Origin of the sequence: Accumulibacter sp., from assembly GCF_023806635.1 — a bacterium.
Classification (GTDB): Bacteria; Pseudomonadota; Gammaproteobacteria; order Burkholderiales; family Rhodocyclaceae; genus Accumulibacter.
This window is the reverse complement of sequence record NZ_JAMTDQ010000003.1, coordinates 1-41,537: the sequence shown is the minus strand read 5'-3', so window position 1 is coordinate 41,537 and position 41,537 is coordinate 1. Positions and strand designations below refer to the sequence as shown.

General features: G+C 65.4%; 37 protein-coding genes. 25 read left to right on the top strand and 12 right to left on the bottom strand.

Features of this window, described 5'->3' with window-relative positions:
- Positions 1-89: 89 nt before the first annotated feature.
- The 9 genes from NFW30_RS00425 to hisC all read right to left on the bottom strand — a co-directional run bounded on the left by NFW30_RS00425 (position 90) and on the right by hisC (position 8,899).
- Entirely contained in the window at positions 90-455 is a 366-nt protein-coding gene (locus NFW30_RS00425; protein WP_295356387.1) for a MerR family transcriptional regulator, read from the bottom strand.
- Positions 439-747, bottom strand: coding sequence for an integration host factor subunit alpha (locus NFW30_RS00420; protein WP_295356389.1), 309 nt, complete (start codon positions 745-747; stop codon positions 439-441). Before NFW30_RS00420 ends, NFW30_RS00425 begins: the two co-directional genes overlap by 17 nt.
- Before the next feature lie 6 nt (positions 748-753).
- Positions 754-3,129, bottom strand: coding sequence for a phenylalanine--tRNA ligase subunit beta (gene pheT, locus NFW30_RS00415; protein ID WP_295356391.1), 2,376 nt, complete (start codon positions 3,127-3,129; stop codon positions 754-756).
- A 28-nt stretch (positions 3,130-3,157) separates the two neighbouring features.
- Positions 3,158-4,204: a phenylalanine--tRNA ligase subunit alpha gene (gene pheS, locus NFW30_RS00410; RefSeq protein ID WP_295356393.1), complete on the bottom strand. Its 1,047-nt coding sequence runs from the start codon at positions 4,202-4,204 to the stop codon at positions 3,158-3,160.
- Positions 4,205-4,255: 51 nt separating this feature from the next.
- The gene (rplT, locus tag NFW30_RS00405; protein WP_295356395.1) at positions 4,256-4,615 is read right to left on the bottom strand and encodes a 50S ribosomal protein L20; all 360 of its coding nucleotides are present in this window, start codon (positions 4,613-4,615) and stop codon (positions 4,256-4,258) included.
- Between the two features lie 11 nt (positions 4,616-4,626).
- Complete coding sequence (gene rpmI / locus NFW30_RS00400; RefSeq protein WP_034898199.1) at positions 4,627-4,824, bottom strand: 50S ribosomal protein L35; 198 nt, start codon at positions 4,822-4,824, stop codon at positions 4,627-4,629.
- A 116-nt stretch (positions 4,825-4,940) separates the two neighbouring features.
- Positions 4,941-5,492, bottom strand: coding sequence for a translation initiation factor IF-3 (gene infC / locus NFW30_RS00395; RefSeq protein WP_295356401.1), 552 nt, complete (start codon positions 5,490-5,492; stop codon positions 4,941-4,943).
- Positions 5,489-7,405 carry a threonine--tRNA ligase gene (gene thrS, locus NFW30_RS00390; RefSeq protein WP_295356403.1) on the bottom strand — a complete coding sequence of 639 codons (1,917 nt, stop codon included), beginning with the start codon at positions 7,403-7,405 and terminating at the stop codon, positions 5,489-5,491. Before thrS ends, infC begins: the two co-directional genes overlap by 4 nt.
- A 411-nt stretch (positions 7,406-7,816) precedes the next feature.
- Positions 7,817-8,899, bottom strand: coding sequence for a histidinol-phosphate transaminase (gene hisC, locus NFW30_RS00385; RefSeq protein WP_295356405.1), 1,083 nt, complete (start codon positions 8,897-8,899; stop codon positions 7,817-7,819).
- 152 nt (positions 8,900-9,051) lie between these two features.
- Here hisC and hisB point away from each other — a divergent pair, with 152 nt between their 5' ends.
- The 10 genes from hisB to tatC all read left to right on the top strand — a co-directional run bounded on the left by hisB (position 9,052) and on the right by tatC (position 14,665).
- Entirely contained in the window at positions 9,052-9,639 is a 588-nt protein-coding gene (gene hisB / locus NFW30_RS00380) for an imidazoleglycerol-phosphate dehydratase HisB (protein ID WP_295356407.1), read from the top strand.
- Positions 9,639-10,298 (top strand): imidazole glycerol phosphate synthase subunit HisH, encoded by a 660-nt coding sequence (gene hisH, locus NFW30_RS00375; RefSeq protein WP_295356408.1) that lies wholly within the window; start codon positions 9,639-9,641, stop codon positions 10,296-10,298. Before hisB ends, hisH begins: the two co-directional genes overlap by 1 nt.
- Positions 10,299-10,346: 48 nt before the next feature.
- On the top strand, positions 10,347-11,090 hold the full coding sequence (hisA, locus tag NFW30_RS00370; RefSeq protein WP_295356410.1) for a 1-(5-phosphoribosyl)-5-[(5-phosphoribosylamino)methylideneamino]imidazole-4-carboxamide isomerase: 744 nt from the start codon (positions 10,347-10,349) through the stop codon (positions 11,088-11,090).
- Positions 11,091-11,133: 43 nt separating this feature from the next.
- Positions 11,134-11,895 carry an imidazole glycerol phosphate synthase subunit HisF gene (gene hisF / locus NFW30_RS00365; RefSeq protein WP_295356412.1) on the top strand — a complete coding sequence of 254 codons (762 nt, stop codon included), beginning with the start codon at positions 11,134-11,136 and terminating at the stop codon, positions 11,893-11,895.
- Positions 11,892-12,296 carry a phosphoribosyl-AMP cyclohydrolase gene (hisI, locus tag NFW30_RS00360; RefSeq protein WP_295356415.1) on the top strand — a complete coding sequence of 135 codons (405 nt, stop codon included), beginning with the start codon at positions 11,892-11,894 and terminating at the stop codon, positions 12,294-12,296. The genes hisF and hisI overlap by 4 nt, the downstream gene beginning before the upstream one ends.
- Positions 12,293-12,613: a phosphoribosyl-ATP diphosphatase gene (locus NFW30_RS00355; RefSeq protein WP_034893375.1), complete on the top strand. Its 321-nt coding sequence runs from the start codon at positions 12,293-12,295 to the stop codon at positions 12,611-12,613. Before hisI ends, NFW30_RS00355 begins: the two co-directional genes overlap by 4 nt.
- Positions 12,614-12,616: 3 nt before the next feature.
- Complete coding sequence (locus NFW30_RS00350) at positions 12,617-12,967, top strand: histidine triad nucleotide-binding protein (protein ID WP_295356418.1); 351 nt, start codon at positions 12,617-12,619, stop codon at positions 12,965-12,967.
- Positions 12,968-13,053: 86 nt separating this feature from the next.
- Positions 13,054-13,299, top strand: a complete 246-nt coding sequence (gene tatA / locus NFW30_RS00345) for a Sec-independent protein translocase subunit TatA (RefSeq protein WP_295356420.1) — start codon at positions 13,054-13,056, stop codon at positions 13,297-13,299.
- A gap of 87 nt (positions 13,300-13,386) precedes the next feature.
- Positions 13,387-13,794: a Sec-independent protein translocase protein TatB gene (gene tatB, locus NFW30_RS00340; RefSeq protein WP_295356428.1), complete on the top strand. Its 408-nt coding sequence runs from the start codon at positions 13,387-13,389 to the stop codon at positions 13,792-13,794.
- A 7-nt stretch (positions 13,795-13,801) separates the two neighbouring features.
- Positions 13,802-14,665, top strand: coding sequence for a twin-arginine translocase subunit TatC (gene tatC / locus NFW30_RS00335; protein ID WP_295356430.1), 864 nt, complete (start codon positions 13,802-13,804; stop codon positions 14,663-14,665).
- Between the two features lie 30 nt (positions 14,666-14,695).
- Here tatC and NFW30_RS00330 read toward each other — a convergent pair whose 3' ends face one another.
- Both NFW30_RS00330 and NFW30_RS00325 read right to left on the bottom strand, forming a co-directional pair.
- Positions 14,696-15,505 (bottom strand): class II glutamine amidotransferase, encoded by an 810-nt coding sequence (locus NFW30_RS00330; protein WP_295371601.1) that lies wholly within the window; start codon positions 15,503-15,505, stop codon positions 14,696-14,698.
- Positions 15,506-15,514: 9 nt separating this feature from the next.
- Positions 15,515-16,687, bottom strand: a complete 1,173-nt coding sequence (locus NFW30_RS00325) for a trypsin-like peptidase domain-containing protein (protein WP_295356435.1) — start codon at positions 16,685-16,687, stop codon at positions 15,515-15,517.
- Between the two features lie 23 nt (positions 16,688-16,710).
- On the opposite strand from NFW30_RS00325, the gene NFW30_RS00320 reads away from it, so the two are divergent.
- Genes NFW30_RS00320 through NFW30_RS00290 form a run of 7 tightly spaced genes read left to right on the top strand, consistent with a single transcriptional unit; the run spans position 16,711 to position 25,452 of the window.
- On the top strand, positions 16,711-17,457 hold the full coding sequence (locus tag NFW30_RS00320) for a Nif3-like dinuclear metal center hexameric protein (protein ID WP_295356438.1): 747 nt from the start codon (positions 16,711-16,713) through the stop codon (positions 17,455-17,457).
- Positions 17,458-17,475: 18 nt separating this feature from the next.
- On the top strand, positions 17,476-18,159 hold the full coding sequence (locus NFW30_RS00315) for a fumarylacetoacetate hydrolase family protein (RefSeq protein WP_295356441.1): 684 nt from the start codon (positions 17,476-17,478) through the stop codon (positions 18,157-18,159).
- Positions 18,160-18,213: 54 nt separating this feature from the next.
- Positions 18,214-18,741: a DUF3124 domain-containing protein gene (locus NFW30_RS00310; RefSeq protein WP_295371599.1), complete on the top strand. Its 528-nt coding sequence runs from the start codon at positions 18,214-18,216 to the stop codon at positions 18,739-18,741.
- Between the two features lie 57 nt (positions 18,742-18,798).
- Complete coding sequence (locus NFW30_RS00305; RefSeq protein WP_295356448.1) at positions 18,799-19,347, top strand: Gx transporter family protein; 549 nt, start codon at positions 18,799-18,801, stop codon at positions 19,345-19,347.
- The gene (locus NFW30_RS00300) at positions 19,340-19,957 is read left to right on the top strand and encodes a flavin prenyltransferase UbiX (RefSeq protein ID WP_295356451.1); all 618 of its coding nucleotides are present in this window, start codon (positions 19,340-19,342) and stop codon (positions 19,955-19,957) included. Before NFW30_RS00305 ends, NFW30_RS00300 begins: the two co-directional genes overlap by 8 nt.
- A gap of 25 nt (positions 19,958-19,982) precedes the next feature.
- Positions 19,983-21,197, top strand: a complete 1,215-nt coding sequence (locus NFW30_RS00295) for an MFS transporter (RefSeq protein ID WP_295356457.1) — start codon at positions 19,983-19,985, stop codon at positions 21,195-21,197.
- A 55-nt stretch (positions 21,198-21,252) separates the two neighbouring features.
- Positions 21,253-25,452 (top strand): PAS domain S-box protein, encoded by a 4,200-nt coding sequence (locus tag NFW30_RS00290; RefSeq protein WP_295371596.1) that lies wholly within the window; start codon positions 21,253-21,255, stop codon positions 25,450-25,452.
- 109 nt (positions 25,453-25,561) lie between these two features.
- Here the strand turns inward: NFW30_RS00290 and mutY are convergent, their stop codons facing one another.
- Positions 25,562-26,788, bottom strand: coding sequence for an A/G-specific adenine glycosylase (gene mutY, locus NFW30_RS00285; protein ID WP_295371593.1), 1,227 nt, complete (start codon positions 26,786-26,788; stop codon positions 25,562-25,564).
- Between the two features lie 184 nt (positions 26,789-26,972).
- Between mutY and NFW30_RS00280 the strand changes: the two genes are divergently transcribed.
- The 8 genes from NFW30_RS00280 to NFW30_RS00245 all read left to right on the top strand — a co-directional run bounded on the left by NFW30_RS00280 (position 26,973) and on the right by NFW30_RS00245 (position 40,379).
- On the top strand, positions 26,973-27,557 hold the full coding sequence (locus tag NFW30_RS00280) for a flavin reductase family protein (RefSeq protein ID WP_295356459.1): 585 nt from the start codon (positions 26,973-26,975) through the stop codon (positions 27,555-27,557).
- A 137-nt stretch (positions 27,558-27,694) separates the two neighbouring features.
- A complete protein-coding gene (locus tag NFW30_RS00275; protein WP_295356461.1) occupies positions 27,695-28,003 on the top strand; it encodes an H-NS histone family protein in 309 nt (102 codons plus the stop codon).
- A 258-nt stretch (positions 28,004-28,261) separates the two neighbouring features.
- The gene (gene galE, locus NFW30_RS00270; protein WP_295356463.1) at positions 28,262-29,266 is read left to right on the top strand and encodes a UDP-glucose 4-epimerase GalE; all 1,005 of its coding nucleotides are present in this window, start codon (positions 28,262-28,264) and stop codon (positions 29,264-29,266) included.
- Between the two features lie 9 nt (positions 29,267-29,275).
- The gene (locus NFW30_RS00265; protein WP_295356465.1) at positions 29,276-30,094 is read left to right on the top strand and encodes a symmetrical bis(5'-nucleosyl)-tetraphosphatase; all 819 of its coding nucleotides are present in this window, start codon (positions 29,276-29,278) and stop codon (positions 30,092-30,094) included.
- A 124-nt stretch (positions 30,095-30,218) separates the two neighbouring features.
- The gene (locus NFW30_RS00260; protein ID WP_295356467.1) at positions 30,219-35,375 is read left to right on the top strand and encodes an alpha-2-macroglobulin; all 5,157 of its coding nucleotides are present in this window, start codon (positions 30,219-30,221) and stop codon (positions 35,373-35,375) included.
- Positions 35,372-37,672, top strand: coding sequence for a penicillin-binding protein 1C (gene pbpC / locus NFW30_RS00255; RefSeq protein WP_295356469.1), 2,301 nt, complete (start codon positions 35,372-35,374; stop codon positions 37,670-37,672). The genes NFW30_RS00260 and pbpC overlap by 4 nt, the downstream gene beginning before the upstream one ends.
- Positions 37,673-37,854: 182 nt before the next feature.
- A complete protein-coding gene (locus tag NFW30_RS00250; RefSeq protein WP_295356471.1) occupies positions 37,855-39,000 on the top strand; it encodes an SGNH/GDSL hydrolase family protein in 1,146 nt (381 codons plus the stop codon).
- A gap of 158 nt (positions 39,001-39,158) precedes the next feature.
- Positions 39,159-40,379 (top strand): aminotransferase class I/II-fold pyridoxal phosphate-dependent enzyme, encoded by a 1,221-nt coding sequence (locus NFW30_RS00245; RefSeq protein ID WP_295356479.1) that lies wholly within the window; start codon positions 39,159-39,161, stop codon positions 40,377-40,379.
- Positions 40,380-41,537 lie beyond the last annotated feature (1,158 nt).

The window sequence follows — 41,537 nt, the reverse complement described above, 5'->3', positions numbered from 1 at the left end:
CGGGACCCCTTGCACCCCATGCAAGTGCGCTACCAGGCTGCGCCACGCCCCGACAAGCCTACGATTATAACCGAAAACGAGCCGGAGGCTCAGGGTCGCAAGATTTCGGCGATGCTCAGTAGTTCGACGCGCACCTCCTCGAGCGACAACGCCGAGGCCTTGGCCGCCGCCTCGACCTCGGCATCCTCCAGGCGATTTCGGGCGCCGCTGATGGTGAAGCCCTGGCTGTAGAGCAACTCGCGTATGCGTCGAACGAGCAGGACTTCGTGGTGTTGATAGTAACGGCGGTTGCCACGCCGCTTCACCGGTCGTAGCTGCGCGAACTCCTGCTCCCAGTAGCGCAGGACATGCGGCTTGACACCGCAGAGTTCGCTCACCTCACCGATCGTGAAGTAGCGTTTGGCGGGAATGGCCGGCAACGACTCCGGAGCCGGATCTCTATGACTCGCTTCCATCGTAGGTGTGCTCCACCTCGGCCTTCAGTTTCTGACTGGCGTGAAAGGTCACCACCCGCCGCGCGGTGATGGGGATTTCTTCGCCAGTTTTTGGATTTCGACCTGGGCGCTGCGGCTTGTCGCGCAGCTGGAAATTGCCAAACCCAGACAACTTGACACCGTCGCCCCGTTCGAGTGCGTTCCGGATCTCCTCGAAAAACGCCTCGACCATGTCCTTGGCCTCGCGCTTGTTGAGACCGACCTTGTCGAACAACAAGTCGGCCAGTTCCGCCTTGGTCAGCGTCATTCCCATCCCTTCTCAGACGCGAAGCTGCGCTGCGAAGACCTGCTGCAGGTAGGCCACCAACTGCTGCATGGCGGCGTCCACTTCAGCCTCAAGCAAGGTCTTGCGAGTATCTTGCATCACTATGCGGAAGGCAAGGCTTTTCTTGCCGGCCTCGACACCCCGCCCGACGTAGACATCGAACAGCCGAATGTCACTGACGATCGCCGGTCGGTGGGCGCTCAAGGCATCGAGCAGCTCCTGCAACTCGAGGCCGTGGTCGACAACGACTGCCATGTCGCGGATGACGACGGGCTGGCGCGAGCCTTCGACGTATTGCGGCAGCCGAGCCTGCAGCACTGGATCGAGGTCGATCTCGAACAGCACCGGTGCCAGCGGCAACTCGAATTTCTGCTGCCATTGCGGATGCAGTTCGCCGATGCTGCCGACCGCCTGCCCATCGAGTAGAACCCGCGCGCTTCGCCCCGGGTGCAGTGCCGGGTGTGCGGCCACTTCGAAGCGAGCAGCAAGCGGCGCGAGCAGAAGTTCCAGATCCCCCTTGACATCGAAGTAGTCAACATTGCGCGTCGCACATCCCCACTGTTCCGGCAGGACCGAGCCGTAGGCGAGTGCCGCGAGCCTCCATGGCTGGCGGAACCCAGGAACAGGACCACCCAGCGGATCGCGGTAGAAGCAGCGGCCCGTTTCGAAGACACGTACCCGGCTTTGTCGACGTCTGAGATTCGTCGCCACGTTGGCCAGCAGCCCGCCCAGCAGCGACGAGCGCATGACGCTCAACTGACTCGCGATCGGGTTGGCCAGCCGAATCAAGTGCTCGTTGCCGGCGAGGTCTCGCTCCCAGGACTCTTCGACAAAGGCGAAGTTGATCACTTCCTGATAGCCACAATCAGTCAGCAACTGCCGCACGCGCGCCACAGGTCGCGCCTGCTCCGGCTGCGGCAGCATCGACAGGGCTGCCCGCGGCAAGGCGCCAGGGATGTTCTCGTAGCCGTGCAGGCGAACGATTTCCTCGATCAGGTCTTCCTCGATCTCGATGTCGAAGCGATGACTGGGGGGTGTGACGATGAAATCGTCTGCATCCCGGACGAATGAAAGCGCGAGGCGACGAAACAGCTCCTCGATGCGCGCGGGCGAAACATCCAGCCCCAGGATCTTGCGCACGCGGTGCGGGCGCAGACGGACAGGGGGCCGCTGCGGCAGGGTGGCCAGTGCATCCGTCACCGGACCGGCGACGCCACCGCAGATGTCCACAACCAGACGCGTCGCACGCTCGAGGGCACGCCGTGTCGCAGCGAAATCGACGCCGCGCTCGAAACGATGAGCGGCATCCGAGACGAAACCGTAGCGCCGCGCGCGGCCCGCAATCGCTTTCGGGGCGAAAAACGCGGCCTCCAGGAAGACCTCTGTTGTCGCCAGCGTGATGCCGCTGTCCTCGCCACCCATGATCCCGGCCATCGCCAGCGGTCGTCTCTCATCGGCAATCAGCAGAACATCATCCCGCAGCTCCACCGCCTGTTCGTTGAGCAGCTTGATCGTCTCGCCCACCCGCGCCATGCGTACGTGTATGGCACCGGCGAGCTGCCGATTGTCGAAAGCGTGCAGTGGCTGGCCGCCCTCGAGCATCACGTAGTTGGTGATATCGACCAGTGCCGAAATCGGGCGCAGACCGCTGCGCTCGAGCCGCCGCCGCATCCACGACGGCGTCGTAGCGGCCGCGTCCACGCCGGCGATCACCCTGCCGCAGTAGCGTGGACATGCGGCTGGAGCGTCGAGTACGACTGCGCGTTCACTGGTGATGCCCACCGCCACCTCGGCGACATCGATGTAGCTCGCGGGCGCGCCAGTCAGGGCGGCAACCTCGCGTGCCACACCTTCGAGCGACAGGCAGTCCGCCCGGTTGGGAGTCAACTTCAGCGTCAGCATGCGATCATCGAGGTCGAGATGGCGGCGAAGATCCTCCCCCACGGGAGCGGCAGGGTCCAGGAGCAGCAATCCCGAAGCGTCGTCGCTGATGCCAAGTTCCCGTGCCGAGCACAGCATGCCATGGGACTCCACGCCGCGAACCTTGCTGATCTTGATCTGCTGGCCGCCCGGAAGCTCGGCGCCGACCAGAGCACAGGGCACCTTGCCGTTCGCCACGACATTCGGCGCGCCGCAGACGACCTGCAGCAGATCGCCGGCGCCAACATCCACCCGGCACAGACGCAGCCGATCGGCGTTCGGATGGAGGTCGACGCTGACGACCTGTGCGACCACCACCCGGCTGAAGGCAGGGGCGACGCTTTCTTCCTCCTCCACCTCGAGGCCGGCCATCGTCAGCAGGTGCGAGAACTCCTGTCCATGACATGCGGGATCTACGAAACTGCGTAGCCAGGACTCAGAGAATTTCATGCCCAGTCGCGGTGAGAAGCGGTCGCCATCAGACGAACTGGCGCAGGAAGCGCAGGTCGCCATCGAAGAACAGGCGCAGGTCATTGATCCCGTAACGCAGCATGGTGAGGCGATCGGGACCCATGCCGAAAGCGAATCCAAGGTAGCGCTCGGGGTCGATATTGACGTGACGCAGGACGTTCGGGTGAACCATTCCGCAACCGGCGATTTCGAGCCAGCGCCCCTTGTGCGCACCGCTCATGAACGCCATGTCGATTTCTGCCGATGGCTCGGTGAACGGGAAGAAGGAAGGCCGGAAACGCACCTGCAGGTCGTCATTCTCGAAGAAGCGACGCAGGAAGTCGGCGATGACGCCTTTCAGATCAGCAAAGCTGACGTCCTCCCCGATCCACAGTCCTTCGACCTGATGGAACATCGGGGAATGCGTCGCATCGGAATCCACACGATAGACCCGCCCCGGCGCAATGACCCGGATCTCGGGCATCGTTGCCAGGGCCGCATGGCGGGCTACATGCGCCTGCATGTAGCGCACCTGGATCGGGCTGGTATGGGTGCGCAGCAACACACCCTTGGCAACCGCTCCCGACTCGTCCTGTAGGTAGAAGGTGTCGTGCATCGAGCGCGCCGGATGGTCCTCGGGCGTGTTCAGGGCGGTGAAGTTCTGGAAATCGGCCTCGATCTCGGGGCCGTCGGCGACCTCGAAGCCGATCGAACGGAACATGGACTCTATCCGTTCGAGCGTCCTCGTCACCGGATGCAGACCGGCGCGTCGCTGCCCGCGACCCGGCAGGGTCACGTCGAGCGCCTCCTCAGCCAGCCGGGCGTTCAGAGCCATCCTCCGGATTGCTTCACGACGCGCGCTGAGGGCGCCTTCAACGCTCACCTTGGCGCGATTGATGGCCGCTCCGGTTGTCCTGCGCTCGTCCGGCGGCAGCTTCGCCAGAGCCTTGAGCAGTTCGGTTATCTGTCCATTCCGGCCAAGATAGCCGGCCTTGATCTGCTCAAGCACGTCGGCGTCGTCCGTCGCAGCAAAAGCCACGACGGCCGCCTGGACAATCTGATCGAGGTTGTGCATGCTTCACCGAAAAAAGGAGGCTCGCGCCTCCTTTCCCGAGGTTCGTCGGGCCTAGGAGGCAAGCCGGGCCTTGGCCTCGGCAGCGAGGGCAGCAAAGGCCGGCTTGTCGAACACGGCCAGATCAGCCAGGACCTTGCGATCCACCTCCACCTGTGCCTTTTTCAGGCCATTCATGAAGGTACTGTATTTCATGCCGAGTTCCCTGGCAGCCGCGTTGATGCGCGCAATCCAGAGGCTGCGGAACTGGCGCTTCCGCTGCCGACGATCACGGTAAGCATACTGGCCTGCCTTCATCACCGCCTGTTTGGCGACACGATAGACGTTCTTGCGACGACCGCGATAGCCCTTGGCAAGGGCGAGAATCTTCTTGTGGCGCGCGTGCGCCGTTACACCACGCTTGACTCGAGGCATCGTCTGTCTCCTTAGGCGTAAGGCATCATGGCACGCACCACCGCCTTGTCAGAGGCGTGCACAGCGGTCATGCCGCGCAACTGGCGCTTGGTCTTGGTGTCCTTCTTCGTCAGGATGTGGCGCTTGTAGGCAAAGGAGCGCTTGATGCGACCGCTCGGGCTTATCTTGAAGCGTTTCTTCGCTCCTGTCTTGGTTTTCATCTTGGGCATTGAATGCTCCTGTTAATGACATGTTGCCAGGTGGCTCCCGACGGAAGCTCTTCGAACCCGGCACCACTTCTCAACACTGCACGACCCTTCGTGTCGCCTGCAGTGGCTCCTGCAATCTAGCGCTTCTTGTTAGGCGTCAGGACCATCACCATCTGTCGCCCTTCCATCTTCGGCATCTGCTCGACCAGTGCAAGCTCCTGCAGATCAGCCCTGATACGCTCGATCTGCCGCATACCGATATCCTGATGCGCCATTTCCCGGCCGCGGAAGCGCAGCGTGACCTTGACCTTGTCCTCTTCCTCGAGGAAACGCGTCATGTTGCGCAGCTTGATCTGGTAGTCGTTTTCATCGGTGCCCGGACGCAGCTTCACTTCCTTCACCTGCACCTGCTTCTGCTTGAGCTTCTGCTCATGCTGACGTTTCTGCTCCTGGTACTTGAACTTGCCAAAATCGACGATCCGGCAAACCGGGGGCTGTGCCATCGGCGCGATCTCGACCAAGTCCACGCCAGCATCCTCGGCAAGCGCCAGCGCCGCCCTGACGCTCATGATTCCCAATTGTTCGCCGTCGGCACCGATCAGCCGGACTTCCGGCGCGTTGATTTCCTCGTTGACGCGTTGCGCTTTTTGCAGTGCGATGGTTCCGCTCCTTCTTCCGACAAAATTCAAGCCGTGCCACTGCGCGCGGCAACTTCCTCAAGAAGCCGCCCGGTCAGAGCCTCGAGCGTCATCTGCCCGAGATCCCGACCCCCGCGCGTGCGCACGGCTACCAGATTGGCTGCCACCTCCTTGTCGCCAACGACGACCTGATACGGCAGCTTGCTCATGCTATGTTCTCGTATTTTATAGGTAATTTTTTCGTTGCGCAAATCCGCCTCGACGCGGAGCCCGGCACCGCGCAACGCCGCCGCCACCTGCCTCGCATAGTCGGCCTGTTTCTCCGAAATATTCAGCACGACCGCCTGTATCGGCGACAGCCAGAGGGGCATCGCACCGGCATAATGCTCGACCAGGATTCCGATGAAGCGCTCGAGCGATCCGAGGATGGCCCGGTGCAGCATGACCGGAATCTGGCGCTCGTTGTTCTCGCCAACGTAGTGCGCGTCAAGGCGCTGCGGCAAGGCGAAGTCCAATTGCAGCGTGCCACACTGCCAGACCCGTCCAAGGCAGTCCTTCAGCGAAAACTCGATCTTCGGCCCGTAGAATGCGCCCTCTCCTGGCTGCAGGTCGTAGGCCAGAGCCTTCGCCGCCAGCGCCTCGGCCAGCGCGGCTTCCGCCTTGTCCCATGCTTCGTCGGATCCGATGCGCTTCGCCGGTCGTGTTGACAGCTTGACGAGAATCTCGGTGAATCCGAAATCGGCATAGATCTGCTGCAGCAGGTCGATGAATGCCGCCGTCTCCGGCAACACCTGCTGTTCCGTACAGAATATGTGCGCGTCATCCTGCACGAAGGCGCGCACGCGCATGATGCCGTGCAGGGCACCGGATGGCTCGTTGCGATGGCAGGAGCCGAACTCCGCCAGTCGCATCGGCAGGTCACGGTAGCTGCGCAACCCCTGGTTGAAGATCTGGATGTGCCCGGGGCAGTTCATCGGTTTGATTGCGTAGTCGCGGTTCTCGGAAGCCGTCGTGAACATGTTCTCCGCGTAGTTCTGCCAGTGTCCCGAGCGTTCCCAAAGCGAACGATCCATGATCATCGGCGTCTTCACTTCACAGTAGCCGCTTGCACCCAGAACCCGCCGAATGTACTGCTCGACTTCCTGCCAGATGGTCCAACCCTTCGGGTGCCAGAAGACCATCCCTGGCGCCTCGTCCTGCAGGTGGAAAAGGTCCAGTTGCCGCCCCAGCTTGCGATGGTCGCGTTTCTCGGCCTCTTCGAGCATGTGCAGGTAGGCGTCCTGATCTTCCTTCCTGATCCAGGCGGTGCCGTAGATGCGCTGCAACTGCTCGTTGCGATGATCCCCGCGCCAGTAGGCGCCGGCCAGCTTCATCAGCTTGAAGACCTTCAGCCGCCCGGTCGACGGCACGTGCGGCCCGCGGCAGAGGTCGACGAAGTCCCCTTCGCGATACAGCGAGACAACCTGATCCGCCGGTATCGCATCGATCAGTTCGGCCTTGTAGTTCTCGCCAATCGACTTGAAGAACGCGACAGCCTGATCGCGCTGCCAGACCTCCCTCTGAACCGGCAGGTCACGACGCGCCAAGTCGCTCATCCGCCGCTCGATCGTGGCCAGGTCATCGAGCGTGAAAGGACGCTCGAACGCGAAATCGTAGTAGAAGCCGTTCTCGATGACGGGGCCGATGGTCACCTGCGCCGAGGGAAAGAGCTCCTTCACCGCATAGGCCATCAGATGCGCGGTCGAATGGCGAATGACTTCGAGTCCCTCGGCATCCCTGTCGGTGACGATCCCCAACCGGACATCACTGCTGATCAGGTACGAAGTGTCTACCAGTCGGCCATCCACCTTGCCCGCCAAGGCGGCTCGCGCCAGACCGGCTCCAATCGCCTGCGCGACCTCGGCAACCGTCACCGGCTGCGCGAAATCCCGTTGCGACCCATCGGGCAGTGTGACCACCGGCATGTTGCACCTCAGAAGAAAAATATGGGAAAGCCGGGGCGCCGCTTTGGCTTGTGAGAGCACCACAGGCCCGCACCCGAAGACTCGCAACAGCCTCCACGACGCCCTGGTAGAGGGTAGCTGGCGAACAGCCGGCAGTCGACCGCTCGGCCGCCGGTGCCCACCCGGTCGCGAGTTGCGGCCAAGGCGTTCGCCACTTTCCGGGAACCGCCTCGCGCCCGGATTCTAGCACGCCCGCCTCGGGCAGCGACAAGACCGGCGCCGCACAGCGACACTCCGCTGCAGCTGCTGCAGCCGGACCAGCATTTCGGTTCCAGGTTCCGGATCCGCGCCGGAACCTTGATTACCGGACACCACCACCGCACTCCGGCCGTGGTGCGCCAGCGTCCCGGTTGCAGCCAACCCGCTGTGTGATCACCTCGCCGCGAGCAATTCCCGCAAGGCCTGCAACAGCACGGCACACTGCTCATCGCTGCCTATCGTGATGCGCAGGTACTGTTCGATTCGCGGCAGCGGGAAATGACGAACGATGATGCCACGTTGCCGCAGTCGCGTCGCGAGTTCGCCGGCATCGTGTTGCGGGTGGTGAACGAAGACGAAGTTGGCGGCTGACGGCAGGACGCTGAAGCCAAGAACCAGCAGCGCCTCGCGCAACGCTTCGCGACTGCGGATGACCGCCTGCCGGGTCGCCTCGAAGTAGTCCTCGTCGGCGATCGCAGCTACTGCGCCGACGATCGCCAGACGATCGAGCGGATAGGAGTTGAAGCTGTTCTTGACGCGTTCGAGCGCTTCGATGAGCGGCCTCTGGCCGATCGCGTAGCCGACGCGCAGCCCGGCGAGCGAACGCGACTTGGAGAGCGTGTGCACGACCAGCAGATTGGGATGTCGATTGACGAGGGCCACCGCCGACTCGCCACCGAAGTCAACGTATGCTTCGTCGACGACGACCACCGACTGCCGATGCCCGAGCAGCAGCTGCTCGATCGCCAACTGTGGCAGCAGGCAGCCGGTGGGGGCATTCGGGTTCGGGAAGATGATCCCCCCGTTCGCCGCCGAATAGTCCTCGACGCGGATGCGAAAGTCTTCGCGCAGCGGTACGGTCAGGTAGGCGATTCCGTACAAGGCACAATAGACGCGGTAAAAGCTGTAGGTGATGTCGGGGAACAGGATCGGCTGCTCGTGGCTGAGCAGAGCCATGAACGCGAGCGCCAGCACTTCGTCGGAACCATTGCCGACGAAAACCTGCTCGCTGCCGATGCCGAACTTGCCGTGAAGAGTGGCAATCGCTGCTCGCAGCCGCTCGGCATTGGGGTCGGGATAGAGCCGCAGCGAAGCACCGTCGGCGGCCAGTTCCCCGGCAATCGCCGCCACCACGTGGGGCGATGGCGGATAGGGGTTCTCGTTGGTGTTCAGCTTGACGAGCTGCGGCAATCTCGGCTGCTCGCCGGGAACGTAGGGCGTCAAGCGATGAACGACGGAGCTCCAGTAGCTGCTCATGAAAGGCTGCTCGGCCAAGGTGCACGGGAAGCGCGAGATGTTATCATGCGCCCCGTCGATCAGCGGAAGATCGCCGATGGTCGCTGGCGCCCGGAAGCCTCAGGCCGAGCGCACTCGTAAACACCCGACATGCCTCAGGCAATGGTATCGCGATGCGGCAAGCAGAAGTCTCCAGGCACACGCTCGAAACCCGGGTCGATGTCCGGCTGGATCTCGACGGCAGCGGGCACGGCAGTTTCGCCACCGGCGTTCCCTTCCTTGACCACATGCTCGAGCAGATCTCCCGCCACGGGCTGATCGACCTCGACATCGCTGCCAGTGGCGACCTGCACATCGATGCCCACCACACGGTCGAGGATATCGGCATCACCCTGGGCCAGGCGCTGGCGCGCGCGCTGGGCGACAAGCGCGGTCTGCGTCGCTATGGCCATGCCTATGTGCCGCTCGACGAAGCGCTGTCACGCGCGGTCGTCGATCTCTCCGGGCGGCCCGGCCTCTCCTTCCATGTCGGGTTCGTACGGCCGATGATCGGCGGCTTCGACGTGGACCTGATCCGCGAGTTCTTCCAGGGCTTCGTGAACCACGCCGCGCTGACGCTGCACATCGACAACCTGCGCGGCGCCAACGCCCACCATCAGGCAGAAACAGTGTTCAAGGCCTTTGGTCGTGCTCTGCGGATGGCGGCGGAAGAAGACCCGCGTGCCGCCGGCAGCGTTCCCTCGACCAAAGGCTCACTGTGATGGCCAATGGCGCCAGACAGTCCGGCGCGATCGTCGTCGTCGATTACGGCATGGGAAACCTGCGCTCGGTGTGGCAGGCTCTCGTCCGTGTCGCCAACGGCCGCGAGGTGCTCGTCTCGGCCAATCCGGAAGTGGTCCTGGCCGCCGAGCGCGTCGTTTTTCCCGGCCAGGGAGCGATGCCCGACTGCATGCGCGAGATCGACCGGCGTGGCTTGCGGGCGCCCGTTCTCGATGCCGCCCGCAACAAGCCCTTTCTCGGTATCTGCATCGGGCAGCAGATGCTCTTCGAGCACAGCGACGAGGGCGACGTGCCGGGACTCGGCATCATGGCGGGGCGCGTCAGGCGCTTCCCGACAGCCGGCATGGTCGACCAGGCGGGAACGCGGCTCAAGGTACCGCACATGGGGTGGAACGAAGTCTGGCAGAAGGGCGGGCATCCGCTGTGGAGCGGAATCGCCGACGGCGCCCGCTTCTATTTCGTGCACAGCTACTTCGTCGAACCCGCGGATACCGCGTGTGTCGCGGCCACCACTCATCATGGTATCCACTTTACCAGCGTCGTCGCACGGGATAACATCTTCGCTCTGCAGTGCCATCCGGAAAAGAGCTCCCCGGCCGGGCTCGTCATGCTGGCGAACTTTCTGGCCTGGAAACCCTGAGCGAGCCGCCGTGTCTGATTTGTACCAACTCATTCTCTCTTCTCCACCATGCTGATCATTCCCGCCATCGACCTCAAGGACGGACAATGCGTCCGACTCAAACAGGGCCTCATGGACCAGGTGACCGTTTTCCCCAATTCGCCTCGCGATCAGGCGCGGCACTGGCTGTCGCACGGCGCCAGGCGCCTGCACGTGGTCGATCTCGACGGCGCCTTCGCTGGCAAACCGAAGAATGAACGGGCGATCAAGGAGATCGTCGAGGAGGTTGGCGACGACATCCCGGTGCAGTTGGGCGGCGGCATCCGCGACCTCGACACGATCGAGCGCTGCCTCGATGACGGGGTTAGTTACGTCATCATCGGCACCGCTGCAGTCAAGAATCCGGGCTTCCTGCACGACGCCTGCGGCGCCTTTCCCGGCCACATCATCGTCGGCCTGGACGCCCGGGATGGCAAGGTCGCCGTCGACGGGTGGTCGAAGATGACCGGGCACGATGTCATCGACCTGGCGCGCAAGTATGAGGACTACGGCGTCGAGGCGATCATCTACACCGACATCGGGCGCGACGGGATGCTCTCGGGAATCAATATCGAGGCGACGGTCAAGCTGGCGCAGGCCCTGCTGATCCCGGTGATCGCCAGTGGCGGACTGTCGAGCCTCGACGACATCCGGCGCCTTTGCGCCGTCGAGGAAGAAGGCATCAGCGCGACGATCGCCGGGCGCGCCATCTACGATGGTTCGCTCGACTTTGCCCTGGCGCAGGCGACCGCCGATCAGGGTGCGAAGGCATGACCCGCACCGCCGTCGCCCGGCACGCTGCCACCGGTAACTGAACTTGGCACTGGCCAAACGGATCATTCCCTGCCTCGACGTCACTGCCGGCCGCGTCGTCAAGGGCACCAATTTCGTTGATCTGCGTGACGCCGGCGACCCGGTGGAAATCGCCCGTCGTTACGACGAGCAGGGCGCCGACGAGGTGACCTTCCTCGACATCACGGCCTCGTCCGATCAGCGCGACATCATCCTGCACGTCGTCGAGGATTGTGCGGCACAGGTCTTCATTCCACTGACGGTCGGCGGCGGCGTACGTTCAGTCGCTGACGTCCGTCGCCTCCTGAATGCCGGTGCGGACAAGGTGAGCATGAATACCGCAGCGGTCGAGAATCCCGACCTGGTCGCCGAGGCGTCGGCCAAGGTGGGCAACCAGTGCATCGTCGTGGCGATCGATGCGAAGCAGTCGGCGCCCGGAATCTGGCAGGTCTACACGCATGGTGGCCGACGCAATACCGGCATCGACGCCGTACAATGGGCGCGGCGGGTGCAGGAACTCGGCGCTGGCGAAATCCTGCTCACCAGCATGGATCGTGATGGCACGCGCAATGGCTTCGACCTGCCGCTGACGCGCACGATCGCGGACGCCGTCGACATCCCGGTAATCGCCAGCGGTGGAGTCGGCAACCTCGAACATCTGGCCGAAGGGGTCACGCAGGGACACGCCGACGCCGTGCTGGCCGCAAGCATCTTCCACTTCGGCGAGTACACGGTTCGACAGGCCAAGGACTACCTGCGCGGGCGCGGCATCGAGGTCCGGCTGTGAGCGACCTGGACCCGGGCAAGGACTGGCTCGATGCGTTGCAGTGGGACGCCCGGGGGCTGATGCCGGTGATCGCACAGGATGCGGCGAACGGCCGGGTGCTGATGTTCGCCTTCATGAACCGGGAGTCATTGCAGGCAACGGTTGACAGCGGCAGCGCGGTATACTGGTCGCGTTCGCGTCGGCGGCTATGGCGCAAGGGCGAGGAGTCTGGACACGTGCAACGCGTCCAGGCGATTCGTACCGACTGTGATGGTGATGTACTCTTGCTGTCGATCGAGCAGCAGGGAGGCATTGCCTGGCATACCGGCCGCGAGAGCTGCTTCTTCTATCAACTGCAGGGCAACGCCTGGGTCGCGGTCGACCCGGTGATCAGGGCGCCCAGGGACATATACGGCAAATGAACATGGATATGCTGCACCGGATCTCCGAAACGCTGCTCGAACGTCGCAGGGCAGACCCGGAAACCTCGTATACCGCACAGTTGATGTCCAAGGGTCCGGACTCGATCCTGAAGAAGATCGGCGAGGAGTGTGCCGAGCTGATCATGGCCGGCAAGGAGGGAAACCGGCTGCATGTGGTTTGGGAATCGGCCGACGTGCTGTACCACATCATGGTCCTGCTTGCCTTCCACGGCCTGTCGATCGAGGACGTCTTGCAGGAAATGCGGCGCCGTGAAGGCATCTCGGGAATCGACGAGAAGAAGTCACGGAAAGGCTGAGCGATGGAGGACTGTCTCTTCTGCCGCATCGTCGCTGGCCGGATTCCGGCGCGCAAGGTTTTCGAGGATGACGAAATCCTCGCTTTCCACGACATCAATCCGGCGCGGCCCGTGCACCTGCTGGTGATCCCGAAGCGCCACATCACTTCGCTGGCGACGGTCGACGACGCCGACATTCCGGTCCTCGGCCGCATGCTCGCGGTCGCCAACCGGCTGGCTGCCGAGCACGGCAGCCCGGACGGTTTTCGCGTGATCATCAACACGGGTCGCATCGGGCATCAGGAAGTGCAGCATCTGCACGCCCACATCGTAGGGGGGCCCGATCCCGTGGGGCCAATGCTCAAGCGCATCTGACGGCGCCTTCGACCGCCTGATGGCACGCAGGCACAGGATGGCGCTGCGCGCCGGGGCATCAACATTCACCTCATGGGAGGCCTGACATGGGCTCTTTCAGCATCTGGCACTGGTTGGTGGTCCTGATCATCGTTCTCCTGATCTTCGGTACCAAGAAACTGAGAAATCTTGGCGCCGATCTCGGTGGAGCCGTGAAAGGATTCAAGGATGGGATCAAGGACGCGGCAGCCGAGGACAAGCCGGCCGAGCCGGCCGCCCCTGCGTCAGCGCCACCACAGGTGGCGAGCGGTCAGACGATCGACGGCGAGGTTCGGGAGAAGACCCGCAGCTAGAGCGCAACGGGATCGTGCGGCGGCGACGCCGCTCGCACGCCCGCTCACTGCCCTCTCGTATTGCTGCGGCCACACGGATGAATGCACATGTTTGATATCGGCTTCTCCGAGCTGATGCTGGTCGCCGTCGTCGCGCTGGTGGTGATCGGGCCCGAACGACTGCCGCGAGTCGCGCGCACCGCCGGACACCTGCTCGGCCGCCTGCAGCGCTACGTCAGCACCGTCAAGTCCGACATCAGCCGCGAAATGCAACTCGAGGAACTGCGCCGCCTGCAGAGCGAGATCCAGGAATCGGCGCGCAACGTCGAGAACAGTCTGAGCAGCGAGATGCAGGCGGCAAAGCAGGCGCTCACCATGACGGCCGAGGCCGCCAGCAGCGACCTGCAGAGAGCGCAGGCGGATGTGGCGGCAGCGCCTTCGCCGGCCGTGGCACCGCTCCTGGCCGACCCTGATGGAGCAGCGGTCGATCGCGGCAAGCCCGTGCCGGGTGCCTGATCCGACGATGAACCTGCCCGAAGATTCATTCCTCTCGCATCTCGTCGAACTGCGTGACCGCCTGATCCGTTCCCTGCTGGCAATCGGTATCGTCTTCCTCTGTCTCGCCCCATGGGCGCAGGACCTCTACGCGCTGCTGGCACATCCCTTGCTGGCCAAACTGCCGCAAGGAGGACAGATGATCGCGACGGATGTCATCGGCGTCTTTCTGGTGCCGATGAAGGTGGCGCTGATGGTCGCCTTCCTCATCGCGCTGCCCTACGTCCTCTATCAAGTGTGGGCTTTCGTCGCGCCCGGGCTCTATGCGCACGAGAAGCGACTGGCGTTGCCGCTGGTCGGCGCCAGCATCGTGCTCTTCTTTGTCGGCATGGCTTTTGCCTACTTTCTCGTATTCCCGACGGTCTTCGGTTTCATGGCCTCGGTGCAGCCCGAGGGTGTTGCCTGGATGACCGACATCGAAAAGTACCTCTCCTTCGTCCTCACCACGTTCATTGCCTTCGGCGTGACTTTCCAGGTGCCGGTAGCCGTGCTCGTCCTGGTGCAGGCCGGTATCGTCGACGTCGAAAGGCTCAGGGAATGGCGTCCGTACGTCATCGTCGGCGCCTTCGTCATCGGCGCCATCTTCACGCCGCCGGACGTCATCTCGCAGTTGATGATGGCGGTCCCGCTCTGCCTCCTCTTCGAACTTGGCCTGCTGCTCGCACGCTTCCTTCACCGCCGGCCAGCGCCCACGGCGGGTGACGACGGCTCCGCGGCAACGGCACTCAGGCGCGGGGACGGCGAGTGGACACCGGCGTCCAGTGCCGAGATGGACGAGGTCAGCGGCGGCAACGACCGACAGGAGCAAGCCGAACGCAGGCCCGATGCCTGACCCCGCGCAGTTGCCGGCAGGGCCCGCGCTTCAGGTAGGCAGCCGGGACTCGGGTCCGGCAATCGTCTGGCGATGGCCGACCGGAGCGCCTTCGGCAAACAGCCACAGGCTGCCGCTGGGCATCGTCGTCCAGTGCTCGTTGTCGGTCAGCGGCACCGTGGCAATCACCGCCACGCGATCGTCGGGAGTCGTGACGGCACTGAAGTCGATGCTCAGGTCCTGGTCACGAAGATGGGCGACGGCAAAAGGTGCCTGGCGAACGATGAAACTCAGTTGCGTCGAGCAGTGGGCGAAGAGGCAGTCGCCATTCGACAGAAGGTAGTTGCAGGCACCCCGCGCCCCGAGATCGAGCGTCAGGCGATGCAGTTCATCGAACAGCTCAGCCTGGCCAGGCGCACATCTGCCGAAGCGCCGACGCAGTTGTTGCAGCAACCAGCAGAAGGCGCGTTCACTATCGGTCTGACCGACGGGAGTGTAGCTGCCATCGAGAGTGGGGGCAAAGTCGGGCAGGTTGCCGTTATGGGCGAAGATCCAGTAACGTCCCCAGAGTTCGCGCATGAAGGGATGCGTGTTCTCGAGCGCGACGATTCCCTGCGTCGCCTTGCGAATGTGGGCGATGACGTTCTTCGAGTGGATCGGGTAGCTGCGTACGAGTTCGGCGACCGGCGACACGGCTGAAGGCTGCGGATCGAGGAAGAAGCGCATGCCGCGCCCCTCGAAGAAGGCAATGCCCCAGCCATCGGCATGCACGTCGGTGGCGCCACCACGTGCCTGGAAACCGGCAAACGAGAAGCAGATGTCTGTCGGCACGTTGCAGTTCATCGCCAGCAGCTGACACATCGCCAGCCCCTACTCGCGTTCGCGGCGCTGCGGCGTGCGTTTGCCGATGCGGATGCTGGCATCGACCACGCCATTCTGGCGGCGCAGCCTGAATGCCACGGTTTCACCGGGCTTCTGACTGGCGATCAGGTCGAGCATGCCCTGCGGATCCTTCACCAGGCGGCCATCGACCGCGAGCAGGATGTCGCCCGGCTTGATGCCGCCGACGTCGGCCGGACTGCCGCGCAGAACACCGGCAATCAGTGCGCCACTCGTATCCGGCAGCCCGAACGATTCCGCCAGGTCGACCGTGATCTCCTGCGCCTCGACGCCGATCCAGCCGCGCGTCACACTGCCTGTGGCGATGATCTGCTCCATCACGTTGCGCGCGAGAGAGATCGGAATCGCGAAACCGATACCCAGAGAGCCTCCCGAGCGCGAATAGATGGCCGTGTTGATGCCGATCAGGTTGCCCTGGCTGTCGACGAGCGCACCACCGGAGTTGCCCGGATTGATCGCAGCATCGGTCTGGATGAAGTTCTCGAAAGTGTTGATGCCAAGATGCGAGCGCCCGAGGGCCGAGATGATTCCCATCGTCACCGTCTGGCCGACACCGAACGGATTGCCGATCGCCAGCGCGACATCGCCGACGGCAATATCGTCCATTCGGCCAAGGGTGATCGCCGGCAGAGCCAGATCCTTGCCCTTCAGCTCGATGATCTGCAGGACCGCCAGATCGGACTCCGGATCGCTGCCGACGAGACGGGCATCCAGGTTGCGCCCGTCACTGAGGGCGATCTCGATCTGATCGGCACCCTCCACGACATGGAAATTCGTGAGAACATAGCCGCTCGAACTGACGATGACACCGGAACCGAGACCTGCGGTCTTTGGCGGCTCGCCGTCACCGCCGTCGCCGAAGAAATGCCTGAAGACCGGATCATTCAGCAGTGGGTTGCGGCGCGCCCTGACCTTCTGCGAAGTAAAGATGTGGACGACCGACGGCAGCGCCTTGTCGGCCGCCTCGCGATACGAGGCGTATCTGGCTGGCGCGGCGGGCGCCGCCGCTTCGCGCAGGGCGACGACGCTGGCCCCGACCGGTGCCCCCCGGCCAACCCAGTCGGGCTTCAGCGTACTGACGACGAAGAGGACGGCAAGACCAACCGTGACCGTTTGTGCAAAAATCAGCCAGAGCCTGCGCATGGGCGAAAAACCGGAGCCTTGGGATGAACCGCGAAGAATTGACCCGCTACCTGGAGGATTTGCTCGAGCCGGGACGCTTCCGGGATTATTGCCCAAACGGCCTGCAAGTGGAAGGACGCCCAGAGATCGGTCGCGTGGTCGCCGGTGTCAGCGCCACGCAGCAACTGCTCGACACCGCCGTCGAGCATGCCGCCGACACCATCCTGGTGCATCATGGCTGGTTCTGGCGCGGTGAGGATGGCCGCGTCACGGGCATCCGCAAGACCCGCCTGCAGACGCTGCTGTGCCACGACATCAACCTTTATGCCTTCCACCTGCCGCTCGACAGCCACCCCGAACTGGGCAACAACGTGCAACTTGCCCGACACCTCGACTGGATTCCCGACGGTCGCTTCGGCGAGCAGGATCTCGGCTGGCTCGGGCACCTGACGCTGCCCTTGCCGGCCCGGGAGCTTGGCGAGCGCGTTGCGCGCACCCTGCAGCGGCCGCCCCTGCTGCTCGGCGACAGCGAACGGCTGGTGCGTCGCGTCGCCTGGTGCTCCGGCGGAGCACAGGGGATGTTCGAACAGGCGATCGCACTGGGCGTCGATCTCTACCTGACTGGCGAAGCATCGGAGCCGAGCACGCACCTCGCGCGCGAGTCGGGGGTCGCCTACCTGGCCGCCGGCCACCATGCGAGCGAGCGTTACGGCATCATGGCACTGGCCGCACATCTCGCCGAACGCTTCACTCTCGACTGCCGCTTCGTCGACCTCGACAATCCAGTCTGAATCCGCTGAGGAACCGCCATGACCTACGTCTTCCCTCCCCCGCCACGGGTCGCCCTGCCGGTGATCGGCAACGATGCCCTGTTTCCGGTGCGGCGTGTCTATTGCGTCGGGCGCAACTACGCCGACCACGCCGTCGAGATGGGCGCCGACAGCCGGGAACCACCCTTCTTCTTCAGCAAGCCGCCGGATGCGCTGGTTGCTGGCGGCGGCGACGTGCCCTATCCGCCGCTGACCGGCAACCTGCAGCACGAAGTGGAACTGGTGGTCGCTCTCGCTGCCGGTGGTGCGCAAATCCCGGTGGCGCGGGCACTGGACTGCGTCTTCGGCTATGCCGTCGGGCTCGACCTGACGCGCCGCGATGTGCAGCAGCGGGCAAAGGACAAGGGGCATCCCTGGGACATGGCCAAGGGCTTCGACCACAGTGCGCCGATCGGCGCCATCGTTCCGCTGACCGCCAGCGGCCACCCGGCACAGGGTGCGATCCAGCTGCGGGTCAACGGTCAACTGCGGCAGAATGGCGACCTTGGGCAGATGTCTTGGAAGGTGGCCGAGGTCATCGCCAATCTGTCGACCCATGTCCGCCTTGAAGCGGGCGATCTGATCTTCACCGGCACCCCGGCCGGAGTATCCACGGTAGCCCGCGGCGACCTGCTCGAGGCCGTGGTGGCGGGAGTCGGCGAGCTGACGGTCAGACTGATCTGAAACAACATGCTTCTGCAGACGCCGCCGCGACCATCACCATCAGGGAGAATGCTCATGATCTTCAGCCGCATCTGCCGCCAGCCACGTCGCCGCTGCGCCCATCCGGGCGGCCAACTCGCGCTGGCGCTGGCCATCGTTGCCAGCAACGCGCCCGTTCTGGCGGAGGGCATCGAACCACCGACCAGGGGACAAACGGTCTACGTACCGGTCTACTCCGAGATCCGGCACGGCAATCTCGCCGCCACCGGCAGGACGGACGTCACCCTGTTGTCGGTCCTGGTCAGTGTCCGCAATACCGATCCGACCAACTCGATCCGCGTCGTCTCGGCCAACTACTACAACACCGATGGTGTCCTTCTGCGCAACTCGCTGCCCGCGCCAAGAGTGATTCCGCCATTCGGAACCTTCGAGCTGTTCGTCGAGCAGCGCGAGAACATCGGTGGCTCGGGTGCCAACTACGCAATCAAGTGGGACGCGACCGTGCCCGTCTCGCAGCCGACGATCGAGGCCCTGCATTCGCGGTTCCAGGCGGGATTCTCGGCCGCCTTCATTTCCCGCGGCCGGGCGATATCCGAGCCATGAGCGCCGTCGCCATCGGTGCCGGGCGCCCGGGCGTCGGCTGACGCGCGGACCCTCGCCATGGCGGGTGGCACACGATCGATCAGACTGACGGCGACGCCCGAAGACCAGCGGATCGCGCAACTCGCGGCGGCGGCGATCGGCCTGTCGCTGGTCGACGCGGCAATCCCGCTGCCCCTGCCGGGAGTCAAGCCCGGTCTCGCCAACATCGTCACGCTGATCGTCCTGGCGCGCCACGGCTGGGCTGCCGCCGCCTGGGTCAGCGGACTGCGCGTGCTTGCCGGCAGCCTGTTGCTCGGGCAGTTCCTTTCGCCGGGCTTCTTCATGAGTGTCAGCGGGGCCGCGTGCAGCCTGACCGCCCTGGCGCTGGTGCATCGGCTGCCACGGCGCAGCTTTGGGCCGGTCAGCTGGAGCATCATGGCGAGCTTCGCCCACATCAGCGGCCAGTTGGTGCTGGCACGCCTGTGGCTGGTCCCGCATGACGGACTGTTCTACCTGGTGCCCGTCTTTGCTTGCGCGGCGCTCGCTTTCGGCGTCATCAACGGCCTCATCGCCGCCCGCCTTCTGAGCGAACCAGCGATTCCGCAGAACGGAGCCCCCAGTGCCTGAAACCATCTGTCTCGCGTTGACCGGCGCTTCCGGCATGCCCTACGGCTTGCGGCTGCTCGAATGCCTGCTGGCGGCGAACTGCCGGGTGCAGCTGCTTTACTCGCAGGTGGCACAGATCGTCGCCCGCCAGGAACTCGGCATCGAACTGCCGGCCCGCGCCAGCGAAGCGCGCAGCCAGTTGCAGGAACGCCTGCACGGCTTGCCGGGACGACTCGAGGTCTTTGGCCGCGAGGAATGGTTCGCACCGGTCGCCAGCGGCTCGAACCCACCGGATGCGATGGTCGTCTGCCCGTGTTCGATGGGGACACTGGCGGCGATCGCGCAGGGGCTGGCCAACAAGCTGATCGAACGGGCCGCCGACGTCGTCCTCAAGGAAGGCCGCAAGCTGATCCTCGTGCCGCGCGAGACGCCGCTGTCGACCATTCATCTCGAGAACATGCTGCGACTGGCCCGCGCCGGTGCTGTCATCCTGCCGCCCTGCCCCGGCTGGTATCACCAACCGCGGCGGGTCGAGGACCTGGTCGACTTCGTCGTCGCCCGCATCCTGGACCAGTTGCAGGTCTCCCACTCCCTGCTTCCCCGCTGGGGCGATCCGGCGCCGGAGCGGTGAGTTCGTCTCGGGCCATCCGGATCTGATGTCAGGAGTCCGCTCGTCGGCGCTGCTGGTGCTGGTGTTCTGCGCTGCCGAGATCCTTTCGATGGCCGGCTTCGCGCTGGTGCCATCGCTGCTGCCGCGTTTGTCGCAGGACTGGTCGCTGTCGGCAACCGCTGCCGGATGGCTGGGAGGCGTCTACTTTCTCGGTTACATCCTCGCCGTGCCGCTGCTCGTGAGCCTCACTGACCGGGTGGACGCGCGGCGCATCCATCTCGCCTGCGCCGCCCTCAACGGGCTCGCGCTGACGGGCTTCGCGCTCCTCGCTGACGGCTTCGTCGCCGCTCTCGGCTGGTGGTGGCTCGCCGGTCTGGCCCTGGCCGGAACCTACATGCCCGGACTCAAGGCGTTGACCGACCGCCTGCCGCCGGCCGCCCAGTCGCGTGGCACGGCTTTCTATACGGCCACCTTCGGCGTCGGTGTCGGCCTGTCGTATCTCTGGATCGAACTGGCGCAGCGCCACCTTGCCTGGCCAGTGCTGTTTGCCGTGGCCGCCGTCTGTGCTTCCCTGTCGGTCCTGCTGATCTGGTTCGCCGTGGCGCCCGCCGCTGGCGCGCCATCGCTGCGCAGTCACGCCACCCACTGGCGCCTGGTGCTCGGCGACCGGCGCATCCTCGCCTTCTGCGGCGCCTATTTCGGTCACAACTGGGAACTGTTCGGCTTTCGCGCCTGGCTCGTTGCCTGCCTCGTCTGGAGTCACGGCCGGTCGCCCGATGCCTGGACTGCGATGCCGGGAGTGGTAGCCGCACTGGCGACCTTTCTCGCGGTTCCAGCGAGCATCCTCGGCAACGAGGGCGCGCACCGCTGGGGACGCGGTCACTGGCTGCGGACCGTGATGCCCGTGTCCTGCATGCTGGCGCTCGTCGTCGCGGGCCTGAGCGACAGCCCGGGGCATGTCCTGGTGCCCCTGCTGCTGGTCTACGCAGCGAGCATGAACCTCGATTCGGCAGCGTTGACGGCCGGACTGGTCAGCGAAACCGCCGGCGACCGGCGTGGTACGGCTCTTGCGCTCTACTCGGCGATCGGCTTTGCCGGTGGCTGCATCGGACCCCTGGCCTTCGGCATCGCACTCGACACTTTCGGTCGCGTCGATCCTGCCGGCTGGGCAGCCGGTTTCGCCAGCCTGGCCTTCGGTGTCGGTCTGGGCCGCTGGGCCATCGGCAGGAACAGGGAGACGACATCCAGCGCGAAGCTCTAGCGCCGAGCCAGTCGGCTTTCTTGCCTTCACTGATGAAGTCCTGCAGTATTGGCTCATGGGACAGGGGACAGCGCACGCCATCGACCGCCGTCAGCGCAGGATGCTGCTGCTCTGGCTCGGCGTTCTGCTGCTTGGGGTGCTGCTGCTGCTCGGTTATCAACTCTGGCTGAGCCATCACGAGCAGCTGCGCGAGGCCGAGACGAAGACACGGAACTATGCCGCGATCTTCGCGACCCGCCTGGACGCCACCCTCCGCCGGACCGATGCCGCACTCCAGGGAATGGGCCGGCTCCTGCCGCCCGCGCTGCTGAACAGGCAGGCAGCCGAGCGACACGCGCGGCAAGTCGGGGATGAACTCGACCTGCGGCTGCTGAACTTCGACGAGATCGTCGGTCTGCGGGTCTTCGATGCCGGCGGAAGACTGCTCTACAGTTCCGGCCGCGCGACGACGCCGCACATCGAGGTGAGTGACCGCGACTACTTCGTCACCCTTCGCGACGACTCGCAGGCCGGTCTCTTCTTCTCCGAAGTGATCGATTCGCGGGCAACCGGCCGGCCAAGCCTGATCGCCGCACGTGCGCTGCGTGACGAGCACGGGACTTTTCTCGGACTGGCCAGCGCGGTGCTCGATCTCGCCCGCTATCAGGAAATCTTTCGTGCCGTCGATCTCGGCCAGCGTGGATCGATTTCCTTCCGGCGCAGCGACGATCAGCGACTGGTGGTCCGCTGGCCGCACATCCCGGACGAGGTCAACCGGACGCTTTCGTCGGAACATCCCGTCCGCCAGCAGATGAGCCGCGGAGCAACGAGCGGCACCCTGGAGTTCGCCGCCCAGACCGACGGCGTCCAGCGCGTCTACAGCTACCACCAGCTCGAGCACTACCCTTTCTATTTCATCATCGGCACCAGCCGGGACGAGATCTTCGCCGGCTGGCGCGCGCGCGCACTGGTTGTCGGCATGTCCGCCCTGCTGCTGCTCACGCTGTTCGCCATCCTGCTGCTTCGCCTCTGGCGCAGCGAGGCGCGCGAGGCGGCCGTACTGGCCGACCTGGTGTGCAGCGAGCGACTGCAGCGCGCCAAGGGCGAGCGACTGGCGGTATTCGAGCGGCTGGCTGACAACGCCAGCCAGGGAATCGCCATGCTGCAGGCGACTGGCGAACTGAGCTACGCCAACCCGGCCTTGCGCCGGTTGCTGGATGTTCCGGCCGAGGCCGATTGCAGCGACTACTCGCTGGCCCGCTTCTGCCTCCCGGAAAACGCACAGCAGCTGCAGCAGCATGTCCTGCCGGCAACCATCCGTGACGGTCAGTGGAGCGGGGAGCTCGAACTGCAGTCGCTGCAGGGTCGTCGCGTACCGGCGCTGCACACGCTCTTCGTCGTCCAGGGGGCCGACGGCGAGCCGGCAATCGTTGCCGACCTGGTGGCCGACCTCAGCGAGCGCCAGCGGATGGAGCAGCGCAACCGCCAGTTGCTGGCCGAGATGGAAACCCTGCTGAGCAACGCACTGGTCGGCATCGTCCACCTGCGGCAGCGGCGGGTCGTCTCGTGCAACCGGCGCCTCGAGGAGATCTTCGGCTATCGCTCTGGCGAGTTGACCGGCGAGTCTTCAGAGTGTTTCTACCCCAGCCGTGATGTCTTCCTGCGGGTTGGCGAGCGCGCTTACTCGGTCGTCGGCGAGGGGCGCAATTTCAGCACCGAGTTGACGCTCCGGCGCAAGGACGGCAGCCTCTTCTGGGGTGCGCTGACCGGCCGCGCGATCGATCCCGGACAGCCACAAGAGGGCAGCATCTGGGTGTTTGCCGACATCTCCGAGCGCCAGCAAGCGGAGGAGGAATCACGCAACCTCCTGCAGGCGGTCGAACAGAGCCCGGTCACCATCGTCATCACGAACCGCAGCGGCGACATCGAGTATGTCAACCCGAGCTTTACCCGCGTCACCGGCTACTCCCGGCTTGAAGCCATCGGCCAGAACCCGCGCATCCTCAAGTCCGGCGACGTGCCCGGCGAGGTCTATCAGACCCTGTGGCAGACGCTGCTCGACGGCAAGGTGTGGACCGGGCTGCTGCACAACAGGCGCAAGAACGGAACGCTGTTCTGGGAGAGCGTCTCGATCGCACCGGTTTTCGGTGATCACGGCGAGGTGACGCATTACCTCGCGGTCAAGGAGGACGTCACCGAACGCCTGCTGGCCGAGAAGCAGTTGCGCGAGAACGAGGAGGCCTTCCGGCGGCTCTTCGAGGACGCCAAGGATCCACTGCTGCTGCTCAAGAACGGGGCGTTCGTCGACTGCAACACCGCGACCCTGGATCTGCTCGGATACCCGTCCAAGGAAGAGTTCCTCGGCCACGGACCGGACGACATTTCGCCGCCGTACCAGCCTGATGGCCAGCCCTCGAAGGACAAGGCGCAAGCGATGATGGCGGCTGCGAACGAATTCGGCTATCACCGTTTCGAGTGGACCCACCGGCACCGCGATGGTCACGCGATACCGGTCGAAGTCACGCTGACGCCGATCACGCTGCGCGGCGAGGTGATCCTGCACACCCTCTGGCGCGACATCAGCGAGCGGCGCCTGACCGAACAGCGCCTGCGCCTGCTGGCGGCGGTGTTCGAGAACAGCGCCGAGGCGATCATGGTCAGCGACCGTGACAACCGCATCGTCGAGGTCAACGCCGCGTTCTCGCGCCTCACCGGCTACAGCGCCGACGAGGTTCGCGGCAGTGACCCGCGCCTCCTGTCCTCGGGATGCACGTCGACTGACGAGTACCGCGGCATGTGGCAGGCGATCGACAACCGCGGCCACTGGCAGGGCGAGATCTCTGACCGTCGCAAGGATGGCACCGTCTATCCGAAATGGCTGTCGATCTCGACGATCCGCAGCGCCGACGGCAGCGTCGAGAATTACATCGGCAGCTTCGTCGATATCTCGGAGCGCAAGGCTGCCGAGGAGAGAATCCGGCACCTGGCGCACTACGATACCCTGACCCACCTGCCCAACCGCTCGAACCTGCAGGGCCGTCTCGAGCAGGCATTGGCAGCGGCGCGACGCGAGGGCGGGAGTTGTCCACTGGCAATCCTGTTCCTCGATCTGGATCGATTCAAGAACATCAACGACACCCTTGGCCACCACGTCGGCGATGCGCTGCTGCTCGAGGTGTCGCAGAGACTGACCGGCAGCGTGCGGGCCAGTGACATCGTGGCCCGACTTGGCGGCGACGAGTTCGTCGTCGTCCTCTCGCGCGCCGATTCCCTTGCCGCCGAGCGAGTCGCGACGAAGATTCAGCACGCACTGTCGCAGCCCTACCAGATCGACGGACAGGGCATGCACACGACCTCGAGCATCGGCATTGCCGTCTTTCCCGGTGATGGCGACACGGTCGAAGTGCTGATGCGCAATGCAGACGCGGCGATGTACCACGCCAAGTCGGCCGGACGGAACAATGTCCAGTTCTTTACCGCCGGCATGAACCAGGCGGCCAGGGACCGGCGACAGCTCGAAGAGGATCTGCACCTGGCCCTGCAGAACGAACAGTTCGTCCTCCACTACCAGCCGCAGGTCGACTTTCGCCGCCGGGTCTTCGGCGCCGAGGTCCTGCTGCGGTGGCAACATCCGCAGCACGGCCTCGTCCCGCCCGGGAAGTTCATCCCGCTGGCCGAGGACACCGGCCTGATCGTACCGATCGGGCAGTGGGTGCTGGCGACCGCCTGCGCGCAGCTTGCCGCCTGGGGCGGGGAAGCGCGGGCCGGCGAGCTGCAGGTAGCGGTGAATGTCAGTGCACGCCAGTTCCGACAGGCGGACTTCGTCGACCAGCTGCAAGCCTTGCTGCAGCGCAGCGGCGCCGATCCGACGCGGCTCAAGCTGGAGCTGACCGAGAGCCTGGTGCTCGACAACGTCGCCGACACGATCGCCAGGATGAATGCCATCAAGCAGCTCGGCGTCAGCTTCTCGATGGATGACTTTGGCACCGGCTACTCCTCGCTGTCCTATCTGACGCGACTGCCGCTCGATCAGTTGAAGATCGACCGTGCTTTCGTCAGCCGCTTGCCGGACAACCAGAGCGATGCGATCATCGCGCAGACCATCGTCACCATGGGCCGCAGTCTCGGCCTCAAGGTGATCGCCGAAGGGGTGGAGACGGCCGCGCAGTGCGAGTTCCTCGATCGTCATGGCTGCCACGGCTACCAGGGCTTCATGTTCGGCCGACCGGTGCCCGTGGACGAGTTCACGCGGTTGCTGGAGGCCGCTCCTGACTGACGACCCGCGCGGCCGGCAAGGTCGGGACGCCGGATCCGGCGCGGCGAGACGGCGGCGGCAGCGCTGCCGGCAGGAGTGGCCAGAGCGGACTGTTGGCGCCGCCGCCGACTCAGTGATCAGCCGGTCGGTCATCCGCAGCCATCGCCGCGCGGGCGATGGCTGCGCCTAGCGGATGCAAGGACAGCAGCAGGCGCCTGGTCGGCGTCGGCAGGGCCGCCTCGCCGACCCGCTCGAGCGGCAGCCAGTGCCAACGATCCTCGCATGCGCTGCGGGCGATGAACTCGACGTCGGCACGCAGAACGGCCAATGTCAGGCGGAAGTGGGTGAAACGGTGCCTGACCGATGGCAGCTCGCTGGCCATCAGGAGGCGACAACCGTGGCGCTGCGCCAGTGCCTCCACCGACCCGCCGACGACCTCCGGCAGACTCAGCAGGCCACCCCAGATGCCGCTCGCCGGGCGGCGCTCGAGCAGGACCTGGCGGCCATCGGTGAGGACGATGACGCTCCCCCTGCGCTCCGGCAGCGGCTTCCTCGCCACCGGCACAGGCAGCGCTGCCTGCCGTCCCTGCTGCCGGGCGGCGCATAGTGATGCCAGTGGACAGCGGTCGCAGGCGGGCTGGCGATGCACGCACAGCGTTGCTCCGAGATCCATCAGCCCCTGCGAATAGGCCTCGATCTCCGTCGTCGGCAACAGTGATTCCGCCAGCGCCCACAGCCGCCGTCGATCGGCGGCCGCTGAAGCACTGCCATCGACGGCAAAGCACCGTGCCAGAACGCGCCGGACATTGCCATCGAGGATCGCCGCCCGGCGACCAAAGGCAAAGACACCGATCGCTGCCGCCGTACTGCGCCCGATTCCCGGCAGGCGCTCAGTGATCTGCGGATCGCAGGGAAACTCGCCGCCATGCCGACTGATGATCGTCTGCGCGCAGCGGTGGAGGTTGCGCGCACGAGCGTAGTAACCAAGGCCCGACCAGGCTTCGAGGACACTCGCCAGCGGCGCCGCGGCCAGACCCTCGATAGTCGGAAAGCGGGCCCGGAAACGCTGGTAGTACGGAATCACCGAGCGCACCTGCGTCTGCTGCAGCATGATCTCGGACAGCCAGACGTGGTAAGGGTCGCGCGTCTCTTGCCAGGGAAGCGCGTGTCGCCCATTCACCCTCTGCCAGGCCACCACCCGTTCGGCAAACCCGCTGCCGGCGGCGTCGGCAGCGCTCAGTGGACAAGGCGTGGCAAGCGGATGGGTGCGAGAGGACGAGTGAACAGCGCCACCGACTCGCCCTGCGGCGGTTCCGTTGATCTCATCCGTGTCGACAGGCGCCGACGACAAAGCCATAATGGGCGTCCGTCCCCCTCGTCAACGCAGCCTCTGCAGCATTTCCGGTCGAGCCGGCAAGAGCGGGCAGCGGTCCGACGAGCTTTGTCCAATGTCAATGCGGCTGCCTTGCAGCATCTTGAAAGCCCAATCTCTTGCCGACGACCGATCTTAGCACGTCGCCGCCGTGCCTCATGGAAACTTGATGCGTCCGCCGCTTGATGCCCCGGAAATCCTCGATATCGGCGATCCCGTCGCTGCTCTCCTGCGTCCAGAGGGAATACCGCGTTCGTCGCAGGCGTCGCGCGATTTGGCCTGCCGGGCCTTTCGCGATGCGCTGGGCGGCTTTGCCACGGGAGTCACTGTCCTCACCGCGCTGGCACCCGACGGGCAGCCAGTCGGGGTGACGATCAGTTCCTTCAACTCCGTCTCCCTGCAGCCACCGCTGATTCTCTGGAGCCTTGCCTGCGATTCGCCGCGCCTGGAGGCGTTTCGCCGCGCCCGGCATTATGCGGTGAATGTCCTCGCGGCCGATCAGGCATGGGTTTCGGATCGCTTTGCAAGCCGGGATCCCGATCGTTTCTCTGGTGTGCGCACCAACGCCGGAATGGGCGGCGTGCCCTTGCTCGACGGCTGCGTCGCGTGCTTCGAATGCAGCAGCGAGGCCCATTATCCGGGTGGTGACCACACCATCTTCGTCGGCCGCGTCGACCGCTTTTCGCGTCACGAACAAGTGCAGCCGTTGATTTTCCACGACGGACGCTATCGGGTTCTGGGCGACACATCCTGATCACCACTGCTGGTATCAAGTCGCATTGCGCGACTCGCGGCAGCGCACCTCCTGCGTCTGCCCACTCCCACTTTTCGGAGAATGTTTGCAATCAGGGATTCTTGGTGTATAAATGGGGCTTTCTCAAGGAGGAGTATATGGCCAGCTACAAGGAACTGCTCGCGCAAAGGGCGCTGCTCGAAAAACAGATTGAAGAGGCACGTCAGGCCGAAGTTTCCGACGCCATTGCACAAGCCAGGAAACTGATTGCCGAGCACGGTTTGACGGCCGCCGACCTCGGTTTCAAGGTCGCTGGCGCTGCTGCGCCAGCCGCCAGGGCGAAGGTGGCCGTGGCCGTGAAGTATCGTGGCCCCAGCGGAGAAAGCTGGTCCGGCCGCGGCAAGGCACCGAACTGGCTCACGAGTCTCGAGAGCGACGGTCGACACCGCAGCGAGTTTCTCGTCTGACACCAGTTCGCGGCTTCGTGGTTGGCACCACCACCGGGCTGCCAACCACTCGCTGCCACGGCCTTCGAAGCTCCACGCGGCTGCCGACCATGTGTGCGGGTTTGCCGCGGCTGCGGGCACAGAAACGCCTGTGGTGTGCGCCTGCAGGGCTGACGGCAGTCGGTGCCGGGGCCGATTTACCAGAGACCGGTCGTCATCGGTTGCCGTCTGTCGATAATGGCAGACCGGAACCTCGAATTGACGACAGGGAGCCAGCAAATGAATATCCTGGTCACCGGCGGCTGCGGCTATATCGGTTCGCATGCCTGTGTCGCACTGATCCTCGCCGGACACGAGGTGACCGTGGTCGACGATCTTTCGAACAGCCGGGTCGAGGTTCTCGACCGAGTCGCAACGATAGCCGGTCGCAAGCCATCCTTTTTCCAGGGTGACGTGCGTGACCAGTGCCTGTTGCGACGGGCCCTCGCCGCTGCCCCGACGGCTGCGGTTTTCCATTTTGCCGGTCTCAAGGCGGTTGGCGAGTCCGTCGCGCAACCCCTGCGCTATTACGACTGCAATGTCGGAGGGGCGATTTCCCTCTGCCAGGCCATGGCCGATGCGGGAGTCAAGACGCTGATCTTCAGCTCGTCGGCCACGGTCTATGGCGATCCCGCGTCCGTGCCGATCAGTGAGGATTTTCCGCGCTCGGCGACCAATCCCTATGGCGCCAGCAAGCTGATGATCGAAGACATCCTCGCCGACCTCTGCACTGCCGACGCCGACTGGCGGATTGCCCGGCTGCGCTACTTCAATCCGGTTGGCGCGCACGCGAGCGGTCTTATCGGCGAGGAACCCAACGGCGTGCCCAACAACCTGATGCCTTATGTGGCGCAGGTTGCGCAAGGAATCAGACCCTTCCTGAACGTGTTTGGCAGTGATTACCCGACAGCCGATGGCACCGGGGTCAGGGATTACATCCATGTGATGGACCTGGTCGACGGGCACGTGGCCGCGCTCGATTATCTGCGCGACAGAAAGGGGCTGCTGACGGTGAACCTCGGCACGGGCTGTGGTTACTCCGTACTCGAGATGGTCCGTGCATTCGAGTCGGCGAGCGGTCGCCCCGTTCCTCATGTCATCGCCCCGCGCCGACCTGGCGATATCGCTGCGTGCTACGCCGACCCCGCCCTCGCCGCCAGGCTGCTCGGGTGGAAGGCGAGGCGCGGTATCGACGAGATGTGCCGCGACGCGTGGCGCTGGCAGACCTGCAACGCTGCCGGCTGAAGAAGCCGAATGGCGACCTACGCGATTGGCGACATCCAGGGCTGCCTGGATTCGCTGCTGCTGCTGCTCGACCGGTGCCGCTTCGACCGCGACAGGGACCGGCTGTGGCTGGTCGGCGACCTGGTCAATCGCGGCCCACGCTCGCTCGATACGCTGCGGTTCGTGCGCGATCTCGGTCCGGCCGCAACGACCGTGCTCGGCAACCACGACCTCTACCTGCTGATGGTGGCGGCCGGCCTGGACCGGCGCGGCAAGGGCGACACGCTCGGCGAGGTGCTTGCCGCGCCGGATCGCGTCGAGTTGCTCGACTGGCTGCGACGACAGAAGCTGTGCCACCTCGAGGGCGAATTCTGCCTCGTGCATGCCGGGCTGCTGCCACAATGGACGGCCGCAACCGCGCGCGCCCTCGCGGCGGAGGTCGAGGCTGTACTGCAGGGGCCATCCTGCGCCGAGTTCCTGGCCAACCTGTGGGGCAGCGAGCCGCTTTCCTGGAGCGATGAGCTGCAGGGCTGGTCCCGCCTGCGGGTAATCGTCAACGCCATGACCCGCATGCGCTTCTGTTCGCTGAGCGGCGCGATGGACCTGAAGACCAAGGGTGAGGCAACGGACGCTCCGGCGGACCACTTGCCATGGTTCGACATCCCAGGACGGCGCAGCGCCGACACGGTCCTGATCATCGGCCACTGGTCGGCGCTCGGTCTGCGCATCGACGCCAACCTGCTGGCACTCGATTCCGGCTGTTTCTGGGGTCGCCACCTGAGCGCCGTCCGCCTCGAGGACCGTGCCGTCTTCCAGGTCGATTGCTCGAACGGCGAGAACCGGGGCTGATCCTGCGTCGCCACCGCAACCCCGTCTGACTCGCGCATCCCGGAACGGCTGCCGATCCCTCGTGGTGCCGCCGACGCGCCGGCATGCCTGCTAGAATCCGCGTCGAATTGCCGGGGAGAGGACCATGCAGACAACAAGGCAGCTCGCGCGGCGCCGGCTGCAGCAGACGGTGGCGCTGCTCGTCGGCATCGTCGTCGCGGTGGGTGGCTTGCTGGCAATCGGCCACCTGACGGATGACGGAACCGAAGTGGTCGATCCCGGCGACACGCCGTTCGCGGTGATCGACGGAACGCACCGGGAACTGGACGGATCGCCGGCACTGGCTGTCTCCTTCAGTCTGCCTCTCGATGCCAAGGGCGATCACGAGCGCTTCCTGCGCGTGCTCGAAATGCCGGCCGAGGCGACGGCAGCGGCAGTTCGCGATGGGGAGACGGACGGCGAGGATGGGGAAGGCGCGGCGACACTCGCTCCTGCCGGTGAAGGCCACCGCGTCGCCAACGACGATGCGCTCGTCGACGGCAAACCGGTGGCCGGTGCCTGGGTCGTCGGAGACAACCCGCGCCTGCTGTTCTTTCCGCACGTCAAGCCCCAGACCCGCTACGTCGTACGTGTGCAACCCGGTCTGAAGGCACGCAATGGCAGCCAGCTCGACGGCGAGGTGCGTTTTTCGATCCTGACCGCGGCGGTCGCCCCAGCCTTCTACTTCGCCAGCCGGGGCATGGTCCTGCCCGCGGGACAGGCTGGCGGTCTGCCGGTGACGACGGTGAATGTCCCCGAGGTGGACATCCAGTTCCTCAAGGTCAAGGAGGATCAACTGCCGAGATTCCTCGAACAGGTCATCGCCGGCCCCGCTGCTCCTGACCGCGCCCCTGTCGATACCCGTTCCGGCGAGGCTGTTGCCGACCAGGAGAGCGACGCCGACGATGGCCATCCCGACAGCGGCAGCCGCCTCAAGGGTGCCGTTGGCAGCTGGGATCTGGATCAGATCCACCGCATGACGAGCAGCAGCTTCGTCGGCCGCTTTCCGACCGAACAGAAGGCGAACCGGCGCAGCGTCACCTTCATTCCGGTCGAAGACATTGCGGCGCTGCGCGAGCCGGGTGTCTACGTGGCGGTGATGTCGCAGCCGAACCGCTTCCGCCACGACTACCAGACGACCTACTTCTACGTCAGCGATCTGGGTCTGCACCTGCGGCAGTATCCGAATCGCGGTGCCGATGCCTACGTCAGTTCGCTGCGCGATGGGCAGGCACTGGCTGGCGTCGAGGTGAGCTGGATCGACCGTCAGGGTCGCTCGCTCGGCAGCGCACAAACCGACCGTGACGGTCGCGCAGCCTTCGCCGAGAAGCCGGCCGCTGCACGTGTGCTGCTGGCGCGCAAGGGCGGGCAGATGTCGTTGATCGCTCTCAAGGAACCGGCTCTCGATCTCGCCGAGTTCGACGTCGCCGGCATGCCGTATTCGCCGGTACGCCTGTTCGCCTACAGCGGCCGCAATCTCTACCGGCCTGGCGAGCGCTTCGAGGTTTCGGTGTTTGCGCGTGACGCCGACGGCCGGCCGGTACCGGCACAGCCGATCCAGGCGATCCTTCGCCGTCCCGATGGCAAGCCGCAGTGGACCGCGAGCTGGCGGGCGGAAGACGGCACCGCCGGTTACTACCGGCGGCCGGTCGAGTTGCCCCCCGATGCCGCCACTGGTTCATGGCTCCTGGAACTGCGTGCCGATCCGGCGGCCAGGCTGGCGGCAACCAGCATGGCGTTCGCGGTCGAGGAGTTCCTGCCGGAACGGATGCGGCTCGAGCTGTCGACGGGCAGCGAGCGGCTGGCGGGTGAGGAGGAGTGGCGAATCGAAGTCAGCGGCCGCTACCTCTACGGTGCCCCGGCGGCCGGCAACCGGCTGCTCGGCGTCGCCACCAGCGAACGCAGTCGCAACCCGTTGCCGCAGAAGCTGCCGGGCTTCGTCTTCGGGGACGCCGACGAAGACAATGTCAGGACACGCAGTGAACTGCCGGAACAGCGGCTCGACGAGCAGGGCCGGGCGGCACTCGGCGTCGACCTGGAGGCGGTTGGCAAACGACGCTCGCCGTTCGTCGTGCGCACGACGCTGAGCCTGCTGGAAAGCGGTGGGCGGCCGGTGGTGCGCAGTGTCGAACGTATCTGGTGGCCCGCAACGGTGCTGGTCGGAGTGCGGCCGCTGTTCGTCGGGGCCTATGCGCGCGAGTCATCCGCCGCCGAGTTCGAGGTCGTCCGGGCGGACGCCGATGGCAACCTGAAGGCCGGAGCGGCGCTGCCGGTACGCATGTTCCGCGAGAACCGCAACTACTACTGGCGCTTCGACGATCAGCGTGGCTGGAACTCGGGCTTCACCGAAACCGACGAACTGGTCGCCACGACACAGGTGACCGTGCCGGCCGGTGGCCGTGGCAAGCTCAGCCTGCCGGTCAAGTACGGCCGCTACCGTGTCGAGATCCTCGATCCCGCCACCCGCCAGACGATGCGCTTCCGCTTCTACGCCGGCTGGGCCGCGAAGGACGACGAAGCGCAAGGGGTGCGCCCGGACCGGGTCGCGCTCAAGCTGGACAAGCCCGCCTACTCGCTTGGCGAGACGGCACGGCTGACGATCGTTCCGCCGCATGCCGGGCAGGCGCTGGTCACCGTCGAGGGCGACCGGGCGCTGTGGGTGCGGCGCCTGTCGGTCGGTGCCGACGGCAGGACGATCGACATCCCTCTCGCCAGGGACTGGCAGCGGCATGATCTGTACGTTTCGGTGATGGTCCTGCGTCCTGGCAGCGGCGACAAGGTGACCCCGGCGCGCGCCCTCGGGCTGCTCCACGTGCCGCTCGAGCGCAGCAACCGCCGGCTCGCGGTGGCAATCGAGGCACCGACCAGGATGGAACCCGAACAGCTCCTCAAGGTCCGCGTCAAGGTGCCCGAGGCGGGCGCCCAGCAGGCGCTGTTGACCCTGTCGGCGGTGGACGTCGGCATCCTCAACATCACCCGTTACGCGAGCCCGGACCCCTTCGCCTTCTTCTTTGCCAAGCTGCGCTACGGAGCCGACGCCTACGACGTCTACGGACGCCTGATCGAAAAGATGGACGGCCGGAAAGGCAAGCTGAAGTTTGGCGGTGACGCGGCACCGAAGGCCACGCGCAGCCTGCCGAAGAAGCTGCGGCTGGTCGATCTCTTCAGTGGGCCGGTGGTGCTCGACGAAAAGGGCGAAGCCGAGGTCTCCCTGCCGGTCCCCGACTTCAACGGCAGCCTGCGCCTGATGGCCGTGGTCGCCACCGGTGACCGCTTCGGCATGCAGGAGGCGGAGGTCACCGTTGCTGCGCCACTCGTCGTCGAACTGGCGACGCCGCGTTTTCTGTCGACCGGCGACAGCGCGGTGCTGGCTCTCGAAGTCCAGAACCTTGCCGGCAGGGAGCAGGAGGTGAAGATCGCGCTGAGCAGTCGCGACGGCCTGCTGATCAGGAACGGCGAACAGCGGTTCTCGCTCCAGGAACGGCAGAGGCGCATCCTGCAGATCCCGATCGAGGCCGGTAACGCGCTCGGTCCGAACGAAGTGAAGGTGCGCGTCGACAGTCCGTTGCGGCGGATCGAGCGCACGTTCCCGCTCCTCGTGCAGGCGCCGACGCCGCGCCAGTCGGTGGTCAGGCGGATGACGATCGCCCCCGGTGAGAGGGTCGAACTCCGCGAGGCGGAGCTTGGCGGACTGCTGCGGTCGAGCGTGTACGCCACTCTGGCCATCTCCAACCGGGCACCGATCGACGTGCGCAGCGCCGTGCGTGGGCTGCTGAGCTACCCTTACGGCTGCGCCGAGCAGACGACGAGCAGCGCCTACCCACACCTCTTCGTCGACGAAGCAGCGGCGAGGCAGTTCGGTCTCAAGACCTACACGCCGACCCAACGCGCCGAGCTCCTCGACAAGGCGATCGCCCGCCTCGCCGGCATGCAGGCGCCGAACGGCGGCTTCAGCCTGTGGGGCAACGTCGCCGAGTACCAGTACTGGCTGACGGCCTATGTCGCCAACTTTCTGCTCGATACCCGCGAACAGGGTTTCAACGTGCCCCCCGAAGTCGAGAAGCGGGCGCTGGATTTTCTCCTCAAGGGGCTGCAGGAAGGTGTCGCGAGCCTGCCAACGGGAACCGTCGACCACAACCAGAACGCGATCTGGAACGACCATCGCTACGCGGGCCCCGGACGTTTCGCTGTTCTCGCTTACGGCGCCTACGTGCTCGCCCGCCATGGCAGGGCACCGCTGACGACGCTGCGCCAGTTGCACGAATCGCGTGCAGCCGCGCATTCGGGTCTGGCGTTGGTGCAACTCGGGCTTGCCTTGCGGCTGATGGGTGACGAAGCACGTGCCGCAAGCGCCATCGATGCCGGCATCCGCAAGCCGCGTGGCGGACCGGATGGCGCCTGGTGGGGCGACTACGGCAGCAACCTGCGCGACTGGGCGCTGATCTACGTCCTACTCGACCGCCACCAGGTCAAGGCCGACGGTCGGGAGGATCTGTTGCGCCAGGTCGCCGCTGCCGTCGACGAGCGGCGCCATTTCAGCACGCAGGAGCAACTCGCGCTCTTCCTCCTCGGTCGCGGGTTCACCGGCCCCACCGCCGGTGAATGGTCTGCGGAACTTCTTTCGGCAGGCAAGGCGCAGGCGATCGGCGGTCGCGGAACGCAGTTCCAGGCGCTGTCGGCAGCCGAGGTTGCCGGTGGGGTGAGCATCAGGAACACGCACAAGGAGCGGCTGTTCGTCGAACTCAACCTGACGGGCAACCCGGCACGACTGCCGACGGCACGGCGCGATGCCTTCGACCTGCAGCGCGACTGGTTCACCGCCGACGGGCAGCCGCTCGGCAAGAAGACCCTGCGCGTCGGCGAGAGTGCGATCGTCCGCCTGCAGGTCAGCAGCAGCGGGCGCTATGTCAACGGTCTGGTCGTCGACCACGTGCCGGCCGGCCTCGAGATCGAGAACGCCAACCTGGTGCAGGGTGAGCAGTCGGCCATCAGCATCGATGGCGTCGATCCGCGGCAGGTCATGCAGAACGCCAACATCAGGCATGTCGAGTTTCGCGATGACCGCTTCGTCGTGGCCGCGCGGCTCGCCGGCAAGATGCAGTTCTTCTACCGCGTGCGCGCCGTCACCCCGGGTCGTTTCGTGGTTCCGCCGACCTATGCGGAAGACATGTACCAGCCGCAGATCCATGGTCTCGCCGGCGGCGACGAGGTGCTGCTGATCGCCAGCGACAGTGGGACGGATGGCGGCAGCGGCAGACAATGAGCCACCGACCGAGGTGGTGGCTGGCGGCTCTGCTCACCCTGCTGCTGCTTGCCGACCAGCTCTTCCCGCCGCCACTGCAAGGCCACAAGGCGCCACAGGCGCAGGTTGTCCTGGCGCGCGACGGCACGCCGCTGCGCGCGTTCCCGGACCGCGAGCACATCTGGCGGCATCCGGTCCGCTTCGACGAAGTTTCGCCGCGCTACATCGAAGCCCTGATCGGCTTCGAAGACCGGGCGTTCTGGTGGCACCCGGGCGTCAATCCGTGGGCACTCCTGCGTGCCGGCGTGCTCTGGCTGCAGAACGGCCGCATCGTCTCCGGTGGTTCGACGCTGACCATGCAGGTGGCGCGTCTGCTCGAACCGACACCGCGGACGCCGGCCGGCAAGCTGCGCCAGATCGTGCGTGCCGTGCAGATCGAACTGCGCTGCTCCAAGCGAGAGATTCTTGAAATCTATCTTCGCCTGGCGCCGATGGGTGGAGTCCTCGAGGGAGTCGAGGCGGCAAGCCGCGCCTACCTCGGCAAACCGGCGCAGCGGTTGAGCGAGTCCGAGGCGGCCCTCCTCGCCGCGCTGCCGCAGGCGCCGTCGCTGCTGCGACCTGATCGCCACCCCGAGCGCGCCCGGCTCGCCCGCGACAAGGTTCTGGCGCGCATGACGGACCGCTGGAGTGCCAGCGCGATTGCTGACGCGCGCCAGGAACCGGTGATCGCGCAGCCCGTGCGCGAACCCCTGCTGGCGCCGCTCCTGGCCGAGCGGCTGCGGCGCTTGCAGCCGCACGCGGCGCGCATCGAGAGCACGGTCGACGCCGCCATGCAGCAGATGGTGGAGCAAATCCTCGCCACCCGGCTGGGCATCCTGCCGCCACGGGCATCGATGGCGGCGCTGGTGATCGACAACGAGACGCTCGAGGTTCGCGCCTATGCCGGTTCGGCGGATTTCAGCGACAGCGAGCGCTTCGCACACGTCGACATGGTGCAGGCGGCGCGCTCGCCGGGTTCGGCGTTGAAACCCTTCCTCTACGGGCTGGCGCTGGATGAAGGCCTGATCCACTCGGAATCCCTGCTGGCCGACGTGCCGCAATCCTTCGCCGGCTACCAGCCGGGCAACTTCCAGGCCAGCTTCAGTGGCCCGGTCGGCGTCAGCGAGGCGCTGCAGCGATCGCTCAACGTGCCAGCCGTCGAGGTGCTCGACAGACTGGGACCACAGCGCTTCGTCTCGCAGTTGCGGCGCGGCGGTCTCAGGCTGGAACTGCCGCCGGGAGCGACGGCCAATCTCAGCGTGATCCTTGGTGGCGCGGCGGTGAATCTGGAGGGCCTGGTCGGTGCCTACAGCGCCCTGGCGCGTGCCGGTGTCAGCGGCCGACCGCGTTATCTTGCCGAATCGCCGCTGGTCGAGTCGCGCATGCTCAGCGAAGGGGCGGCCTTCATCATTCGCGACATCCTCGAATCCGGTGGGCCGGTGGCGCGGGTGGTCGAGGGCAGCATCGGCAGCCGCCGTGGGATCGCCTGGAAGACCGGTACCAGCTTCGGTTTTCGCGATGCCTGGGCGGTCGGCGTCAGCGATCGCCACACCGCCGGCGTCTGGGTCGGCCGACCAGACGGAACGCCGAACCCCGGATTCTTTGGCGCCAACATCGCTGCCCCGCTGCTGGTCGATATCTTTGCCGTGATCGACGATGCGCCGCCGGCCGCCCGCATCCCACCGCCATCGGTCAGCAGCGCGGGCATCTGCTGGCCGCTGGGTACGCGCAGCGAGGGCACCCCGACGGCGCTCTGTCATCAGCGTCGAACCGCCTGGATTCTCAACGATACCGCTCCGCCCACCTTCTCAGACAGACTGCGAACGGGCCCGGCCCGCCATACCGACTACCGCGACCCGGCAACCGGGCAACGGGTGCGCCCGGGCTGCGCCAGCGGCAGCATGCAGGCAGTCGAGATGGCGCGCTGGCCGGCGGCGCTCGAACCCTGGCTCGACCAAGGCCTGCGCACGCGCGCGCTGCCACCACCATGGACGACCGCCTGCAGCGCGAGCGACGGTGGCAACGGCAACGGCCTGCGGATCTTCGGCCTGAGCGATGGCGAAACCATACGCCGCGCCGGCGACGGACCACCGGCGACGCTGCGGCTCGAGGCTCGCGGCGGTGAGCATGAGCTGATCTGGCTGCTCAACGGCCGCCAGATCGGCCGCGTGCCGGCAGGGCAACCATTGACAGTGAGCTTTGCGCAGCCGGGCTCGTTTCAGGTCACGGTCATGGACCACGCCGGGCAGCACGATCGGGTCGAGATCAGTGTCCGCTAGCACTGCTGCGGAGAGCGCGATTGTTTGGGTTGACTGCGCAGGTCGGCTTTCCTAGACTCGATGGCGCTGGACCGGGCGCTCGCTCCGGTGCAGTCCGACAACACGACGATTTTCCGGGCCGGACCGATGATGCGCATGCCTGCGCTGCACGTCTGCCGGCGCCGCACACCGAGGAGGAAGACATGATGCTGCACACGCTACGGCAACGATTCGCCACATCCCTGTTCGCCTTTGGCGCACTGCTTGGCAGCGCGCAGGCGAGCATGTACAGCGACCTGGTGTTCTTTGGCGACAGCCTCTCCGACACCGGTAACGTCCTCTCGCTGAGCACGGCGTTCTCACCGCCGCCCTTCCCCAGTTTCCCGGCTGCTCTGGGGCGCTTTTCCAACGGTCCGGTGTGGACCGAGCACTTGGCACTGGGGCTTGGCTTCGCCGGCAACGCCGCTCCGAGCAACCTACTCTTCGCCGGTCCTGCTGCCGGCGTGATACCGATCGGGGCCCCTGGTGGGCAGAACTTCTCCTTCGGCGGTGCGCGCACCGAACTGGGTGGGTCCGCCGGGGCGACCACCGGTCTCACTGGTCAATTGATCGCCTGGAACGGCGGTGTATTGAATCCGGCAACGGGTGGCCTGACTCGCGCCGCCAATCCGGGTGCCCTGTATGTCGTCCTCGCCGGCGCCAACGACTTGCGCGACGCGCGCACTGCCAACCCGGGGGCGACGCCGGGCGACGACGCCGCCCGCAAGGCGGCAGCACAGGCTACGGCGCAGAACATCAGTAACGCGATCGGTCTGCTCGCGCAGGCGGGTGCGCGCCATTTTCTGGTTTCGAGCCTGCCCGACCTCGGGCTGACGCCGGAGGCAGCGACACTCGGCAACGAGGCTGCGTCGACCGACGTGACGCTGCAGTTCAACGCTGCGCTGGCGGGGGGCATGGCCGCACTCGATGCCCTCTTCCTGGCGCAGTGGGGTATCGACCTTGACATCCGGACCCTCGACTTCTTCGGCCTCAGCAACGCGATCAACCAGGATGCCATCGGCAACGGCGGCAGCGTCTATGGAATCACCAACGTGGCAGCACCCTGCATCGGCCCGGTCGCGCCGAGTGTCTACTTCTTCCCCGGCTCGGTCGACATCAACTGCAGCGTTTCGGCCTTCGCTGACGATCTTCATCCGTCAGCAGCGGTTCATCGCCTGCTTGGACAACTGGCCGTGGCAACCGCCGTTCCCGAGCCCGGTTCTCTCGTCCTGATCGCGTTGGCGCTGACATTCCTGGTCGGCTTGAGGCGCCGTTCGACGTTTGCCCGAGTGCCACTCCGGCGCTACTGAACAGGCGGCTGGCCGGACGCCGCGGCTGTGCCCTCCCTGGAGGGCCGTCGGCGGCATAGCGAGCGCCCATGACCCGTGGCCGCCAGGCTGCCGCGGCCGGTGCATGAAGATTGGCAGCGTCAGGGATTCTTCGCCGTAGAGGCAGTTGGGGAGTCGAGATGAGTTTCGATCCAGCGTCACGCGTGCAGGACTATCTGGTCTTCGGCGAGTTCGGCGACGTGAACCCGTCGATCACCGACTCGTCGACCTACACCTTCCTCAGCCCGGAGCGGATGGAGGAACTGTTCGAGCACGAGATCGAGGGCTGCTTCCTCTACTCGCGCCATTTCAACCCGACCAACAAGTACCTGGCGAGTGCCCTGGAGCGGATGGAAGACGGCGAAGCGGCACAGGTCATGGCTTCCGGGATGGGCGCGATCAGCACGACGCTGATGACCCTGTGTGGCACCGGCGACGAGATCGTCTGCGGCCGCAGCATCTACGGCGGCACCTACGCCTTGCTGAAGAACCTGCTGCCGCGCTTCGGCGTGCATACCCGCTTCGTCGATCTCTGCAACCCAGACGCAGTGCGCGCGGCGATGACGCCGCGCACGCGGGTCATCTATTGTGAATCGCTCAGCAACCCGCTTCTGGAGGTCAGCGATCTGCCGCGGCTCGCTACCATCGCGCACGCCGCCGGTGCCCGGCTGGTGGTCGACAACACCTTCACACCGATGATCCTGTCGCCATTGCGTCATGGCGCGGACGTCGTCGTACACAGCCTGACGAAGTTCATCAACGGCACCAGCGACTGTGTCGCGGGCTGCGTCGTCTCGACGCGCGAGTTCATCGGCCGGCTCAACGACATCAACTCGGGACCCAGCATGCTCCTCGGTCCGGTACTCGACAGCACGCGCGCAGCGAGCATTCTGAAAAATCTGCACAGCCTGCACATCCGCCTGCGCCAGCATGGCAGCAACGCGCTGCACCTGGCGACCAGTCTGACCGCCCGCGGCTATACGGTGCACTACCCTGGGCTCGGCACGCACCCGCAGCACGAATTGCTGGCACGGCTGATCAACCCGGGGTACGGCTGGGGCGGGATGATGACCTTTGACGCCGGCAACCATGCGGCCGCGAATCGGCTGATGACGCTGATGCAACGGGAGAAGGTCGGCTACCTCGCGGTCAGCCTCGGCTACTTCAAGACGCTCTTCACCACACCCGGGCACAGCACCTCGTCGGAGATCCCGCTTTCCGAACGGCAGGCGGCTGGTCTGAGTGACGGGCTGATCCGTTTCTCCATCGGTCTCGACGCAGACATCGCCCAGACCACCGATCGCGTCCTGAACTGTCTTGCCGAGGCAAAGATCGCGCCCGGCAGCCGTCCCACTCGGTGAGGACCCGGCGCGCGGGCAGGATTGGTGTCGTTGCGTGCATGTCGCCGCCGCACCGCCGGCAACCGCTGCGAGAGCAAGTATTCGTCGGGCAGTCGGTTCGCCCCGGGATGCACAAGCGCGACCTTGCTCGCCGCGCTTGCCCGGGAAGCCTGTAGAATACGGCCCGGGCCTGTAGCTCAGTTGGTTAGAGCAGAGGACTCGGCGAGAATGGCCGGCACTTGTTGCAAGGGGCGGTCGTTCGCGATGGGTTGCCCGTCGCCAGAAGCATTCTGGCGACGGGTAGAACTGGTCAAATTCGGTGAAAGCTAACTCCCCCGGGACAAGCCGATACCGAGCCAAGCCCCGGCAGCACGGGGAAGGTGTAGAGACTAGACGGCCAGCCCGTAAAGGGAAGATATAGTCCAGACCACGAACTCGCAAGAGGCGGCGAAAGCCGTGGTGGCAAGCATAATCCTTTGGTCCAGGGTTCAAGTCCCTGCGGGCCCACCAGACACGAAGCCCCCTCCGTTCTCGGTCGGGGCTTTTTGTCGCCATAAGCGCATGTTTTCGCGACATTTTTTCCAGGATGCTTTGGCTCCTTACCGCGCCGCGGGCCCGTTTTCGCGCCGAAACCGGCTCCGATTCCTCTCTTTTCTCCATTTATCCTAGATTCCTCAGTTGAAGCCAGGAATGGCAGCTAAGTTGCTATGAAGATTGGATTTTTCGAATGTCTCTGGGACACCCAAAAGGAACTGTGGCGCAGTTGCCAAAATCGGCCGCAAAGCCTTGCCAAATCTGGCGTTCATCAAATCCGGTCAAGGCTTAACAGAGGAATCTAGGTTTATGCTTCGGGTAGCCCAAGGATGGTGTCGTTGTTTTTACTGGGTTTTTTGACCACCAGTTGCGAAATTGCATCGCCACCCAAGCGAAAAACGAACTCGATCGGCGGTTTGGAGCGCAATCGGTACGTGAGAGGGCTGCGGAGGGGTTGGGAGGACGCCAGCGGGGTGGTGGAGCCTGGCTCTTGGCGGTGAGTGCGAATGTCCAACGACAACGTTCGCGCCGACGCCCTCTTTCGCAGCGCCAAGCATCCCCCTGAATTCCGGCTTCGACAGCCTAGAGTAGGCTAGCCCTGCCCTTTACCCGCAAGTCTGCAGATCATCCGAAGTCCAGTGTCGG

Coding starts and splice junctions, on each gene's coding strand:
- hisC (WP_295356405.1), bottom strand. CDS start 8,899: ATGAGCAGCTACTGGAGCTCCGTCGTTCATCGCTTGACGCCCTACGTT.
- NFW30_RS00330 (WP_295371601.1), bottom strand. CDS start 15,505: ATGTGTCAGCTGCTGGCGATGAACTGCAACGTGCCGACAGACATCTGC.
- hisH (WP_295356408.1), top strand. CDS start 9,639: ATGGCCAATGGCGCCAGACAGTCCGGCGCGATCGTCGTCGTCGATTAC.
- tatA (WP_295356420.1), top strand. CDS start 13,054: ATGGGCTCTTTCAGCATCTGGCACTGGTTGGTGGTCCTGATCATCGTT.
- NFW30_RS00250 (WP_295356471.1), top strand. CDS start 37,855: ATGATGCTGCACACGCTACGGCAACGATTCGCCACATCCCTGTTCGCC.
- rplT (WP_295356395.1), bottom strand. CDS start 4,615: ATGCCTCGAGTCAAGCGTGGTGTAACGGCGCACGCGCGCCACAAGAAG.
- pheS (WP_295356393.1), bottom strand. CDS start 4,204: ATGCACAACCTCGATCAGATTGTCCAGGCGGCCGTCGTGGCTTTTGCT.
- NFW30_RS00245 (WP_295356479.1), top strand. CDS start 39,159: ATGAGTTTCGATCCAGCGTCACGCGTGCAGGACTATCTGGTCTTCGGC.
- thrS (WP_295356403.1), bottom strand. CDS start 7,405: ATGCCGGTGGTCACACTGCCCGATGGGTCGCAACGGGATTTCGCGCAG.
- NFW30_RS00325 (WP_295356435.1), bottom strand. CDS start 16,687: ATGCGCAGGCTCTGGCTGATTTTTGCACAAACGGTCACGGTTGGTCTT.
- NFW30_RS00305 (WP_295356448.1), top strand. CDS start 18,799: ATGGCGGGTGGCACACGATCGATCAGACTGACGGCGACGCCCGAAGAC.
- NFW30_RS00425 (WP_295356387.1), bottom strand. CDS start 455: ATGGAAGCGAGTCATAGAGATCCGGCTCCGGAGTCGTTGCCGGCCATT.
- pheT (WP_295356391.1), bottom strand. CDS start 3,129: ATGAAATTCTCTGAGTCCTGGCTACGCAGTTTCGTAGATCCCGCATGT.
- tatB (WP_295356428.1), top strand. CDS start 13,387: ATGTTTGATATCGGCTTCTCCGAGCTGATGCTGGTCGCCGTCGTCGCG.
- NFW30_RS00260 (WP_295356467.1), top strand. CDS start 30,219: ATGCAGACAACAAGGCAGCTCGCGCGGCGCCGGCTGCAGCAGACGGTG.
- hisB (WP_295356407.1), top strand. CDS start 9,052: ATGCGGCAAGCAGAAGTCTCCAGGCACACGCTCGAAACCCGGGTCGAT.
- NFW30_RS00265 (WP_295356465.1), top strand. CDS start 29,276: ATGGCGACCTACGCGATTGGCGACATCCAGGGCTGCCTGGATTCGCTG.
- mutY (WP_295371593.1), bottom strand. CDS start 26,788: ATGGCTTTGTCGTCGGCGCCTGTCGACACGGATGAGATCAACGGAACC.
- NFW30_RS00295 (WP_295356457.1), top strand. CDS start 19,983: ATGTCAGGAGTCCGCTCGTCGGCGCTGCTGGTGCTGGTGTTCTGCGCT.
- rpmI (WP_034898199.1), bottom strand. CDS start 4,824: ATGCCCAAGATGAAAACCAAGACAGGAGCGAAGAAACGCTTCAAGATA.
- NFW30_RS00350 (WP_295356418.1), top strand. CDS start 12,617: ATGGAGGACTGTCTCTTCTGCCGCATCGTCGCTGGCCGGATTCCGGCG.
- NFW30_RS00275 (WP_295356461.1), top strand. CDS start 27,695: ATGGCCAGCTACAAGGAACTGCTCGCGCAAAGGGCGCTGCTCGAAAAA.
- NFW30_RS00320 (WP_295356438.1), top strand. CDS start 16,711: ATGAACCGCGAAGAATTGACCCGCTACCTGGAGGATTTGCTCGAGCCG.
- NFW30_RS00310 (WP_295371599.1), top strand. CDS start 18,214: ATGATCTTCAGCCGCATCTGCCGCCAGCCACGTCGCCGCTGCGCCCAT.
- NFW30_RS00315 (WP_295356441.1), top strand. CDS start 17,476: ATGACCTACGTCTTCCCTCCCCCGCCACGGGTCGCCCTGCCGGTGATC.
- NFW30_RS00290 (WP_295371596.1), top strand. CDS start 21,253: ATGGGACAGGGGACAGCGCACGCCATCGACCGCCGTCAGCGCAGGATG.
- galE (WP_295356463.1), top strand. CDS start 28,262: ATGAATATCCTGGTCACCGGCGGCTGCGGCTATATCGGTTCGCATGCC.
- NFW30_RS00355 (WP_034893375.1), top strand. CDS start 12,293: ATGAACATGGATATGCTGCACCGGATCTCCGAAACGCTGCTCGAACGT.
- pbpC (WP_295356469.1), top strand. CDS start 35,372: ATGAGCCACCGACCGAGGTGGTGGCTGGCGGCTCTGCTCACCCTGCTG.
- NFW30_RS00420 (WP_295356389.1), bottom strand. CDS start 747: ATGGGAATGACGCTGACCAAGGCGGAACTGGCCGACTTGTTGTTCGAC.
- tatC (WP_295356430.1), top strand. CDS start 13,802: ATGAACCTGCCCGAAGATTCATTCCTCTCGCATCTCGTCGAACTGCGT.
- hisA (WP_295356410.1), top strand. CDS start 10,347: ATGCTGATCATTCCCGCCATCGACCTCAAGGACGGACAATGCGTCCGA.
- NFW30_RS00280 (WP_295356459.1), top strand. CDS start 26,973: ATGCGTCCGCCGCTTGATGCCCCGGAAATCCTCGATATCGGCGATCCC.